At 43.8% G+C, this 57,671-nt stretch carries 44 protein-coding genes, 1 tRNA gene and 1 pseudogene (2 of these 46 running past the window's edge); 15 read left to right on the forward strand and 31 right to left on the reverse strand.

The genetic code is table 11. The features are described 5' to 3' along the window. Positions 1-100, forward strand: the 3' end of a protein-coding gene (locus gpAD87_RS16565) for an SDR family NAD(P)-dependent oxidoreductase (protein WP_064639242.1). The gene continues 782 nt to the left of window position 1, outside the view; 100 of the gene's 882 nt are visible here — the last part of the coding sequence; its start codon lies beyond the left edge, outside the window; it ends in the stop codon at positions 98-100. Positions 101-208: 108 nt separating this feature from the next. Here gpAD87_RS16565 and gpAD87_RS16570 read toward each other — a convergent pair whose 3' ends face one another. Beyond that, on the reverse strand, positions 209-1,603 hold the full coding sequence (locus gpAD87_RS16570) for a DUF1254 domain-containing protein (RefSeq protein ID WP_082935148.1): 1,395 nt from the start codon (positions 1,601-1,603) through the stop codon (positions 209-211). Positions 1,604-1,755: 152 nt separating this feature from the next. Between gpAD87_RS16570 and gpAD87_RS16575 the strand changes: the two genes are divergently transcribed. Both gpAD87_RS16575 and gpAD87_RS16580 read left to right on the forward strand, forming a co-directional pair. Further along, entirely contained in the window at positions 1,756-2,919 is a 1,164-nt protein-coding gene (locus tag gpAD87_RS16575) for an oxalate decarboxylase family bicupin (RefSeq protein WP_064639243.1), read from the forward strand. 28 nt (positions 2,920-2,947) lie between these two features. Next, positions 2,948-4,089 (forward strand): annotated as a pseudogene (locus gpAD87_RS16580) (zinc-dependent alcohol dehydrogenase). Positions 4,090-4,195: 106 nt separating this feature from the next. Here the strand turns inward: gpAD87_RS16580 and gpAD87_RS16585 are convergent. From gpAD87_RS16585 to gpAD87_RS16600, 4 genes are all read right to left on the reverse strand, one after another. After that, a complete protein-coding gene (locus tag gpAD87_RS16585; protein WP_064639244.1) occupies positions 4,196-4,981 on the reverse strand; it encodes a class I SAM-dependent methyltransferase in 786 nt (261 codons plus the stop codon). A 197-nt stretch (positions 4,982-5,178) separates the two neighbouring features. Beyond that, entirely contained in the window at positions 5,179-7,173 is a 1,995-nt protein-coding gene (locus tag gpAD87_RS16590) for a PTS fructose transporter subunit IIABC (RefSeq protein WP_064639245.1), read from the reverse strand. Between the two features lie 136 nt (positions 7,174-7,309). Beyond that, positions 7,310-8,221: a 1-phosphofructokinase gene (pfkB, locus tag gpAD87_RS16595; protein ID WP_064639246.1), complete on the reverse strand. Its 912-nt coding sequence runs from the start codon at positions 8,219-8,221 to the stop codon at positions 7,310-7,312. Positions 8,222-8,223: 2 nt separating this feature from the next. After that, on the reverse strand, positions 8,224-8,970 hold the full coding sequence (locus gpAD87_RS16600) for a DeoR/GlpR family DNA-binding transcription regulator (protein WP_064639247.1): 747 nt from the start codon (positions 8,968-8,970) through the stop codon (positions 8,224-8,226). 262 nt (positions 8,971-9,232) lie between these two features. On the opposite strand from gpAD87_RS16600, the gene gpAD87_RS16605 reads away from it, so the two are divergent. Continuing rightward, entirely contained in the window at positions 9,233-9,916 is a 684-nt protein-coding gene (locus gpAD87_RS16605; RefSeq protein WP_064639248.1) for a G1 family glutamic endopeptidase, read from the forward strand. A 115-nt stretch (positions 9,917-10,031) separates the two neighbouring features. Here the strand turns inward: gpAD87_RS16605 and gpAD87_RS16610 are convergent, their stop codons facing one another. From gpAD87_RS16610 to gpAD87_RS16645, 8 genes are all read right to left on the reverse strand, one after another. After that, complete coding sequence (locus gpAD87_RS16610) at positions 10,032-10,481, reverse strand: hypothetical protein (RefSeq protein WP_157258481.1); 450 nt, start codon at positions 10,479-10,481, stop codon at positions 10,032-10,034. 167 nt (positions 10,482-10,648) lie between these two features. Further along, positions 10,649-12,076 (reverse strand): FAD/NAD(P)-binding protein, encoded by a 1,428-nt coding sequence (locus tag gpAD87_RS16615; RefSeq protein WP_064639250.1) that lies wholly within the window; start codon positions 12,074-12,076, stop codon positions 10,649-10,651. Positions 12,077-12,488: 412 nt separating this feature from the next. Then, positions 12,489-16,619, reverse strand: coding sequence for a collagen-like protein (locus gpAD87_RS16620; RefSeq protein ID WP_442950739.1), 4,131 nt, complete (start codon positions 16,617-16,619; stop codon positions 12,489-12,491). A gap of 262 nt (positions 16,620-16,881) precedes the next feature. After that, entirely contained in the window at positions 16,882-17,718 is an 837-nt protein-coding gene (locus gpAD87_RS16625) for an IS3 family transposase (RefSeq protein WP_064636168.1), read from the reverse strand. Next, positions 17,706-18,032, reverse strand: a complete 327-nt coding sequence (locus gpAD87_RS16630) for a helix-turn-helix domain-containing protein (protein WP_064636170.1) — start codon at positions 18,030-18,032, stop codon at positions 17,706-17,708. Before gpAD87_RS16630 ends, gpAD87_RS16625 begins: the two co-directional genes overlap by 13 nt. Before the next feature lie 54 nt (positions 18,033-18,086). Continuing rightward, entirely contained in the window at positions 18,087-21,461 is a 3,375-nt protein-coding gene (locus gpAD87_RS16635) for a collagen-like protein (RefSeq protein ID WP_269453513.1), read from the reverse strand. A gap of 199 nt (positions 21,462-21,660) precedes the next feature. Next, complete coding sequence (locus gpAD87_RS16640) at positions 21,661-22,614, reverse strand: NAD-dependent epimerase/dehydratase family protein (protein WP_064639251.1); 954 nt, start codon at positions 22,612-22,614, stop codon at positions 21,661-21,663. Between the two features lie 116 nt (positions 22,615-22,730). Then, on the reverse strand, positions 22,731-23,252 hold the full coding sequence (locus tag gpAD87_RS16645) for a TetR/AcrR family transcriptional regulator (protein ID WP_063568300.1): 522 nt from the start codon (positions 23,250-23,252) through the stop codon (positions 22,731-22,733). Positions 23,253-23,741: 489 nt separating this feature from the next. On the opposite strand from gpAD87_RS16645, the gene gpAD87_RS16650 reads away from it, so the two are divergent. The 3 genes from gpAD87_RS16650 to gpAD87_RS16660 all read left to right on the forward strand — a co-directional run bounded on the left by gpAD87_RS16650 (position 23,742) and on the right by gpAD87_RS16660 (position 25,222). Then, a complete protein-coding gene (locus tag gpAD87_RS16650) occupies positions 23,742-24,161 on the forward strand; it encodes a MarR family winged helix-turn-helix transcriptional regulator (protein ID WP_063568299.1) in 420 nt (139 codons plus the stop codon). Positions 24,162-24,188: 27 nt separating this feature from the next. Further along, on the forward strand, positions 24,189-24,839 hold the full coding sequence (locus gpAD87_RS16655) for a nitroreductase family protein (RefSeq protein WP_064639252.1): 651 nt from the start codon (positions 24,189-24,191) through the stop codon (positions 24,837-24,839). A gap of 86 nt (positions 24,840-24,925) precedes the next feature. Next, a complete protein-coding gene (locus gpAD87_RS16660; RefSeq protein ID WP_063568297.1) occupies positions 24,926-25,222 on the forward strand; it encodes a putative quinol monooxygenase in 297 nt (98 codons plus the stop codon). Positions 25,223-25,373: 151 nt separating this feature from the next. Here gpAD87_RS16660 and gpAD87_RS16665 read toward each other — a convergent pair whose 3' ends face one another. The 11 genes from gpAD87_RS16665 to gpAD87_RS16710 all read right to left on the reverse strand — a co-directional run bounded on the left by gpAD87_RS16665 (position 25,374) and on the right by gpAD87_RS16710 (position 44,004). Continuing rightward, entirely contained in the window at positions 25,374-26,423 is a 1,050-nt protein-coding gene (locus tag gpAD87_RS16665; RefSeq protein ID WP_064639253.1) for an NAD(P)/FAD-dependent oxidoreductase, read from the reverse strand. Positions 26,424-26,662: 239 nt separating this feature from the next. Further along, the gene (locus gpAD87_RS16670) at positions 26,663-27,478 is read right to left on the reverse strand and encodes a helix-turn-helix domain-containing protein (protein WP_064639254.1); all 816 of its coding nucleotides are present in this window, start codon (positions 27,476-27,478) and stop codon (positions 26,663-26,665) included. 190 nt (positions 27,479-27,668) lie between these two features. Next, positions 27,669-28,676, reverse strand: a complete 1,008-nt coding sequence (locus gpAD87_RS16675) for a FecCD family ABC transporter permease (RefSeq protein ID WP_064639256.1) — start codon at positions 28,674-28,676, stop codon at positions 27,669-27,671. After that, positions 28,673-29,680 carry a FecCD family ABC transporter permease gene (locus tag gpAD87_RS16680; protein WP_063568301.1) on the reverse strand — a complete coding sequence of 336 codons (1,008 nt, stop codon included), beginning with the start codon at positions 29,678-29,680 and terminating at the stop codon, positions 28,673-28,675. Before gpAD87_RS16680 ends, gpAD87_RS16675 begins: the two co-directional genes overlap by 4 nt. Positions 29,681-29,692: 12 nt before the next feature. Further along, entirely contained in the window at positions 29,693-30,667 is a 975-nt protein-coding gene (locus gpAD87_RS16685; protein ID WP_064639258.1) for an iron-hydroxamate ABC transporter substrate-binding protein, read from the reverse strand. A gap of 115 nt (positions 30,668-30,782) precedes the next feature. Next, positions 30,783-32,429 carry a helix-turn-helix domain-containing protein gene (locus tag gpAD87_RS16690; RefSeq protein WP_064639260.1) on the reverse strand — a complete coding sequence of 549 codons (1,647 nt, stop codon included), beginning with the start codon at positions 32,427-32,429 and terminating at the stop codon, positions 30,783-30,785. Positions 32,430-32,838: 409 nt separating this feature from the next. Then, positions 32,839-35,421 (reverse strand): Ig-like domain repeat protein, encoded by a 2,583-nt coding sequence (locus gpAD87_RS16695; RefSeq protein ID WP_231952772.1) that lies wholly within the window; start codon positions 35,419-35,421, stop codon positions 32,839-32,841. A gap of 228 nt (positions 35,422-35,649) precedes the next feature. Continuing rightward, positions 35,650-36,783 carry a response regulator gene (locus gpAD87_RS16700; RefSeq protein ID WP_064639264.1) on the reverse strand — a complete coding sequence of 378 codons (1,134 nt, stop codon included), beginning with the start codon at positions 36,781-36,783 and terminating at the stop codon, positions 35,650-35,652. 124 nt (positions 36,784-36,907) lie between these two features. Beyond that, positions 36,908-36,982 (reverse strand) — tRNA-Ala (locus tag gpAD87_RS31845). A 53-nt stretch (positions 36,983-37,035) separates the two neighbouring features. Continuing rightward, entirely contained in the window at positions 37,036-40,584 is a 3,549-nt protein-coding gene (locus tag gpAD87_RS16705) for an IPT/TIG domain-containing protein (RefSeq protein WP_231952599.1), read from the reverse strand. An 879-nt stretch (positions 40,585-41,463) separates the two neighbouring features. Beyond that, the gene (locus gpAD87_RS16710; protein WP_064639267.1) at positions 41,464-44,004 is read right to left on the reverse strand and encodes an HD domain-containing protein; all 2,541 of its coding nucleotides are present in this window, start codon (positions 44,002-44,004) and stop codon (positions 41,464-41,466) included. 270 nt (positions 44,005-44,274) lie between these two features. Between gpAD87_RS16710 and gpAD87_RS16715 the strand changes: the two genes are divergently transcribed. Further along, positions 44,275-44,508, forward strand: a complete 234-nt coding sequence (locus gpAD87_RS16715) for a hypothetical protein (protein ID WP_064639269.1) — start codon at positions 44,275-44,277, stop codon at positions 44,506-44,508. A 55-nt stretch (positions 44,509-44,563) separates the two neighbouring features. Here the strand turns inward: gpAD87_RS16715 and gpAD87_RS16720 are convergent, their stop codons facing one another. The 4 genes from gpAD87_RS16720 to gpAD87_RS16735 are packed head-to-tail and all read right to left on the reverse strand — an operon-like array spanning position 44,564 to position 49,439. Next, positions 44,564-45,211, reverse strand: coding sequence for an NADAR family protein (locus gpAD87_RS16720; RefSeq protein ID WP_064639270.1), 648 nt, complete (start codon positions 45,209-45,211; stop codon positions 44,564-44,566). A gap of 53 nt (positions 45,212-45,264) precedes the next feature. Next, entirely contained in the window at positions 45,265-46,314 is a 1,050-nt protein-coding gene (locus gpAD87_RS16725; protein ID WP_064639272.1) for a phosphoribosyltransferase-like protein, read from the reverse strand. A gap of 45 nt (positions 46,315-46,359) precedes the next feature. Further along, the gene (locus gpAD87_RS16730; RefSeq protein WP_064639275.1) at positions 46,360-48,579 is read right to left on the reverse strand and encodes a helicase-related protein; all 2,220 of its coding nucleotides are present in this window, start codon (positions 48,577-48,579) and stop codon (positions 46,360-46,362) included. Beyond that, complete coding sequence (locus tag gpAD87_RS16735) at positions 48,576-49,439, reverse strand: HamA C-terminal domain-containing protein (protein WP_064639276.1); 864 nt, start codon at positions 49,437-49,439, stop codon at positions 48,576-48,578. The genes gpAD87_RS16730 and gpAD87_RS16735 overlap by 4 nt, the downstream gene beginning before the upstream one ends. A gap of 257 nt (positions 49,440-49,696) precedes the next feature. On the opposite strand from gpAD87_RS16735, the gene radC reads away from it, so the two are divergent. After that, entirely contained in the window at positions 49,697-50,308 is a 612-nt protein-coding gene (gene radC, locus gpAD87_RS16740) for a RadC family protein (protein ID WP_064639278.1), read from the forward strand. A 23-nt stretch (positions 50,309-50,331) separates the two neighbouring features. On the opposite strand, the gene gpAD87_RS16745 is transcribed toward radC, so the two are convergent. Continuing rightward, entirely contained in the window at positions 50,332-50,673 is a 342-nt protein-coding gene (locus gpAD87_RS16745) for a helix-turn-helix domain-containing protein (RefSeq protein WP_064639279.1), read from the reverse strand. Positions 50,674-50,871: 198 nt separating this feature from the next. On the opposite strand from gpAD87_RS16745, the gene gpAD87_RS16750 reads away from it, so the two are divergent. The 5 genes from gpAD87_RS16750 (at position 50,872) to gpAD87_RS32195 (ending at position 53,189) form a co-directional block, all read left to right on the forward strand. Next, the gene (locus tag gpAD87_RS16750) at positions 50,872-51,687 is read left to right on the forward strand and encodes a hypothetical protein (RefSeq protein ID WP_064639281.1); all 816 of its coding nucleotides are present in this window, start codon (positions 50,872-50,874) and stop codon (positions 51,685-51,687) included. 15 nt (positions 51,688-51,702) lie between these two features. Then, a complete protein-coding gene (locus gpAD87_RS32190; RefSeq protein WP_197521428.1) occupies positions 51,703-51,867 on the forward strand; it encodes a hypothetical protein in 165 nt (54 codons plus the stop codon). A gap of 18 nt (positions 51,868-51,885) precedes the next feature. Beyond that, positions 51,886-52,713: a stalk domain-containing protein gene (locus tag gpAD87_RS16755; protein WP_064639283.1), complete on the forward strand. Its 828-nt coding sequence runs from the start codon at positions 51,886-51,888 to the stop codon at positions 52,711-52,713. A gap of 127 nt (positions 52,714-52,840) precedes the next feature. Further along, on the forward strand, positions 52,841-53,023 hold the full coding sequence (locus tag gpAD87_RS16760; protein ID WP_064639285.1) for a hypothetical protein: 183 nt from the start codon (positions 52,841-52,843) through the stop codon (positions 53,021-53,023). A gap of 22 nt (positions 53,024-53,045) precedes the next feature. Next, complete coding sequence (locus gpAD87_RS32195) at positions 53,046-53,189, forward strand: hypothetical protein (protein WP_197521429.1); 144 nt, start codon at positions 53,046-53,048, stop codon at positions 53,187-53,189. A 41-nt stretch (positions 53,190-53,230) separates the two neighbouring features. Here the strand turns inward: gpAD87_RS32195 and gpAD87_RS16765 are convergent, their stop codons facing one another. Further along, entirely contained in the window at positions 53,231-54,277 is a 1,047-nt protein-coding gene (locus gpAD87_RS16765; RefSeq protein WP_064639287.1) for a hypothetical protein, read from the reverse strand. 262 nt (positions 54,278-54,539) lie between these two features. Continuing rightward, the gene (locus gpAD87_RS16770) at positions 54,540-56,387 is read right to left on the reverse strand and encodes a hypothetical protein (protein WP_064639289.1); all 1,848 of its coding nucleotides are present in this window, start codon (positions 56,385-56,387) and stop codon (positions 54,540-54,542) included. 325 nt (positions 56,388-56,712) lie between these two features. Between gpAD87_RS16770 and gpAD87_RS16775 the strand changes: the two genes are divergently transcribed. After that, positions 56,713-57,671 carry the 5' portion of a site-specific integrase gene (locus gpAD87_RS16775; protein WP_064639290.1) on the forward strand. Its footprint extends 169 nt past the window's final position, so 959 of the gene's 1,128 nt are visible here — the first part of the coding sequence; it begins with the start codon at positions 56,713-56,715; its stop codon lies off the right edge, out of view.

Genomic DNA, 57,671 nt, shown 5'->3' on the forward strand with positions numbered 1-57,671 from the left:
GCAAGGCCCAGCCATTCTGAACAGAGTGCATGAAATTTATGAGCATGAATTTTTGCAGCTTGACTCCAAGACCGATCCCGTAAGCAAAAAAAGTGTTTGAGCTTTCTTCTGTACTCATCCAAAAAGACGGGACCGAGCGTGTCGGTCACGTCTTTTTGTTGTTCCTTTGGATTCATTTTACTCCTTACATGTATGGTATCCAGGCATCCTATTGTATCCGAGCGACCGGAGGTACTTCATATTCCCCTTCCAGCATGGATGGTTTCGGAGCAAACATCCTCAGCACCAAATTGAAGTCTCCTGGTGGTGCAGGAAGCCAATTCGATTCCTTCCCTTCAGGAGCAGATTTCTGGATATAAAGGTCCAGTGAACCGTCAGGATTGTACAGCAAACCTTTCGTCAAATCCCCAATCGAATATCTGCCAATGGCATTATCGACCAGATAAAAATCCGAGCCATACAGGGTGAGAGACCAAAATCCGGTCACCTGCGGAAGATCATTCTTATTAAAATGCAACACATAACGTTGCTTGCCATGCAGCTTTTCTCCATTTTGATCTACAAATGCACGTGCATATAGCTCTTCCTCCGGGACATTGGCTCCCAAACCGGAATATGCAACGACAGCCCGCAGCAGAAATTGGGTACCATAGGTTCCAATATCATGGCCGATATACCATCCATTGGTGGTCGGAATCGACTTGACTGAATTTGCAATAATACGTTGCGCATCCTTTGTGGCACGCAACAGTCCGGCTTTCGTGGCAGCATTCAGATCAGCTGATTCAAATCCCTTGGCAGGATCAATGCCGATTAGCTTGAACTGATCCAGCAGAACTACATCACAGGCGGGCGGAGGATTTTGCCGAATCTGTTCCGTCATGATTTTATAGAAAGCAAACGGGTCGTTCTTCATGGAAGACATCTGATTCGAAGACGAACCGTCTGTTATGCCACTGGAAGGATTACTGGTTGGCGTTGACAGGGTGAATTGTTTCTCGAAAGCAACTGCACGGTTCAGATCCTCTTTACCATTCACTTCCACACGTCCGAGCAGCCAAACGGTTGGCGTTGGCGTCTGGATAGATGCTTTAGTTATATCACTGCTTCTACCGGGTCCAACGATGGTGACATGCCCTGCCTTGTTTCCGGTCGTACGATTGGACACATTCCTGAATGTATTGGTATATGCATCGAGCATTTGAACGGTGTAATAACGGTCATCCGTGTTGGCCGGAACGTTCAATATCACCGGACCTTTGGAGAGATCCAGCCAGGCACTAAAATAAAGCGTATTGCTGTTAGGAGTTACAATATCGTGATATTGCGGAGAAGCCAGCATGCTGGAGTAATAAAACTGATTGAGTGGGGCTCTTGTTTTCAGAGCCATCTGTCTCGTTTGTTCCATAAATACCAGCGGATAGCCGTATATGTAAGCCTGAACCCCAAGCGAATAAGCCAACTGTTCCTGTGAAGAAGCTGCATTGTCTTTCCTTATGTCATCCGGACTGGCCAGAACCTCCAGTGGCCTCGCAGCGATTGAAGAAGCGACAGTCCCAACAATGAAACAGATGTAAAGCAATAACCTGAAACGTTTACGCATTCCTCTCACCACCTATCGTGAATTTTCACGTTATTTTCCACTTCGCCAACGCAGATTATTCCCGTCCCTCATAATTGCCAGGCTCTGGTTCATAATCTTCACTATACTGACATCTGTCATGGGACGAAGTGATGAACTGGAGGAATCTGCATATGAAAAATGAAAACAACAACAATGGCAAGCCATTAATTATACCGCAGCCGATACGAAAAGACGGTGCCGGAGGTCCGGATCTGGGGCCTCGGGATATGATGAGAGATCTACAAAATCCGGATATGCTGGTACCTCCGGTAACCGACAACGGCTTATTACCCAACCTGAGAATGTCTTTTTCCGATACACATATGCAGTTGAACCATGGCGGTTGGTCCCGCGAAATTACAGTACGGGATCTGCCCATCGCTACGACACTAGCTGGTGTGAATATGAGCCTTACACCTGGAGGTGTAAGGGAATTGCACTGGCATCAGCAATCGGAATGGGCGTATATGATCTGGGGCACAGCAAGGATTACTTCTGTGGATCAGCAAGGTCGTAATTTTATTGCAGATGTGGGACCGGGAGATCTGTGGTTTTTCCCAAAAGGTCTGCCCCATTCCATTCAGGGCCTGGCCGATGGGTGTGAGTTTTTGCTTGTATTTGATGACGGGTCCTTCTCCGATTTGAATACATTATCCATCTCTGATTGGTTTGCGCATACGCCACCGGAAGTGTTGTCCGTCAATTTTGGCGTACCCGAATCCGCATTCCAATCCATGCCAACAGAACAGGTTTACATTTTTCAGGATCAGGTCCCTGGTTCCCTCGCAAGTCAGGAAGTGCAGTCCCCCTATGGCACGGTTCCGCTCTCCTTCAAACATCGGCTATTAGCCCAGAAACCGATCGTTACACCGGGAGGCAGTGTGCGCATTGTGGACTCCACCAACTTTCCGATCTCAACAACCGTTGCCGCAGCACTCGTGGAAATCAAGCCTGGAGGTATGCGCGAACTTCACTGGCATCCCAATGCGGATGAATGGCAATACTATTTGACCGGGCAAGGAAGAATGACTGTTTTTGGAGGGAATGGCATTGCACGCACATTCGACTATCGGGCTGGAGATGTCGGATACGTTCCTGTAGCCATGGGGCATTATATTCAGAATACTGGCACCGATACGTTATGGTTTTTGGAGATGTTTAGAAGTGACCGCTTTGAGGATATCTCCCTGAATCAATGGATGGCACTAACCCCGGAAGAGCTAGTGCGTGACAACCTGAACGCTTCCCCCGAACTGCTTCAAGCATTGCGTAAAGAAAAATGGCCTGTTGTTTAATAGGAATACATCTAGGAGGAATATGAAGATGAAAGCTGTTACGTTTCAAGGTACCAAGGATATTCAAGTAAAAGAGGTCGAAGATCCGGAATTGCAGCAAAAGGATGACATCATCGTACGTATTACTTCTACAGCTATATGTGGATCAGATCTTCATATTTATCAGGGAGCTCTACCAGCCCAGAAGGATTATGTCATCGGCCATGAGCCGATGGGCATTGTTGAGGAAGTAGGACCTGAGGTAACGCGAGTAAAAAAAGGAGATCGTGTGGTGTTGCCTTTTAACATCTCCTGCGGCGCGAATGCTTTTATTGCAATTACGATATGGAGAGCCAGTGCGATAACTCAAACCGTAATCCGGAGATTCATACTGGTGGTTATTTTGGCTTCACGGAACGGTACGGCAATTATCCTGGCGGTCAGGCTGAATTTTTGCGTGTTCCATATGGAAATTTCATGCCCTTTGTGATTCCCGAATCATGTGAGCTGGAGGATGAAGCTCTGTTATTCCTGTCCGATGTGCTCCCTACTGCGTACTGGAGTGTTGAGAACGCCGGGGTGAAGCCGGGAGACACTGTAACTGTGCTTGGCAGCGGGCCGATTGGCCTGATGGCACAAAAATTCGCCTGGATGAAAGGTGCCAAGCGAGTCATTGCTGTGGATCGTCTTCCGTATCGACTGGACAAAGCCAAACGAATGAATAATTCCGAAGTATTTAATTTTGAAGATTACGATGATATGGGTAAACATATTCGCGAAATAACCCAAGGCGGAGCGGATGTTGTCATCGACTGTGTAGGCATGGATGGCAAGAAATCCACTTTGGAGGAAATTGGACAGAAGCTGAAAATTCAAGGCGGTACATTAAGTGCAATTGAGATCGGTATCAAGGCTGTGCGCAAATTCGGGACGATGCAACTGACGGGTGTTTATGGCTCGACCTATAACATGTTCCCCCTAGGCAATCTGTTTGAACGAAACATTAACCTGAGAATGGGACAAGCCCCTGTTATTCACTATATGCCGGAGCTTTTCCGCAAAATCACGGCTGGCGAATTCGACCCTACCGAGATCATCTCTCACCGCATTGCGCTGGAGAATGCGAAGGAAGCTTACCGGATTTTCTACGAACACGAAGACGAGTGTACCAAAGTTATACTGAAACCTTGATTATGTGACGACGATCTAAAAAGGCAGATGTCCCTTACGCGGGCCCTCTGCCTTTTTTGCTTTTGCTTTTGTTCACTTAAACGAATTAATTAATAATAGCGAAACCTTATTTTCCTTTTACCGCCTGAATATATACACTTTCTCCTTTGAAGCTAACGAGTCTGCCAGAATGCGTCACTTCAAAATTGAAATACTTCTTAATCACAGATGGCGCGCTCAGCATGCTTGCTTCAAGCTCTCTACTTTCCGACTCCGGGAGTCCAGCCCTATTGCACCAGTCTTCAAATATAAAGTGTTTCTCAAAGGAAACCATCGCTTCCATTCGAAATCCGGCAAGCTCCAACATCCGAATCCATTCCGTCTTACGCCATGCCCGAACATGACTTCCATCACGCCACTTCTCGATTTCATTGTAAAATTGGTCATTCTCATCACGTTCAGGTGCCACATTATCAATTAATAACAGTCTGCCACCAGGTTTCATTACTCGAAGCGCCTCGGATACAAAGGAAGATACGTCTGGAAAATGGTGTGCAGCAATGCGACAGGTCACAAGGTCAAAGAAATCATCCTCGAAAGGGACGTGTTCAGCATCTCCTGCAACAAAATCCACATTCTGGTGCCCATTTCCCCGGATAAAATGTTCAGCCACTTGTAACATCTCATCCGTTAAATCCAATGCGATAACCTGCTCCACAAGCGGAGCTAATGCATTGGCAACATGTCCTCCGCCAGTGGCAATATCCAGCACCTTCATATCCAAGCTTGCTTGAGATGAAGCCACAAGCAATGCCAGATCATCCCCTTTGGCATGACCGGCACTAGTCACATATTTCTCCGCATTTTTCGCAAATTGTTTGCGTACCTGTCCTTTAATCTGATCATTAGACATGCTGTTCCCTCCTTATAGTTTCATTAGATGAAACGTTGTTTCATTAATTAGATATTATTTATCTTATCACAGAATGACCTGCAGCGAAATAAAAAAGCATCTCCCCAGTGAATTTCACTGAGAAGATGCCATGTTATTTTAAACAAACTATGAGGTAGAGATTGTTTAAAACTTTTAGGGAAACTTTACCCTTTGACTTATTTCACAACGGTCGGTGATTTTTTCCACAGGCCGAGGATCAGACCGGAGATCACTGCACCGATTGCTACAGCAAGCAGGAAGAGTAATGCGTGATTCGCCAGTGCCGCAACGAAGATTCCGCCATGCGGAGCAGGTACGTTAATGCTCCACAGTTGAGTCAGTCCACCTGCAACAGCAGAACCGAGAATACAGGATGTCAGAACACGCAGCGGGTCAGCCGCAGCAAATGGAATGGCGCCTTCCGTGATGAAGGAAAATCCGAGCACGTAATTCGTCAAACCTGATTTGCGTTCTTGCTCCGTAAATTTGGATTTGAAGAACGTTGTAGCGAGTGCAATCGCCAGTGGCGGTACCATCCCCCCCGCCATAACAGCTGCCATCCAAGCACCATCTGTATTGCCGCTGGATGTGAATACACCGATAGCAAATGTATAAGCCGCTTTGTTAAACGGTCCACCCATATCGATGGACATCATGCCGCCAAGCAGCAAGCCAAGCAATACAGCATTTCCTGTACCCAGGTTTCCAAGTGCATCTACAAGCCATGTGTTAAGGGAACCGAAGATTGGATCAAAGACATAGAAACTTATTGCACCAACGATAAGCAATCCGAACACAGGATAGAGCAGGATTGGTTTCAATCCGTCAATTGCTTTAGGCAGTCCTTTAAATAGTTTGCGCAGACCAATTACAACGTAACCTGCCAGGAAACCGGCAGCCAGACCACCAAGGAAACCGGCGTTCGAATTCACAGCCATCAATCCACCGACCATACCAGGCATCAGGGCCGGACGATCACCAATACTCATCGCAATAAAACCGGCAAGGACAGGAATCAGGAAGTGGAACGCTCCGGTCCCGCCACCAATGGTCTGCAACAATTGCACAATAGGATTGTCCGGACTCGCAATTTGTTCAAACAAGAAGGATATGGCGAGCAAAATCCCGCCACCTACAACAAATGGAAGCATATGCGAGATCCCGTTCATTAAATCTTTATAAATCTTGCTGCCCATGCTCAATTTGCCTTGGCTTTCTCCTTCACCCTTCCCACCGTTGCCGCCTTGGCTTCGGTAGATCGGAGCGTCCCCGTTAACTGCTTTGCGAATCAGTTCTTCGGATTTGCGAATGCCATCGCTTACGGGTCTTTGTAATACCGGTTTGCCATCAAAGCGGGCCATTTCCACATTTTTATCTGCCGCAATGATAACCCCTTTGGCACGAGCGATTTCATCAGCTGTCAGTACGTTCTGTGCTCCTTCGGAACCGTTGGTCTCTACTCGGATATTAATGCCCATTTCCTGTGCTTTCTTCTTGAGAGCGTCTTCAGCCATGAACGTGTGAGCAATACCTGTTGGGCAAGCGGTTACTGCAACGACAAAATCTTCAGATGCCGCATCACCAACAATAAGGCCTGATGTATTCTGCTTCTGTCCATTCGCATTGCCCGCGCCAGATACAGCGTTTGTTCCATTTGCAACATTTGCTGCTTTCTCCGCTTCGGCTTTTTCTTTGGCAGCTTTTTTCTCCGCTTCTTCCGCCTGTTTCGCATCGAATAATGCAGTCACTTCTCCAGGAGTGTCCGTGCTCATTAGCTGCGAGATGAAATCGCTATCAATCAACAGCCTGGAAAGAGCTGCAAGTGTACGAAGATGTGTATTGGCCGCCCCCTCTGGAGCTGCAATCATGAAGAATATATGAGCCGGTTCATCATCAAGCGCTTCAAAATCAAGTCCTTTCCGACTCTTGGCAAATACAACTGTTGGTTCATTTACTGCTGTTGTTTTGGCATGAGGCATGGCAATACCGCCACCAATCCCCGTGCTGGATTCCGCTTCGCGTTTATAAATCATTTCCTTAAACAGAACCGGATCATTAATACGTCCGCTACGGTTTAAACTTGCAATGAGTTCATCAATAGCCTCTTCTTTCGTCGTGGCTTGCAGGTCCATGATCATCGTTCCCTGGATCATCAGGTCTGTTATTCTCATTCTGGTACACTCCCTTAAATTCAGTCAGCCTGCGTGATACAGACCGACTTATAATTGTACTTATTACGCTGTTATCTGCTATTAACTGAATCCCCTCTTCTAAAAAGGGGCCTGTATTCCATTCATTTTGTACGGACTATATTTTGGTTATGGTGACTTGAGTACGCAGCTCTTCGATGAGTTCACGAGCCGCCAGGTCATCTGAGAAAGCCGTTGCACTACCCGAAGCAACCCCCGTTCGGAACGCTTCAAGCAGGTCTTCGTTTAATCCAAATGTACCTACGAATCCACCGATCATGGAATCTCCAGCACCAACCGAGTTTTTCACGACACCTTTTGGAACGCTCGCATGGTAGACATCTGTTTTGGTAATCAACAGCGCTCCTTCTCCTGCCATGGAGATCAACACATGTTTGGCACCTGCTTCCAAAAGCTTGCGACCATAAGTCACCAGTTCCTCTTGAGTGTCAATGGTTACTCCGAAAAGTTCAGCTAGTTCGTGATGGTTCGGCTTCACCAGCAGCGGTTCATGCACCAAAGCATCCATTAAAGCGGGGCCTGTCGTATCGATTACAAAATCGGCACTCGTTTGTTTGCACACATTGATCAGACGATCATAGAAATCAGTTCCCAGTGAAGGCGGTACACTTCCCGAAAGAATGACGATATCTCCTTTTTGCAATGCGGATAACTTGTTAAGCAACCCCGCTGCTTCCTCTGGTCGAATGGCTGGTCCCAGTCCGTTAATCTCTGTCTCTTCCCCATGCTTCAGCTTGATGTTAATTCGGGTATCATCTGCGATGGTAACGAAGTCCGTCAGAATCTTGTCTTCCTGCAATTTGTCATTAATGAAACGGCCTGTGAACCCTCCCAGAAATCCGAGTGCAGTGTTTTTGGCTCCCAGTTGATTAAGCACTCGCGATACGTTAATGCCTTTGCCTCCAGGAAGTTTCAGGTCCCGATTCATACGATTCAAATCACCAAGCTTCAGATCATCCACTTCCACGATGTAATCAATGGAAGGATTAAGTGTTACGGTATATATCATGGCTATCCCTCAATTATTTTAGTTTTCTGGGCGATTACAGAGCGCCAGTGTTCCGGCATACGTTCTGTGATCAAGTCTGCCTCCTCAAGGTCAAACAGTTTGGCAAAAGTAATTTCCCCAATTTTGCTGGAATCAGCCAGCACGTAAGATTTCCCGGACAATTGATGTGCACGTCTTTTAATCAAGGCTTCCTCCGGATCGGGAGTTGTATACCCCATTTCGGCATCCACTCCGTTGGTTCCGATAAAACATTTATCAAAACGGAAGTTGTCCATGTTCTGTAATGCGATACTGCCAATCACGGCTTTGGTGTGGATTTTCATCATTCCGCCAAGCAGATAGCTGCGTATTCGTTTACTTACCAGCGCTTCTACATGAGAAAGTCCGTTCGTCACTACCGTAACGTCCTTGGCCTCAATATAGGGAATCATGGCTAATGTCGTCGTCCCTGCATCCAGATAGATACATTCACCATTGTTGATCTCCTGCGCAGCTAAACGAGCAATCGCCGTTTTCTGTTGAATGTTTTTGAACGTTTTTTCTTCCATACCGGGTTCCGGCGTCTTTTCATTCACTAGAGCAGCACCACCATGTATGCGTTTCAGCATCTGACGGCTCTCCAGGTCAATTAAATCACGCCGTATCGTTGATTCAGAAGCACCCAGCACATCGACGAGCTCTTGCAGTTTCACAATGCCTCTTTCGTGTAAGCGCTCTATAATTGCAGCATATCGTTCTTCAGTTAGCATTTTCATTCCTCCAACTGCTTTTATAGTAACATAAATTCCTCAAAAAACAATCACTTTCATTCAAATTAATTTAAAAACATTCAAAAACCATCAACATTCGCCATTTTATAGACATCAAACATCGCATTCAACCCTAAATATCGTTCAAAATCATTCAAACCTTATTTCTTTCTCAGATTGTCCATGTCCTCTTTCGTCTTCCATGCATTTGATAATATCGAACGAATGATTTCGTCTCTATTTTCACATGGGAGGTGGCCGTATGGCGAATAATCGAAACAAACTCCGAAAACCCTGTATACCTCATACAGGCAAAACAAATTCTTCACTACGCTTAGGGTGGATTTCCTCCAACTGGAGTGGTTATGCCCGAGCGGGTGACAAAGCTGAATTCAGACGTATCTCGGCTGAATGGAACGTGCCCTTTGTTTTACCATCGTCCAAGTCCTCATACTCCTCAGCCTGGATCGGAATTGATGGATACGAGAATTCCAATCTCATTCAGACTGGAACAGGCCATGATTGGGTTAACGGTCAAGCTAGTTATTATGCCTGGTGGGAAATTCTTCCGGACGTTGAAACGGTCATCCCTTTTCCTGTATCACCGGGAGATCGGATGAGAGCGGCCATTTACAGAATCAATCGAACTCGCTGGTGTATCACACTTCATAACCTGACCCAAAATTGGACTTTTCGCACCGTTCAGCAATATACAGGCCAGCAATCATCCGCGGAATGGATTGTAGAAGCTCCATCATTGGGAAACACCATCTCCCGGATGGCAAAAATCACGCCTGTAACCTTCAACTGTTGTCGCCTGAACGGTCGCTGCCCCGGCTTCATCGTCAAAGAGAAAGGCATCATGATTCAGCAAAAACAGGTTGTTTCCATTCCAGGAACACCGGGACCAAGCGGAGACTCTTTCGTCGTGAAACGAAACGGCTGAGACTTCTTCGTAGACAGATTCATTAATGAAAAAAACTGCAATGTGCCGTATTCGGCGTACCATTGCAGAATGGATAATCAGTCATTATGAAATTGACACGAGTTTCTTTTTTTAATTATAAGAATAGCTCAGCCCTGTCTGGTTTGGGTTTTACCCAACTTCCTTCTTCATTAATAAATGCACCCTTGAAACGCCCCATCTCCAATTTCTCTACTAGCTTCATCTCATCCAGTACCAGAATTTCAGACAACTGCTGCAAACTATAAAAATCACTTGGATCATAATCCAGCAGGATTGGAACAGCCATGTCGTACAGTTCTTTAATTAGATTCTCCAATGAATGACGGCCGAGGTTGTCCATGGTTTGGAAATACTTCAGATCATGGGACACCAGATTGCGGAACGATTTATCTTTCAAGTTCATCCACAGCGTATTACACGCCTGAACACTCATATAGTTCTGCTCTACATCATAATATTGGATCTCATCAATCTTCATATACTTTTCCTGAAAAGCTACAATTTTGATCAAGGGTTCATTTCGTTTGCGTGACGCTTTCTTCAAATGGGTTCTGAACCCCTCATAATCCATGATTCTCACAATAATCTATCGCCTGCCTTAACGCTGTATAATTCGATATTTTACAGCATTATATAAGCACACGTAAATGTAACTTTAAGAAAAGGAAAACCGTACAGCACCTTACCCTGCTGTACGGTTATTTTGAATACTCAGATTCCAACTTCACTTTTCACCCAACTCGCGGTAAATTCCTGTTCGTTATACTTAAAAAATTGCTCCAAGATCTGTTCCCGGTCATCCAGGAAAAGCTGATCGGCTACAGCTGAAACCAACTTCGGCACAGCATTTCTTGTCCCCGATATTGCTGAGGCGGAGAGGCCGCAACTTGCAAGTGCAGAGTAGTTAAAGACAAACAACCCACGCAGCTTATCCTGCCCCTCCTCATCTCTGCTGGTCATGGCAAACCCGGGACTTAGGTAGGGATGTGCGTCAAGCAGTGCATTCCTCTGTACCGTCGGAGCTTGAAACCGGTCTGCCCAGCGAGCAATATGCGCTTCCACCATTCTGAGCTCGGGACGCAGTGACGGATCACTCACCATCCCCGTACTTATGACCAGAAAATCAAAGGAGTGCTGGCCCTGTGGCGTAGTCACTACCGCTTTCCCATCCTTCATCTGTATATCCAGCCAAGGCGCATGAAGATGTAATTGGAAGCCTGGACATGCAGCGGCCCGGTTAAAGGTATCGTTGGTTGGTGGCTGATTGTATTTGAAAAAGTGGGAAATGGTTGCGTACTTATCCTCGTCCGGCAATACGTGAAACCTTTCGATCATACCGGATTGCTCCATCTGACGAATCGGGTTAATGCTCGGCAATTGTTCCCGTCGTACAAATACGTGAGCTTCAGCCACGCCTGTGGCTAGTGCAAAGTTGGCATTATCAAAGGCTGAAGCTCCGCCGCCAAGTATGGCAATCCTTTTTCCTCGTAACCGTTCAAAATCAATCAGCTCCGACGTGTGAGCGTACAGATGCCTAGGTACTTTCTCAGCGATCAGAGGTGGTACATGCCACTCCCCCCCACCCTGGATGCCCGTAGCCAAGACAACCTTTCGTGCCAGCAACATATTACTTGGAGCCCCCGCACCTGTAATGTGCAACTGATGTATGCCTCCATCTGCAGGTTCAATCAGTCTCAATTTCACTTCATTCATGACAGGCAGATTAAGCACTTGCCTGTACCAGCGCAGATAGTTCATCCATTCGCTGCGCGGAATTTTATCAACCTCATCCCATCCCGAAGGACCCGCTTGCGCCTCCCACCATGCTCGAAACGTCAGCGAAGGAATACCGAGATCAATGGAAGTCAGGTGTTTTGGTGTACGTAACGTGACCATACGCGCGTAAGTTTCCCAAGGTCCCTCCAACCCTGCGGCATTTTCATCAATAACCAGAATGTTGGATATCCGCTCACGCAGGAAACCAAAAGCAGCCCCCAAACCGCTCTGCCCACCACCTACAATTACGACATCATAGATATGGCCTTCGTCATGTTCGCGTGGGCGAATCCAATCCGCACCTCCATATGCGAGATAAGCCAGATCATCTTGTACTCGTTGGTTTAATGTTTCAAGGCTCATCATTTCTCAACCCTTTCAACGTCCACTCGTATACTTCTACGAACCGCTCGTTTAATGTTATGTTGGTGTAATAATTTATTTTGTTAATGGATATTCTGTAAGTTCAAAGCAGCCTAATTCATTTACTATATGGATAAGGACGTCGATTCCGTCTCAATCCCTTACATCATTTTCGTTAGGATTAGCGTTATTATATGAGTTAGGGTCATTTTTTTGAATATCACGACAGATTTCTTGTCATCAGACCTAAAAATATCTAACATGCTTGTTAACCATAACGAAACCAAATTTTAACGACTTCGTCCTGTATGTAAAAAAACAGATCAGGTTGGATATTAACGATAGATCCAACCCGGATCTGTTTTCGTGTTGTCTTATTTTTAAATAGGTGGGGTGCTGAAGAATGAATACCTCATGTCAATTCGTGTACTGACCATACAATACCGTTCGTTGCTCCAATCCCCAAGTTCAGAGTAATCGTTAATCCATTCGCTGCGTAAAACAACCCAATCACATCGCCTGCATTCAGCGTAACCTGCGCCGCTAGCGTTACGGCTCCACTACCAAGAACTGCCCGCAACGTAAGTAGCGTTACGCTGATATTCAGGATTGGCAATAGTCCATTGACCAATGTAGTCGTAGTGGGGGAGGTTCTTTGCACCAGAAACGCTGGATTGACCCCAGCACCCAATGAGATGGCGATTGCGGCAGTTGTAGAAAAATTGATTGTTGCCACAATCGAGTAGGTCCCCGTATTCGGCGCCGTGTAATTGCCTGTAGTTGCATTAAAATTTGCATTACCATAGTAAGGACTTGCTGTACTCCAGTTGGTTAACTGTGCACTGGTTGTTGTTGATAGGTTAGCCAAAAATGCAGAAAATCCTTGTGCAGCTAGATTGGGCCCTGATGCACCCGTAGCCCCTGTGGCTCCCGTGGATCCAGTAACTCCAGTCGCCCCGGTAGCCCCAGTTGCGCCTGTTGTTCCCGTTCCCGTTGCACCTGTCGCACCAGTTGCACTCGTTACACCCGTTGAACCCGTCGCGCCAGTGGCTCCGGTTCCGGTTGCGCCCGTCACACCTGTTACCCCAGTAGATCCTGTCGCGCCTGTGGATCCGGTTATACCTGTTCCCGTTGCACCTGTCACTCCGGTTACACCAGTAAATCCTGTGGCGCCGGTTGTTCCCGTTGTTCCCGTTCCCGTGGCTCCTGTCGCACCTGTTTCACCCGTAAGTCCTGTTGCTCCGGTAGCTCCAGTCGTTCCTGTTCCCGTTGCACCTGTCACACCAGTTACACCAGTAGGCCCCGTTGCACCTGTAGCTCCCGTAGCTCCTGTTCCCGTTGCTCCTGTCGCACCTGTTACTCCAGTAAGTCCTGTTGCACCAGTGGCTCCAGTTGCTCCTGTTCCTGTTGCACCTGTCACACCAGTTACACCTGTTAAACCCGTCGCGCCTGTGGCTCCAGTTGTTCCGGTTCCCGTTGCACCTGTCACACCCGTTACCCCGGTAAGCCCCGTTGCTCCGGTTGTTCCCGTTCCGGTTGCGCCGGTAACTCCGGTTACACCCGTAGATCCCGTCGCACCAGTAGCTCCAGTTGTTCCTGTACCCGTTGCGCCTGTAGCACCAGTTACACCCGTTGAACCCGTGGCTCCGGTTGTTCCTATTCCGGTGGCACCTGTCACACCTGTTACCCCAGTAGATCCTGTCGCGCCGGTGGTTCCTGTTGTTCCCGTTGGTCCTGTCGTACCGGTGACCCCAGTTAAGCCCGTTGCACCTGTGGCTCCAGTTGTCCCGGTTCCGGTGGCTCCTGTCGTACCGGTTACCCCAGTAAGCCCCGTGGCTCCAGTAGCCCCTGTAGCTCCCGTTCCTGTTGCACCTGTCACTCCAGTTACCCCAGTTAAGCCCGTTGCACCTGTAGCTCCAGTTGTTCCTGTTCCGGTTGCGCCTGTCACTCCAGTTACACCCGTCGCACCAGTGGCTCCAGTTGTCCCGGTTCCGGTGGCACCTGTCACACCTGTTACCCCAGTTGAACCCGTTGCACCTGTCACGCCAGTAAATCCTGTCGCTCCCGTGGCTCCAGTTACTCCAGTAAGCCCCGTTGCCCCAGTGGCTCCGGTTGTTCCAGTTCCGGTGGCACCTGTCGCACCAGTTACTCCAGTAAGTCCCGTTGCTCCGGTAGCTCCGGTTGTTCCCGTTCCGGTTGCACCTGTCGCACCAGCTACCCCAGTAATCCCCGTTGCACCAGTGGCTCCCGTAGCTCCGGTTCCGGTTGCGCCTGTAACACCTGTTACCCCAGTAGATCCTGTCGCGCCGGTGGTTCCTGTTGTTCCCGTTCCGGTAGCACCTGTTGCACCAGTTATACCTGTTAAACCCGTCGCGCCTGTGGCTCCAGTAAGACCCGTTGCACCTGTGGCTCCCGTAGTTCCGGTTCCGGTTGCGCCTGTTGCACCAGTTACTCCAGTAAGACCCGTTGCTCCCGTGGCTCCGGTTGTTCCCGTTGATCCTGTCGTACCGGTGACCCCAGTTAAGCCCGTTGCACCTGTAGCTCCAGTTACACCGGTAAGACCAGTTGCTCCGGTAGCTCCGGTTGTTCCTGTTCCCGTTGCACCTGTCACACCAGTTACCCCAGTAATGCCCGTTGCACCCGTGGCTCCCGTAGCTCCTGTTCCGGTTGCGCCTGTAACACCAGTTACTCCAGTAAGCCCCGTTGCACCAGTGATTCCGGTTGTTCCTGTTCCCGTTGCACCTGTCACACCAGTTACCCCAGTAATGCCCGTTGCACCAGTGGCTCCCGTAGCTCCGGTTCCGGTTGCCCCTGTAACACCAGTTACTCCAGTAAGCCCCGTTGCACCAGTGATTCCGGTTGTTCCTGTTCCCGTTGCACCTGTCACACCAGTTACCCCAGTAATGCCCGTTACACCAGTGGCTCCCGTAGCTCCGGTTCCGGTTGCCCCTGTCGCACCAGTTACCCCAGTTGAACCCGTCGCGCCGGTCGCTCCGGTTATTCCCGTTCCGGTTGATCCTGTCGTACCGGTGACCCCAGTTAAGCCCGTTGCACCTGTCACGCCAGTAAATCCTGTGGCTCCCGTGGCTCCCGTGATTCCAGTACCCGTCACCCCGGTAAGCCCCGTGGCTCCGGTTATACCAGTTGAACCCGTCGCACCAGTAGCTCCAATTGTTCCCGTTCCGGTGGCACCTGTCGCACCAGTTACACCAGTAAGCCCTGTTGCACCAGTAGCCCCAGTCGTTCCTGTTCCGGTGGCACCTGTCACACCAGTTACTCCAGTAAGTCCCGTTGCTCCGGTAGCTCCGGTTGTTCCCGTTCCGGTTGCTCCTGTCACTCCTGTTACTCCAGTAAGTCCCGTTGCACCAGTGGCTCCCGTAGCTCCGGTTCCGGTTGCACCTGTCGCACCAGTTACCCCAGTTGAACCCGTCGCGCCGGTCGCTCCGGTTATTCCCGTTCCGGTTGATCCTGTCGTACCGGTGACCCCAGTTGAACCCGTTGCACCTGTCACGCCAGTAAATCCTGTCGCTCCCGTGGCTCCAGTTACTCCAGTAAGACCCGTTGCCCCAGTGGTTCCGGTTGTTCCAGTTCCGGTGGCACCTGTCGCACCAGTTACTCCAGTAAGTCCCGTTGCACCAGTGGCTCCCGTAGCTCCGGTTCCGGTTGCGCCTGTAACACCTGTTACCCCAGTAGATCCTGTCGCGCCGGTGGTTCCTGTTGTTCCCGTTCCGGTAGCACCTGTTCCACCAGTTACTCCAGTAAGACCCGTTGCACCTGTGGCTCCTGTTGTTCCCGTTCCCGTTGCACCGGTCGCCCCTGTTACCCCAGTAAGACCCGTTGCACCAGTGATTCCAGTTGTTCCTATTCCGGTGGCGCCGGTGGTTCCTGTTGTTCCCGTTACCCCTGTCACGCCAGTAAATCCTGTCGCCCCCGTGGCTCCAGTTACTCCAGTAAGCCCCGTTGCCCCAGTGGCTCCGGTTGTTCCAGTTCCGGTGGCACCTGTCGCACCAGTTACTCCAGTAAGCCCTGTTGCACCAGTAGCTCCAGTCGTTCCTGTTCCGGTTGCTCCTGTCACACCAGTTACTCCAGTAAGTCCCGTTGCTCCGGTAGCTCCCGTAGCTCCTGTTCCGGTTGCCCCTGTCGCACCAGTTACCCCAGTTGAACCCGTCGCGCCGGTCGCTCCGGTTATTCCCGTTCCGGTTGATCCTGTCACTCCTGTTACCCCAGTTAAGCCCGTTGCACCAGTGATTCCAGTTGTTCCTATTCCGGTGGCGCCGGTGGTTCCTGTTGTTCCCGTTACCCCTGTCACGCCAGTAAATCCTGTCGCTCCCGTGGCTCCAGTTACTCCAGTAAGCCCCGTTGCCCCAGTGGCTCCGGTTGTTCCAGTTCCGGTGGCACCTGTCGCACCAGTTGCTCCAGTAAGCCCTGTTGCACCAGTAGCTCCAGTCGTTCCTGTTCCGGTTGCCCCTGTCGCACCAGTTACCCCAGTTGAACCCGTCGCGCCGGTCGCTCCGGTTATTCCCGTTCCGGTTGATCCTGTCACTCCTGTTACCCCAGTTAAGCCCGTTGCACCTGTCACTCCAGTAAATCCTGTGGCTCCGGTTATACCAGTTGAACCCGTCGCACCAGTAGCCCCAGTCGTTCCTGTTCCGGTTGTTCCTGTCACTCCTGTTACTCCAGTAAGACCCGTTGCACCCGTGGCTCCCGTAGCTCCTGTTCCAGTTGCCCCTGTCGCACCAGTTACTCCAATAAGCCCTGTTGCACCAGTGGTCAAGACCCCATTTTGTAGACATTATAAAAAGACCCTAGGCTGCAAACTGGCGTCGGTACTCTACCGGCGTCAGTTTTTTTAGTTTTCGTTGTGGCCGTTTTCGGTTGTAAAAACGGATATATATTTCGATTTTGCTTTGTGCTTCAGCAACCGTTCGGATATGATAAGGATAGAGTCCTTCCGTTTTGAGATGCGAGAAGAAACTCTCCATAGAGGCATTGTCATAACAATTTCCTCGGCGAGACATGCTGATCCGGGCGCCAACCTTTGGCAGCATGTCGTGGTAAGCATGAGACGTGTACTGGAATCCTTGGTCGCTGTGAACGACCAGTCCGGTCATGTCTTTTTGCTTCACAAACGCCTTGCTAAATGTGCGGAGCACCAGTTCATTGTCGTTGCGTTCGCCTATTTCGTAAGCCACAATTTCGTTATTAAACAGATCCTTTATGGCTGAAAGATAAACCCAGCGCTCGCCCACACGATACTGGGTAATGTCGGTTACCCATTTCTGATTTGGCTTTTCCGCACGGAAGTCGCGCTTCAAGAGATTCTCTGCTACACGCTGCGCAGGTGCATACGAGCTGCTGGAGCGTCGTTTACGACGGATTCGAGATTGAATACCGAGCATTTGCATCAGGCGGAGCACCTTTTTGTGATTCATCCAAATCCCTTGATCTTGCCAAAGGAACAACTGGATCTGTCGATAACCATATTTGCCTTCATATCGTTGATACGTTTGAAGCACCTGTTTCTTCGCCTTTGCATCGCGATCAATTCGTTTACGTTTTACATAGGCATAAAACCCACTCCGGGACACGCCAAACACATGGCATAGACTCTGGATATCACCGTAAGCCGCTACTTTTTCCATGATCTGAAATCTCTCTTGTTTGCTTCCTCCTTCCAGATTACCAAGCACTTTTTTAGCAACTCATTCTCCCGTTTCAGGTTTTGCACATAGCGGTCTTGATCCATGTATTCTTTTCGACGACCTCGCTGATCCATCAGTCCGAACTCGCCTTGCTCCCGGTATTTCCGCATCCATCTCTTCATTCGTCCCGGGTCATGAATCCCCAAATGTTCATTAATCTTTCGATAAGTCCATCCTTCAACAATATGTAGACGAATGGCCTCTTTTTTAATTTTCTCCGAATATGTATTAAACTTTTGTCCCTTTATCGCCATAAAAAATGCACCCCCTAGAATTTCATCGGTTAAACCTAGGGGTTTTTCCAATGTCTATTCTAAGGGGTGCACTTCACCAGTGACTCCAGTTGTTCCTGTTCCCGTTGCTCCTGTCACTCCTGTTACTCCAGTAAAACCCGTTGCACCGGTGGCTCCAGTTGCACCGGTGGCTCCAGTTGCTCCGGTTCCTGTTGCACCTGTCGCACCTGTTACTCCAGTAAGACCCGTTGCACCGGTGGCTCCTGTTGTTCCCGTTCCCGTTGCCCCTGTCGCACCTGTTACCCCAGTAAGACCCGTTGCACCGGTGGCTCCAGTTGCTCCGGTTCCTGTTGCACCTGTCACACCAGTTACTCCAGTAAGACCCGTTGCACCGGTGGCTCCTGTTGTTCCCGTTCCCGTTGCCCCTGTCGCACCTGTTACCCCAGTAAGACCCGTTGCACCGGTGGCTCCAGTTGCTCCGGTTCCTGTTGCACCTGTCACACCAGTTACACCTGTTAAACCCGTCGCGCCTGTGGCTCCAGTTGTTCCCGTTCCCGTTGCCCCTGTCACACCAGTTACTCCAGTAATCCCCGTTGCTCCGGTTGTTCCCGTTCCGTTTGCGCCGGTAACTCCGGTTACACCCGTAGATCCCGTCGCACCAGTAGCTCCAGTTGTTCCGATACCCGTTACGCCTGTAGCACCAGTTACACCCGTTGAACCAGCCGCGCCTGTGGCTCCAGTAGCCCCGGTCCCTGTTGCACCTGTCACGCCAGTAAATCCTGTGGCTCCCGTGGCTCCTGTTGTTCCGGTTCCCGTTGCCCCTGTTACACCAGATACTCCAGTAAGCCCCGTTGCTCCGGTTGTTCCCGTTCCGGTTGCGCCGGTAACTCCGGTTACACCCGTAGATCCCGTTGCGCCTGTAGCACCAGTTACACCCGTTGAACCAGTCGCGCCTGTGGCTCCAGTAGCCCCGGTCCCTGTTGCACCTGTCACACCAGTTACACCCGTTGAACCAGTTGCGCCTGTGGCCCCAGTTGCTCCTGTTCCGGTGGCGCCTGTCACACCGGTTATTCCTGTTGATCCCGTCGCACCAGTAGCTCCAGTTGTTCCGCTTCCGGTTGCGCCTGTCACACCAGTAAGCCCCGTTGCACCAGTGGCTCCGGTTGTTCCTATTCCGGTGGCACCTGTCACACCTGTTACCCCAGTAGATCCTGTGGCGCCGGTGGTTCCTGTTGTTCCCGTTACCCCTGTCACGCCAGTAAATCCTGTCGCTCCCGTGGCTCCAGTTACTCCAGTAAGACCCGTTGCACCTGTGGCTCCAGTTATTCCGGTTCCCGTTGCCCCTGTCACACCAGTTACCCCGGTAAGACCCGTTGCTCCTATAGCTCCGGTTGTTCCTATTCCGGTTGCACCTGTCACACCTGTTACCCCAGTAAGTCCCGTTGCACCAGTAGCTCCAGTCGTTCCTGTTCCCGTTGCTCCTGTCACACCTGTTACCCCAGTAAGTCCCGTTGCACCAGTAGCTCCAGTCGTTCCTGTTCCCGTTGCTCCTGTCACGCCAGTTACTCCTGTAAGACCCGTTGCACCTGTGTCCCCGGTTGTTCCAGTTCCGGTTGCTCCTGTCACGCCAGTTACTCCTGTAAGACCCGTTGCACCTGTGTCCCCGGTTGTTCCAGTTCCGGTTGCTCCTGTCGCACCTGTTACCCCAGTAGATCCTGTCGCGCCGGTGGTTCCTGTTATTCCCGTTGGTCCTGTCGTACCGGTGACCCCAGTAAGCCCTGTTGCACCAGTGGCGCCGGTCGTTCCCGTTCCGGTGGCACCTGTCAGACCGGTTACACCCGTAGATCCCGTCCCACCAGTAGCTCCCGTTGTTCCTGTTCCCGTTGCCCCTGTCACTCCAGTTACCCCAGTTAAGCCCGTTTCACCTGTCGCTCCAGTTGTTCCTGTTCCTGTTGCACCTGTCGCTCCAGTTACACCCGTCGCACCAGTGGCTCCGGTTGCTCCTGTTCCGGTGGCGCCTGTCACACCAGTTACTCCAGTAAGCCCGGTTGCTCCGGTAGCTCCGGTTGTTCCAGTTCCGGTTGCACCTGTCGTACCGGTGACCCCAGTAAGACCCGTTGCACCTGTGGCTCCAGTCGTTCCGGTTCCGGTTGCCCCTGTCGCACCAGTTACCCCAGTTGAACCCGTCGCGCCGGTCGCTCCGGTTATTCCCGTTCCCGTTGATCCTGTCGTACCGGTAACCCCAGTTAAGCCCGTTGCACCAGTAGCTCCAGTCGTTCCTGTTCCCGTTGCTCCTGTCACGCCAGTTACTCCTGTAAGACCCGTTGCACCTGTGTCCCCGGTTGTTCCAGTTCCGGTTGCGCCGGTCGCACCGGTTACCCCAGTAAGACCCGTTGCACCAGTGGCTCCTGTCGTTCCTGTTCCCGTTGCTCCGGTAGCTCCGGTTGTTCCCGTTCCGGTTGCACCTGTCGCACCAGTTACCCCAGTAATCCCCGTTGCACCAGTGGCTCCCGTAGCTCCTGTTCCGGTGGCGCCAGTCGCACCTGTTACGCCAGCTAAGCCCGTCGCACCTGTTACGCCAGCTAAGCCCGTCGCACCTGTCGTTCCCGTTGCGCCGGTTGCACCAGTTACCCCATCAAGCCCCGTTACTCCGGTAGCCCCGGTTGTTCCAGTTCCGGTTGCTCCCGTCGCACCAGTTATACCCGTAGATCCCGTTGCACCAGTAGTTCCAGTCGTTCCCGTTCCTGTTACTCCTGTCACACCAGTTACGCCCGTAGATCCTGTTACTCCAGTTAAGCCCGTTACACCTGTGGTTCCGGTTGCACCGGTAGTCCCCATCTCTCCCATGGATCCTGTTGCTCCCGTTATTCCAGGATCGCCCGTGGCTCCTGTTATACCTGTGGTTCCAGTCGTTCCGGTTGCCCCAGTCACACCTGTATTACCTGTAACGCCGGTCACTCCAGGATCACCCGTCGCTCCTGTTACCCCTGTCGAGCCTGTTGCGCCTGTCGCTCCTGGATCACCAGTAATTCCCGTGGCACCTGTTACACCTGTTATCCCTGTAGTTCCGGTTGATCCAGTCGCCCCCGTAATTCCTGTAACGCCGGGATCACCAGTTGTACCTGTAAGTCCTCGGACTCCGGTTGATCCCGTTATTCCTATCGAGCCAGTAGCTCCCGTATTCCCCATCCTACCTACTATTCCCATTGCTCCTGTGATTCCCGTAGCCCCGGTTACACCTGTCTTTCCTTGAAACCCTCTATATCCCCTCGGTCCACGTAGCGCAGGACATCTGGATCTGACAGCTCTTTTCTTTTTAAGCGCAAGCTTCTTTTTGGATTTACATTTTACTTTTCTTTTATTAGAAACACGAGTGCCTGCTTTTTTTAATTTGCGTTTGGTTGTACTGATTGAGGACATTTTGCGCTCCTTTTTAGACGTATAGCTCACAAGAAAATCCCCCCTCCTTGTACACCGTATCTATTCTCCGCTTTTGCAATACTACACTCTATGTCTAGGACAGGTTTTGTGCACCGCCCATTAATGAAGTCATATCAGCATTCAGCATTTTGGTTTAGGTCGTAAGCATTAACTGAATCATAACGCATTTTAATTATTGATTGATCAATTACAAATCGACATAACACATTTATTTCTTTTGCAGCTCACCTATCGTCTGTGTAATCCCTTCTTCAAAAGAAGTCATCTTCACCGGCCCAACCTTGGCCTCGTATTTCTTTTTACTCAACACCAGCGGTTCTTCTGTCAAATATAACATTTCAACAATTTCTTTCATTACCGGTACGGCCAATCCAAGCAGCGAAAGTCCTGTTTTGCCGAGGGCTATGACCGGTTTCGCTTTACCCGCCGCCTGTTGTGCAATACGTACGATTTCCTTGCCCGATATTATGCCAGCACCAGGGATATTCCAGTTCTGCCGATAGGCATCATCTCTGCTCGCCAACTTCACAACCATGACCGCTGCATCTGGCAAATAGATATATTCTCGTGGCATTTTCATAGTTCCGATAAAAAAAGTCATTTTCCCTTCCGCTATTGCTTCAAGCGTAGACCCCAGGTAAGAAGCCTGATTGGCAGTAGGACCATAATAATCAGGCAAGCGAACAATCATCACTTGCGCTTTGCTCCATTTGCTGCTAAATAACATCTGCTCAAAGGCAAGCCGAGTCTTTCCTTTTCGAGTATGCGGCTGCTTTGGATGTTCTTCAGTCACTTCTTTCATTTGTCTTCTGCCATACGGATAAATCCCGTCAATGACGACCACCTTTAGGCCCAATTGTTCTGCCGCCTCCATAATGGATTCACCCAGAGGAATCAGCTTGCTCTCCATTTCGTTATAAGGTACATTCGCGCAATGAAACATTACATCGGCTTCTAGTGAAGCAGCTATAATATCATTGGATCGGAATGCATCTCCAACAGCGATCTGTAGATGATCAGGCGAACCCAGTTTTACCGAAAGTTGCTCCAGTTTTTGACGTGAGCGACCAAAAATGATTGTAGAAATACCATGTTTAATCAATTCCTCTGTAATCGCTGCGCCCGTTCCACCTGTTGCCCCAACCACGATTGCTCTTTTCATTACATCTCAACCTCTTTCTCTCAATTAGTTATTAATCAATCACTTACCCAAACACAATATAACGTATATTTAGTGATTGATCAATAACTAAAATGAAAAAAGGGACTCTTCCCTTTCTATCTATCCATAAGTTCTGGCATATCCAGTGCGGTTGATATATTACATAACATGCCGATTGCCAAGAATATCAACGTTCTTTGCTTTGGATTGGCACTGCCTGCCGCTGTAAAAGCTTCCAATACCATATCACGCACCTCTGCGAATCCTTTTTGCATTGCTTGACGGATGACTTCTTCCTGAACCGTCTGCGCCTGCATTTGCAGCAAAATTTCGTTCTTGTGAGATTTAAGAATCTCTTCATAGGCTTCTGTTAACTCGTTCTCCAACTGATCTGGAGTAGCTGTCTCCACCACCGCTCGGAATGAATCAATCACTCGCGTCCAGGATACCTCAAGTGCTGTTAACAGCAAAGCTTCTTTGCTTTTAAAAAAACGAAAGATATACGGTTGCGAAATATTTGCTCTTTCTGCTACCTGAGCTGTGGTCGCCCGAAAATAGCCAATTTCAGCAAACACCTCAATCGCTGCGGATATGATATCACTACGTCGATTAACCGATACCGCTGCATTTTTAGCCATGTTATCACACCTCCATTACATAGTAATTAATTGATCAATAGCTTGAAGTATATAGGAAAGTCTAATGCATTGCAAAGAGACTCATCCCTCCAATCTAAGCACAGCTGAGAAGCTCTCTATTGTTTAAACATTTCTGTGACCACAATTTCATCCGTATGTATATCGCCTCATTACAGTTTATAATTATTCTCAACCACAATATAAATCGATATAAAGTTACTTGAATGGATAACCTACACCTACGGAACCAAGAAGAATATCGCTTTGGAATAGATGGATTTATCTTCTCATGACTACCCTGTTGCAAAATCAAAACACCCATGATATATTAATTGAGCCATCAATGATTGATGCATCAAATATTGATACGTCAAAGATTAACTTAGCAGATATTACTGACTAAGCAATGGCACTTTATAATGGCAACTTTATGTATTTTGTTCACATAAGCCGTTGTTCATGGTCGAGATTCACCCGGGAGGTCTAGTCATGACACGTGTGTTTTCCAAGGAGGAGCAGATCATCAATCTGCTCAACGGGCTGGGTAACAAGATCAGCCCCAAGTTCGAACGCTGTACGGGCATCAGCTCATCACGCTTTGAGATTTTGCATGAGTTGGACCAGGTGGACGAGATTAATCAGTCCATGTTGCAAAAAATCATTAATATCGACAGTGCGGCGATCACTCGCCATCTGAAGCAGCTTGAAGCCGATTCGATGGTCACCAGACGTAAAAATCCGGAAGACAACCGCGTTACCTTTGTCCGCCTTACGGATGAAGGACGGAAGCAAATCGAAGGTTATAAAGTTGAGAAAACCAATTTTATCAATCAGATTCTACAGGATTTTAGTGAAGAAGAAGTTCATCTGCTTGCTGATTTCCTGGAACGAATGCAAAACAATTTCTAAACCCATATATAGAGGAGAGAACCATACATGAGTACATTCCAAAGCACTTTTCAAAAGACAAATGATTTTAATGAAATTACTTACGGCCGCCGGTCTGTAAAACTATACGATCCTGAAGTCAAAATCAGCCGTGAAGAAATGACAGAAATTCTGGCAGAAGCTTCTCGCGCTCCATCTTCCATCAATTTGCAGCCTTGGCGTTTTCTCGTTGTAGATACGGCTGAAGGCAAAGAAAAGCTTGCTCCTCTCGCGAAATTCAACCAAAATCAGGTTTTGACTTCCGCAGCAGTCGTTGGTGTATTTATTGATATGAACAATGTCGAGTACATGGACGAAATTTTTGGTAAAGCTGTCGAGCTCGGTTATATGCCACAGGAAGTCAAGGAAATGCAGCTCAAAACTGTAATGCCTTATTATGAAAATATGCCCGCTTCCGCTCTTCGCGATGTCAATCTGATTGACGCGGGTCTGGCTTCCATGCAATTGATGCTCGCTGCACGTGCTCATGGGTATGATACCAACCCAATCGGCGGTTATGAGAAAGATCAAATTGCTGAAGCATTCGGTATGGATAAAGATCGTTACCAACCCGTTATGCTGATCTCGATCGGTAAATCGGCCAAAGAAGGTCACCCTTCCTACCGTCTGCCTGTTGAGACAATTACGACTTGGGCATAATATCAGTCAATGTTTTACGTGCTCCAGCACCATTTACATTTCAAACAATAACAACATTCTAAATACACTAATGGAGGTTGAATATTATGATTATTATTCACGCTCACTTGCAAGTTAAACCAGACCAGGAACAAGCTTTTTTGGAAGCTACAAAAGTGCTGATCCCTGCAACACGTAATGAAGAAGGCAACATCAGCTATGATCTCGCCAAAAGTACTGAACGCGAACATCACTACACGATGATTGAGCTGTGGAAAGACGAAGCCGCTACAGCTTCCCATAATGCAAGCGCCCATTTCCAGACTTTCGTTCAACAAGCAGCAGCATTCATGGCCGCTCCAATGAATGTTGAAGTATTCGCTGGAGAAGCGGTTAAACACTAAAACATGAGCCTTACATTAATTAATTTATTAAGCAGACCGACGAGATCGTCGGCTTGTGAAAAAGAAACCGCTCCTCGTCATGCTGACGGGTGAGCGGCTTTTTTGATATTGAACGAAATTTTTTATGATGACCATTTTAGTTTGTTGTATTTTATTTGGTATATAGATGCTTCATCAGCTCACGGTTTTTCTGCGTGAACAAGTCATTGTGCGAGGAAACCATTCCATGTGTATTGGCTTCGGGTGCCACGTACAGTTTGGCTTTGTTCACCGCATTGGCTGCGTCCTGGAACGCTCCTGCGATCAAATGAAGCTTCCCTTCATGATGCAAAATATCTCCCGCAGCAAAAATGCCCGGTACGGATGTTTCGCTGACTGGTGTGCCTGCGATCCAATGATCCTTCATATCAATCTTAATATGACTGTTCACCAGCAATTCCTTGTCCCGCTCATAACCGTAGTTAATGATGACCTCATCCACAGCCAGCTCCAATGAAGCTCCGTCCTCATTACGTTTCAGCACAACCGTCTCAATCTGTTGATGATCGTCTGTAGCGACCAGCTTCTCAATCGTTGTATTGAGCAAGCATTCGACTGAACTGTTCTCAAGACGTGATATTTCAGCTTCATGGCCTTTCAGCGTATCTTTCCGATACGTTAAATAGACTTGTTTGGCAATAAGGGCAAGCTCGTTTGCCCAATCAATCGCCGCATTACCGCCACCCGAGATCAGAACCGTTTTGTCCTTGAAACGGGACAGCGATTTGACTGTGTAATGTAAGTTTGTTACCTCGAAACGTTCTGCACCTTCAATTTCCAGTTTAATCGGCTTCAGAATTCCTCCACCAATAGCTAAAATCACAGTTTTTGAGTAATGTTTTTCCTCAGAAGCGGTGTGCAGTACGAAGTGTCCTTGCTCATCCTTGGATATAGACGTGACCTTTTCTCCAAGAACAACCTCTGGCTGGAAAGTCAGTCCCTGATTGACCATTTGTTCGATTAGTTGTGCGCCCGGAACGGGTTGTAAGCCCCCTATATCCCAGATCATTTTCTCAGGATACACATGTACCTTCCCGCCAAGATAGGGCTGGAATTCAATGATTTTGGTTTTCATTTCACGCAAACCGCTATAAAAAGCTGAAAATAATCCGGCAGGCCCACCACCAATAATCGTTACATCAAACACTTCATGATCTTTCATCTTGAATACCCCGTTTCCGAATTGGTTTGTCCAATAACCTTCTTCAATTTATTCCTGCATGGTTGGAACAGCCGAGAACACATCGAGAGAATAATAAGCTTTTATTGTATTCATCTCAGTCAACCTTCCAAACCTTTTATAATAATGATTCTCATTATCATTTAATACTATAGCAAGGATCATTGAAAATGCGAATGCACAAATCACCAATTTGGGATGTACTATTGTCTAATGGAGGCTTAATCAAGATGCGTGTATTCCGAAGGAGAAACACCAAATTTACTTTTAAAAATTCGACTGAAATAGAGCGGATTGGTATAACCAACACTGATTGCAACATCGCGAATCAAATAACTACCTGATTTCAGCAGCTCCCCTGCCCTCTCCATGCGATAATGGATGACATAGTCAATTGGGCGGAATCCCGTGTATTTGTGAAAAAAGTAGGAGAAACGCTTTGAACTCATGCCATGTAACTCTGCTAACTCATCCAGTGTCAGCAGATTCATGTAATGTCCATGTATATAAGAGATGGCTTGCTCAATCACCTTTTCACTCGGTGAAGTTCCACTTTCCCGTTGACTGCAGCCTGTAAAAACCTGAACCATGATGCTCAAAAATAATTCTTTGACTCGAAGTTTTCCAATTCCCCCTTGCGCGTGCAATTGTTCCTGCAGCATAACCAGTAATTCAACAACCCTTGGATTGGCCCCGGAGTCCAATTGGAAATGAGAGTCGCATTCCTGAATGCTGTCGCCCTTTTCCAATTGGTCAAAACTATAAAATACTAAATAATATTCATACTCTGAATGACCATTCACTTGTGAGTCCAACTGCATGCCTGGTGCTGCATGAAAAACGGACCCGGGCTGTAATTCGTATATCGTTCCATTCACTGACATGCTGGCTTCTCCCCGTACCACAAAAAGAAATCCATGATTTAATGTTCTGAAATCACGCAATATACTTTGGGGTTGCAAAACCAATCGATTGATTCCATCTATTTTAAAAGAATTATCTGCAAATATTGAAGCTAATTGATCCACATCTGTCATGGTAATTCCACCTATCTTTTAGAATCAGTTTAAACTGTGCCTATTTTATCTTATCACACAAATCAAGTCATACTGGGTAGCCTGAGTTTCACCTTCCACCGTCAAAACTATAAACAAAGGCTATCCCTTGTCTTGACGACAAAAGATAGCCTCATTAGCTATGTGTTCAATTAGTCTAAAGATTTTTAGATTATTTCTTCAATAATAAATAGACAAAATACGGCACACCGATTAGGGAGACCATAATTCCTGCTGCAATTCCATCAGGATCAACCAGGTTGCGTCCAACCGTATCTGCAATTAATAGAAGCCAGCCTCCAAGCAGAACGGCAACAGGAATAAATAACGAGTTACGTGGACCGACCAGCGCTTTGGCGATGTGTGGAGCCATCAAACCGATAAACGCGATTCCTCCCGTAACCGATACAGCAGATGCGGCAGCTGCAACAGCAATCACCATGAGTACCAAGCGTTCCCGCTCCAGCTTCAACCCTACTCCAATTGCCGTTTCTTCGTTCAGCCCCATCAGATCAAGCCGTTTGGTTCTGAACAGAGTAAGCGGGATTAATACAATCAGCCAAGGCAGCAAAGCCCATATGAATGGCCAGTCTGCCCCCCATATGTTTCCGGAGATCCACTTGGCAATAAAGTCGACCTTGGATCGCTCCGCCGAAGATATGATGACAATCATGATGCCTGACAGCGCCATAGAGAATCCAACCCCGACCAACACCATTTTTATGGGATCAAGTCCCTTGGTCCGGCTATAGGAGAACAGATAGATGAGCGCGGCTGTCAGTAATGCACCAATAAAAGCAGCTAACGGTAACATATAAACGAACGTGCCCACTTCAATCGGGAAATACAGAAAGAAGATGGCAACGGCAACACCTGCACCTGAATTGATTCCAATGATGCCTGGATCGGCCAAGTCATTACGTGTAATGCTCTGCAAAATAGAGCCTGACAGCGCAAGCGCCATACCAGCTAGTAATGTAATAAAAATTCGAGGTAATCGGACCGAAAACAGAACAAAGTCTTCTTTAAATGTACCTTGGCCAAATAACACCGGAATTACCCTTTTGAAAGACAACGAGGAATACCCCCAACTCATACCTACCACAGCCGTGATGAGGATCAGCAGCAAACACACGAGCAGAATCAGTCGTTGCTTGCGAATTCGCGCAGACATTGTCATGAGAATGCTTTGCCCCCTCTACGCACAACGAACAGGAAGAAAGGTAAACCAAGCATGGAAGCAATGGCGACCACAGGTGTTTCATAAGGTGCATTTATCGTTCGACCCAGTGTTTCGGCAAGCAACATAAACGATGCTCCGGCAAAAATGGATACGGGTATAATATACCGATAGTCCGTGCCCACCAATTTACGGACAATATGGGGGATCATTAAGCCAACAAAGGCCATATTTCCGATCAATGCAACCGACGCTCCGGTAAGCACGATGACCAGCAGGAACAGAACAGTTTTGACGAGTACAAGCTTCTGCCCCAGTCCAGTCGCCACCTCATCGCTCAGGCTAAGGATGTTGATCTGGTTGGAAAGGAACGGAACTACAACTAGACCAATCAGTATGACAGGCGCAATGGCTTGAATCTGGCCCCATGTCGTTCCGATGAGTCCTCCCGAAGTCCACATGGATACATCCTTGGAAATTTTGAAAAAGATACTGATGCCATCCGAGATGGCATACATAAAAGCGGATACCGCTGCCCCGGCAAGCACTACCCGAATAGGGGATAAGCTCCCCCTCCGCATCGAGCCGAGCACAATAACCAATGCTGCTCCAAGTGCAGCACCAACAAAACAAGCGACCATAATTCCAAAATATCCGAGTGATGGCATGAAAACAAAAGCCAGGGCGAGTGCCATATTGGCCCCTGAAGTCAGACCGAGCAGTCCAGGATCAGCCAGCGGATTGCGAGTAATTCCCTGCATGATGCCTCCGGAGACGGCGAGAGCCGCTCCGATCAACATGGCAGCAAGTTCCCGTGGAAGTCTGATCTCTCGCAGAATAAGAATATTATCGTTCTTCGTCGCAGAGGTCAGGGTCAGCCACAGATTGCGGAATGTCGTTTCTTCTGCGCCAAACATCATGGCGATGATGAAACACACGATAAGTACGAGTACACTACCCAGCAGCTTGGTTGCAAACCGAAAAGGAAGTCGTTTATTTTTCATCGCGTTCAAGGTTTACTTGCCAAGAAAATGTTCGATAAAGAATTCCAGCTGGTATTCCATGCTGAGTGGGTCATTGAAGTAGAATGCCTTGGCATCGGCTTCAAATACTCGATTATTTTTTACCGCATCAATATTTTTGTATGTTTCGGTATTTTGGAACGAATTGTCCTCATCGGCATTTTTACTGAATATTACATAGTCTCCCATGTAGTCTTTCAATACTTCGTTCGATACAGCAAAGAATCCGTCTTTCTTAGTAGCTTCCTTGACCTTGACTGGCATACCTAAACCGAATTGATTATACAGTATTTCCGTTCCACGTCCAAAATTTTCGCCATACACATAAAGTTGTTTATTGAACGTTTCAATAACCGATACAGTCGCATTGGCGCCAATTTTGGCTTTGATCTCTTCCCCAACTTTTTTGCTTCGAGCGTCAAAATCGTCAACCCAAGCCTGTGCTTCTTTTTCTTTGTTCACAAGCTTTCCGATCTCCAGTTGTTGCTTGAGAAAGTCCACCTTACCATATGTATAGGTGACTGTCGGAGCAATTTGCTTCAGCTTATCTACGTTCTTGATATCAGACAGGCCGATAATCAGATCTGGGTTCAATTCAATAATTTTCTCCAGACTTTCGTCGGTAACCGCCTCTGTATTCGCCAGTTTTTCTTTGAAATTTGGGTTCTCCTTGGACATTTCATCCACACCGACCAGCGGCACATCCAGGGCCATCACGTTTCCTGTCAGGAATCGTGTCAGCACAACCACGCGTTGAGGGTGGGAAGGAACTTCCACAGGACCTGTCTCCGATTGATAAGTGAACGTGCCCGAATCTGACTCGGATGAAGAACCTGCGGAATCCGTGTTCGAAGAAGTAGATTCGTTGGATGCAGTTTCATTTTCCGTTGTATCTTTGGCTGAGTTGCTTCCACAAGCGCTAAGCAATAAAACCAGAACTAATATAAATGGAACAAAAAGCTTTCTCATTAGATGACTCTCTCCCTTTTCTCTTTGAATATGAAAATCATTCTCATTACAATAGCTAATTATAGGCATGCAGGATGAACCTAACCATGCCTTTTTGTTTGAGAAAACCTTTGGATTATTGGATGCCAGTCCATAAGGATACAGCCCGTCCAAGCTGCAAACGAAGGGAAACCGGATTGTAAGGTATCCACTCTTCCTGCTCCAACTCATAGATCCGATTTTGCTTCACTGCCTCGAGCTCTTTCCAGTATTCCGAGTTAAATATACCTTCTGAATGAGCCTTTGACCCTTTTTCATCTGGAAAAACAATGACGAGCATACGAGTGCCCTCGTAATCCTGAAGTTCCGACAGTTGGATAGATACCGAATGAAATTGGTCGCCAAACCTCTGTATTTCCTGGGCAATCTTGGTCGGAGGCCGTAAACCGAGCGATTGATACATCACATATCCGACATTTCTGATTCCATATATTTGTAAAGTATCCGGTTTTATGACGAGAATGGTCAGCGTCTCTTTCACAATCTGGCTCGTTTGAATGGCTTCCCGTGCCTGCTGTTCTTCCCTTTCAAAGTCTGCCAGCCATTGTTCTGCCTTCTCCACCCTTTGAATCGCCTGTGCGATAAACCGCAGATGTTCTTTCCACCCAAGCTCCATCCACGCAATTTCAACAATAGGAGCGATGGATCTCAGACGTTCAGAACTTAATCCGTTCATATGTAGATGCTGATTTGCTGCAATGATGAGCTCAATATTAGCATCTAGCAATGCGGACTTTATTTGTTCAGGTGAACTGTCAGAATGGATAAAACGTATCGTTTGAGGTGGGCTAACTCCCTCTGTGCTTACATATTCGCTGCTTTCCGAGATGACGACCGCTGGTTCCAATCCAAGTAACATCAGATGGCTTGCATAAGGTGCACACCACACAGCCACTCGTTGAAAAGGTCTGCGACGTGTGTAACCTGAAGGACTCTCTCCTGTCTGCTGCTTGAAGCGACGACTAAGATAGAATTCATCCTTATATCCAACCTTCAGTGCGATCTCACGAAGTGAAGCGGACCCTCCAATCAATAACTCTTTGGCTCGGTGAACACGCAAGCGTGAGAGATACTCATTCGGTGCGAATCCAGTAAGCTGCTTAAAAAGGATGGAGTAGTGAGACCGACTGACCCCCGCAATTTCGGAAAGTCCTTCCGTTGTTATTTTCTCACTAAAATGGTTCTCCATAAATACGATGCTGCGTTCCATGGACGGCTGCTCACTCGCAATATATCTTGCTTCCATTCGTTCCAAAAGACTCATCAGTACTTGATGAAACAGAATCTGGTTACGCATATGCCTGACTTCATTGCCAGGTAAACGATACATATAGAGCTCCTCAAGCTGAGCTGAAATTATTGGTTCATAGAACTCAATAAGGGTTCCTGCCGCAAGCACACTGGACCGCCCCATGGCTTCCACGGGCAGTGATCTCTTCTGTTCTTGTGTGCTGATGGATAGCGTGTATATATGAAGTGGATGCATCTGATTCCCCTGTATAACAACATCACTCTTCGCCGGAATAAGGATTACCATGCCATCGGTGAGTTCGTAGTTGTGATCGTCGAGATGAAGTGAACCCTTACCACTTGAAACGGCCAACAGAACGGTTAGGTTCTCATGGATTCTATGTATCGGCATAGTTGACGTACTATACAATGATTGAATGCTGTCTGCTGTATATGTTGGAAAATAGGACTCTGCCCATTCCGATTTGTTCATTTTCTTATCCTCCGTGACTGTTATGACTGTTAGCGGAAAACTAAAATAATTGTTCCGTTCTGGGGTCACTCAGTCCACTTACTGATGATGGGATGATGCCTGATAAACGGCTCTGCATGACTATTTTAACATTAAGGCTTCCTCCAGAATACCAGCATTCCGATTATAAATAGCTTATACGATTGTCGCCATAACTATGTGAGAGTTCATAAGGAGAATTAGCATAGGTTAATTCAATGCAAAACACGTTCCATAGCATGTTTGTCTTATTATTGTTCTTCTCTTCATCTGGTGCACCTCATAGTCGAATCTTGTAATCATCTGAAAATAAAAAAAAGCCCTAATTGAATTAGGGCCAAAGCATAAACCATTGTTGAGTAACAACAACCTTTACCGAAAATTCTGAACGTTATTGCTCTTGTTGGACTGATCTATTCAGCAGAACAGTTACGGCCTCCGCTCTAGTTGCTTTATCATTCGGCGCAAACATATGATTTCCTTTTCCTTGCATCAAGCCTGCTTGCTGCACATAAAGGATGCTCCCACTTGCCCAAGCTGCAATATCCTTATCGTCAGCAAAGTTGGTTACAGCATTATTCTCAATGGTTATACCCGAAGCTTTAGCAAGCATGATGGCCATCTCTGCACGTGTAATGTGATCATTTGGATGGAAAGCACCATCGGTGTATCCTTTAATAATACCTGCTTGTACCGCCTGTGCAACTGCCGTCCTTGCCCATGTATCAATTTCGGTCTCGTCTGTGAACGATAGCGATACTGCTTCGCCCTGTGGTTTCAACACATTCATCAGCATCACCGCGAATTCTGCACGTGTTACTGTCGAATTAGGCTTAAACGTACCATCGGTGTATCCGTTGACGATTCCGCTTGCAATCGCTTTTTGAATATTGGCTTCCGCCCAATGTCCGGTAATATCACTGACGTTTATGGTCGGCGTTTTGTCGATGGACAGAACCGCAAACTTGGTGAAGTGATCAACATCGACAGTTATTTGATTTCCGATAACTTTACCACCAACTTCCACCCAAATCTTTTTGCCTTCATCATAATAAAAGACTGCAACTTGCTGCTTGCCTTTAACGACGGATGGATCAAACACGAAGGTCAGTGTAATCGGAGAATTGAAGTTTTCTGCAAAATTTTTCTCAAGCTCATAAACCGGGCTGGCAAGAATCTCGTTACTTTTTAAAAGGCTAAACGTATCCTGCACCTTTTTAATGATCAATTGCAGATCTTTCACTGTGGCGTTAGTCGGAATTGAGATTTTAATCTCGGTCCCCAAGCTAACCTCTCCTGCTTGGCCTGCCATAAGCTTTAGTTGACCGTTACTTGAAGTAACCGGAGCATTGTTTGGCTTCGATAATGCCTCGCTAGGAAACGACGAACCGCCGCCTGTCGTTGGAGCCTCTGGTGGGTTCTGCGTCTGTGCAAGCAACGTAATTGTATAAGTTACCTTTGTTACTCCGTCCTCTGCTATAACAATGACTTTCCTGCCAGTTTCCAATGTTTGTGCTACATGAATCCCATCCGCATCGTAAACTTCAAATGTTGCATGTGCTGCAGGGGTAATGGCAGCTTTGAGCGCAGCAAGCGTTGTACCATATGGGATATTTTTAATCGTTTCCTGACTTGTCCCACCTTTACTTACTGTTCCAATAGTGGAATTCAACGTTGCTAATGTATTCACACTGACTTTTAAGCTGATGTCACCGGAGACACTTTCATAGAACGTATCATCTCCTTCATAGGTTGCAGTAAGGGAATGATTGCCGATACCCAGCTCTGAAGTCGTAAAAGTTGCCTTGCCACTGGATAAAGATACTTGAGCAATTTGCTGCTCACCATCCTGAAAAACGACGTCTCCGGTGGGTGTACCGCCATCTGGACTATCTATCTTTGCTGTCAAGACGACTGAATCTCCGTGTAGTGTTTCCGATTTACTGCTCGTCAACAGAATCGATGAACGCTTCAGATCAACTGCCTGTTGAAAGAAAGAGTGACTGCCTGCATAGAGGTCATCCCCGTTATACTTTGCCTCTATACTGTTTAATCCGACAGAAAAAGAAGAGACGGAAAGTGTGGCTATGCCATCAACTACAGGTGCTGAGCCAATCAGATGATTCGACCCGTTTATGAAATCAACTGTTCCTGTAAGAGGTTCCTGAAGATCTGAAGACGTTACTAACGCAATTAAATCAACAGACTTTCCTATCCGTGAAGGATTCTCGCTTGAGCTTAACTCGGTAAATGAAGGAATCCGGTTTACCTCATAACTCAATTCAGATGTTTCACTTGAGGAATAATTGGCGTCACCTGAGTACACAGCACGAATGGCGTGTGTGCCGATCCTTAGATCCGCTGTCGTGAAGTTGGCAATGGACGCAGGCGCGAGTAATTCTTCCAAACCCATTGTAATGCTATTATTGCCTTGCCCCCAGAAGGTGAGGGTCTGCGCAGCAGTATCCATCGTAATTTTCGACAAATAACGTGCCCCCCCTTTTGTCCATTGCTTCACGATGTTGCCGGAAGCATCGTAAGCGACAATATTCATAGCATTGTCATTATTGGTATAACTATAAGCCCAGTACGTGTATTGCCCCCACTGAACAATGGGACAGGTATTGTTAGGGCTGTCTGTGCAAACCATTTTACTTCCAGGAGGGATTAAAGCATTTGTAGAAGATGTTGTAATCTTAGGCTCAGGCTGCCTTAAAGGAGCCGTCACCAGAGCTTGTTCCCCATTCATAAAGGTTACCATCCCGCTTGGTATGGTTTGTTCGATTGCCGGATTCGTTACCGTGGCGGTAAAGGTAACTTCCTTCCCATAGGTCGACGATGCGGAACTCGCCGAAATTTCTGTTACCGTCCCCCCCTGTGCAAGAGCCGTGCCAGTCCCAGTATCCATCAGTGTAGGTAACGTCAAAGCGAGAATAACCAAGATTATTATCTTCTGTTTAGTTCCGCGAATCATGTTGTGCACTTCTATTTCTCCTCTATATGAATAGTAGCATTGCTGAACTCTCGTTTCCCCTCAGTCACAATGCAGGAATTAACAGAGCTTGGCTGTTGTGCTCCTCCATACTGTACAGCAAAGCTTTCCTCTGTAATCTGAAAAGAAAGCGCTTCCTGTTAGGTATTATTGATATTTAAAATAAATAAACGGTAGTTACTGTTTAGACAGAACCTACCGTGTGCTACTTCAAATAAATTGGCGTGAAGGTTCGGAGCAAAGCCGTTTGAAATCGAACCTCGATGACTCCTCATCTTGATCGAGTAGATCCCGAACAATCTCATAATAAGACCTTGCGTCGTCTTCCCTTTTCATCAGGAGCAGCAACGAAATTATTTTGACATGGAGCAGGCTACTCAAGGGATTTAACTCCGCCCACTTGCGCATCAGATTCAATGCGATATCGAAACGCTGTTGTCGCACGTAAACCTTAACTATTGCTTCAAGCAACTCTGCGTAGCCGAGCTCAAGCTCAGCTTGTCGCGTCGTTGCCCAAGCATAACCGCTCCCCGATAGATAACCCTCTCCATATAATTGGACAGCCTTCAGCGCATGTGTTAAGGATGAATTCTGTTTGAATAACCGTACCTCTTCTTCATATGAATCGACATCATCGAATGATACCCGCCAATTCAGACTGTAGCTGCCACCAGCCGTTTTAGTCTGAGATATAAGATCGGATATCCCCGAGACCTCCAAATCCTTACGAAGCTGATAAATCGTCGAATACAAATTGGTTTGCGTCCGCTGTTCGTCCTTCCCATACCATATTTCATCCATAATCTGCGCTTTGCTGACCGCTTTTCCTTGATGATGATGAAGATAAGCCAAGAGCTCCTTGGACTTAGAATTACGAAAGCGAATCATGTCGCCGCTCTCCGCTAAAACGTTGAAGGGACCGAAGCGTTGAACTGCAATTCCACGTTTAGACTGATGCGTTGCCTCATTCTTGCTACTGTTCCTTTTCACGAGCCTTCCGATTGTTCGTTCCAGGTCATTCTGCAGAATGGGCTTCAATAAAAAATCGATGGCTTCTACCTCAAAAGCACTCTTGGCATACCCCTCATAGGCCGTCAGAAATGCGATATGAATCTCTGGCCTGCATTCCCGAAGTCGTCGTGCCAGCTCCAAACCGTTTATCATAGGCATCTCCATATCAAGCAAGGCCAAATCGATTCTTTCCGGCTCCGTTAAAATATAATTCAAGCAATCCGTCGAACTATGGAACAAGCCAACTGTCTGAACTTGCGGAATCAGTTCCAATAATCTCGTAACTCTGCGAAGAGCTGGCTTCTCATCATCGACGGCAATGATTCGAATCATCCGTTCTCCTCCACTCCTATGACTTTGGGGGATACTCTTAAAACCTTTGTAAAAATTAAAAAGCATAATATAGAAAAAAAGCCTTCAAACACTTGCAATCTTTGTGTTTAAGGCTTTTTGACATTGGAGCCTAGGGGGATCGAAGCCTCGAACCCCTGACCACATCGCTGCCAGCGATGTGCTCTCCCAGCTGCGCTAAGACCGGGATATAAAAACTCAATATTTCTTAATGGTATGTTTTACCCTTGAATCTTATCTATCGATTGAACCCATCGTCTGTAGCATCCTGATGAACACAACCGCCGCTTGCGCGCGTGTCGACTCCCCCTTTGGATCGAACGTATTTGCGCCCGTACCTGTCATGATATCAAGCTTGACCATCAGGCGAAGGTCCTCAAGATAGGCTGTATCCGCGTTTCCGATATCCTTGAAGCCATTAAGGCTCACCGGCTCTTTGGATATCGGCAACTGTTCAAGTCCCGCCACTGCCGCCAGCATACTAGCCATTTCCTCTCGTGTAAGCGGCTGATTAGGGGAAAAGCTGTTTTCTTTCACAAAGGCGAGCAGTCCGAGCTCCTTCGCTATGGATACCTCGCCTGAATACCACGTACCTGGTCTGACATCGTTGTAGGGCGAAATGTCCTTATCAGATGTCCCGCGTCCAAGCGCCCGGACTAACATAGCGGTAAACTCTGCTCTGGTTACCGCTTTGTTGGGATCATACAGTCCTCCGCCTACGCCTTCGACTAAACCTTTGGCGGCAGCAAGATCGACATCTGATTGGCTCCAATGCTGCTGTACATCAACAAAACTTACCGTGTTTTGTGCCACAACGTAGACACTGTTTGAATAGGAGCTGATCTTTACAACCCACACGCCGTCAATCTGTTTCTTCTCAGCTGCAACAAACTCCAATTTTTTTGTCGTTACGTTATAGCGGAATGCCCCCCATTGAGCAGGCATGCCCGCCACGCTCTTGGGCATCGGAATCACTCTTGTAAGCGCCTTGCTGAACTTATCTGCCGTTCCGATCGCTTGTCCCGTCTTGGTGTTGATGATATCGATATGAAAATCTACAATCGCACCCATTGCTTGACCATTCGGGAGGCTGTTTGCAAATACTGCTTGGATGTCCTTATCGCCGGACTTGTCGGTTAGCGTAATTTTAAAGCTAATGTCATCGTTATTCACATTATTCTTAGCTAGCAAGTCCTTCAGCCCCGGAATGAGAGATGCCAGATTGACCGGCACTTGATAGCTGCCGTAAGGGGTCTTGATCTCGATGAAGAAGGTAGCGTTCTTGCCCTCAATGCTCGTTAAAATGCTTGCCGGTATGCTGACATAGGCAAAGCCGTCTTTTGGTGTAACTTCAAGAGTGACGGACGGCTTACTGCTATCGATTTTAGCCGAGTCAATCATAATGCCGTTTTGGTCAATATCCAAATGGGTTGAAGCAAGAGGAGTAGTTCCAACAGGAGTAGTTCCAACACTACTGCCACTATTAACAACCTGCGTTACATTAAAGGTTACCGGCGTCATGCCCGATGCCGACACTGTTACCGTAGCTTTATACGTCCCGGCGGCGAGTCCGTCATTGGCTTTTACCGTAAAGGTCGTCGACGGCTTCCCACCATTGAGCTTTGTCACCGTCGGCTGCGTAATCGTAAAGCTACTGGCGTTTGTTCCGCCGAGCGTTGTCGTCAAGCTCACCAAGTCACCAGATCCCGTTCGCGTCAAATTGACCGTTTTCGTTTCCTGCATCCCCGAAGCATAGCCCGCAGTCAGCGCATTCAGCGCCTCATCTGACAACGGGCTAATTGCGTACGTAACAACGAATCTAGTATATTGGGCTACTCCCGATGTCACCGATGTACCACCAGGTGTCGTTACCGTTACATCTACGGTTCCTGCACTACCCGCCGGAGCGGTTGCCGTAATTTGTGTCGCTGAGTTCACGGTATAGGACGCCGCCGTTGCACCGAACTTCACCGCCGTTGCGTCGGTCAGATTTGTACCGGTCAATGTGACGATCGTGCCTCCGGACGTCGGACCCGATGTCGGCGACATGTTTGTAATCGTCGGTTCGGCATGGTACGTATATTGGTCCGCTGCCGATGTAGCCGATGTACCACCAGGCGTCGTTACCGTTACGTCTACGGTTCCTGCACTACCCGCCGGAGCGGTTGCCGTAATTTGTGTCGCTGAGTTCACGGTATAGGACGCCGCCGTTGCACCGAACTTCACCGCCGTTGCGTCGGTCAGATTCGTACCGGTCAATGTGACGATCGTGCCTCCGGACGTCGGACCCGATGTCGGCGACATGTTTGTAATCGTCGGTTCGGCATGGTACGTATATTGGTCCGCTGCCGATGTAGCCGATGTACCACCAGGCGTCGTTACCGTTACGTCTACGGTTCCTGCACTACCCGCCGGAGCGGTTGCCGTAATTTGTGTCGCTGAGTTCACAGTATAGGACGCCGCCGTTGCACCGAACTTCACCGCCGTTGCGTCGGTCAGATTCGTACCGGTCAATGTGACGATCGTGCCTCCGGACGTCGGACCCGATACCGGCGATATACTTATGATCGTCGGCGCGGCCATGAAGTATGTGTAGCCGAACGTTAATGTTGCGGTGCCCCCCGGTGTCGTTACCATGATATTTACGGCTCCCACTGTGCCGGATGGAGCGGTCGCAGTGATTTGCGTTGGCGAATTTACGATATAAGCTGTAGCCGCCCTTCCGCCGAACGTCACCCCAGTCGTCCCGGTCAGATTCGTACCGGTCAACGTGACGGTCGTGCCTCCAGACGTCGGACCTGATATCGGCGACAACCCTACAATCGTCGGCGCGGCCATGGCCATATACGTATACTGATCCACCGCCGATGTCGCTGAAGTCCCGCCCGACGTCGTTACCGTTACGTCTACAGTTCCCACACTACCCGCCGGGGCGGTTGCCGTGATTGACGTTGCCGAATTTACGGTATAGGACGCCGCCGCCGTTGCACCAAACTTCACCGCCGTTGCATCGGTCAGATTCGTACCGGTCAATGTGACGATCGTGCCTCCGGATGTTGGACCCGATGTCGGCGACATGCTGGTAATCGTCGGCGCGATTGCATTGACTAGCACGTTCGCCGTACTGCCCACGTTATTAAACATTAATGCTGCAGCGTTGCCTGCTTCATCCATAATTGATCCGCCATTTAGAGACAAGGCTCCAATAGTAATCCCGTTACTATCGGATAGTCCGGTTTGGACAGTATATCTGAATCGCAACGCGTTTGATCCCGAACCGCCTGCATAGGTTGCATACACAGTTGTTGTTCCTACAACTATAGAGATTGTTGGAGTGTCCGTAACAAACACGACCTCGTCCATGTTCACTGTAAAATTCAAATCCTCTCCTGCACCATAAGTACCATTGGCAGGAACATCCACGCTTGTCACGGAAGGCCCAACTGTGTCAACAAAGTAATTGTTTGATATGGTGGTTCCGTTCCCCGCAACGCCTGCGGCAGTTACACCTGAGTGATCGAGCGAAATATGGAATGGACCGCTGAAATTGCTTAGGGGCGGCGTGAGGGTTGCGGTATAGTTAATATTGTCATAATTTGTTAATAATCCACCAAGAGTGCCGCTACCTATGGTCAAATCAGCAAGGTCAAACCCAGTCACCGCTTCTGAAAAGGTAATCCTCACCAGTGACGTTTCTCCGGAAGCCAGATGATCATCAGCTACAAAAATGACGGCTGTTGGAGTGGCGGCAAACGCCTTTTCAAATAAGTACAATGGCAGCAAACTTAAAATGATTACACACACAAATAACTTTCTTATTGTTCTTGTTTGATACATACCCTGTTACCCACTCTCTAAGTTAGGATTCACTTCGATATTCCAACCGGAAAAGAACGTTCTGAACAAATTTTCACATGAAAAAAAGGCTTAACCGTCGAACCATATAAGATGAACTAAGATTAAAATTGGAGCTGATTAATGACTCTGGTTGGCGATAAAATAATTTGTTTCATTAAATTAGCCGGGTTCAATTGCGGACTACATTTCAATCAGGAAAACGTAATTTCACGAAATGCTCTTTGCTCGACCGGTTTTGCTTGGGCAATGTATATATGGCTTTATTTGTGAAATGAAGTCGAACCGCCAAAAAACGCTCATACTGGCGTGTACTGTCTGTTTGTTTCATCCCTTCGGTTAGTTTTTGAATTTTGTTTTGTCATTGTCTATACCGACCTTCGGTTGACTTTTTTTCGAATTGGGGAGATACAGCCCTTTTTAGAAACTATGAATTCAAATTATGTAGTAAAAAAATGCTCGTCCAGTTATTTGCTATTATATAACATTATGAGTTTTTTCGTTCAGTAAATTATCGAATGTTCTTGCGAAACGCACTTTCTTCGTTCTATCAGAATATGTCCATAAAAAGCAAAAAAACGCAGTTCCAAAGGACTGCGTGCATTTACTATTTTGGTGGAGCCTAGGGGGATCGAACCCCTGACCTCATCGCTGCCAGTGGAGCGATAGGGTTCTGCACGTTAAGTAAAACGCGGAGGAAAGCCTTACGTAACAAGCGTTTATTTTGTTTTTTTGTTTCTACGTACAGTTTAGCGTGTTGCTCGGAAAAGAAAAAGTGTGACCAGAAATGTGACCAAAATTTCATAATTAATTTATCAAATTTTTATACTTTTCTTTCATAAATATGGTCTCGGTATTCTTAAACTGTTTAATATACTGCAGTAAGGTTTCTTTTTCAACTATATCCTCTATTTTTTGATATACCCCTATGCAAATAGCCTGATAAATTGCAGTACTAATGTTATTTTCGATTTCTTCTTGAATACCATCTCTCGATACATTAGGTATAATATTATCCTTAACAATATTGACTTTAAAATTCTCAAATTTAAGATCATAAAGCATTTTTTCTAAAACTATTTTAAACGATTTAACATATACGCCTTTAACATAGAGTCTGAAATCATGTGAATCCTTACTTCTAAAATACCTAAATTCATCGGGTGATCTATCAACTAACTCTAAAAAAGCACTATTTCCAGGGAGGGAAAATAAATTAAATAATCCAATATCAACTAAACAATGATCACACATTCTATCCTGCCCATAATTATACAGCACTTTAAATTCTAATCCATCCATTATTTCATCATCATAGGATATCGTTCCTTTATATGCTGTTTCAATCTTCTCAGGAGGAGCTAAAATGGTTATATAATCAAAATTGTTCTTCTCCATATAATGCTCTATTCCTTCTTTTACATTATTAAAAGCCTCTATAAGTCGCTCTAAACGTTCGCCATGTTCGATAATTGGAATATTAACAACTTTTAATTTACCATCCCTAACTAGACTTAAGATTTTTATTTCAGAATCCTCTAAATTAATCATTTCCTCATTATAGTAATAAGGCTCGCCCAACAAAGAGATATCATTAAAAGAATAGTTAAATAAAATATTATTAGGATTTTTAACGATCACTTCCCCAGTTACGCCGTCTAAAAACTCAGATAAATCAATTATCGTATCTTTTTGACCAACATCCTGTTTTATTGAAACCAGACTGTTTGAAATAGTTTTTTTTGTTTTGCTGGCCTTGTCTACTAGTTCAATACTGACTTCATCTGATAAGAAATAAAGTTCTAAATACTCTTGTATTTCCTTCATACCTTCAGGCCACACCTGCATGAATTGATCAAACTTAAGAATAATATCCGTTCCGAAATGTTTAACATCCTCACTTTCTTTAATGGATACATACTCATCTTCCTTTGCCAATTCAACCTCATACCTAGTAGAATTCTCGAAATGACGAGTCTTAACAGTAACCAAGTCTGAGAGCATGAAACAAGCTAAAAAACCAATCCCGTAATTCCCTATAGGTTTATGATTCAGACCTTTTAACATATAATCATCCGATGTATAGTAAGAAGATCCAACATTCAGGAAATAATTTTTTAAAATTTCAATGTTCATACCACTACCATTATCACTAATGATAACTTGATTCTTATCTTGATCTAATATTACTTTTACTACTGGCTCGTACTCTTCATCTCCAAACTCTCTATGCTTATCCTCAATCTCTTTTCTAGTTTTACAAGCATCAATAGAATTTTGGATTAGTTCGCGTAATCCATTCTTTTTATCTCCATATATTTGCTCACCCATTAATAAGTTCGTTATTTGTCTGAAGTCGATAATAAACCTTAAATCTGCAAAGGTATATCCTTCTGATTGTATCTCGTTTCTAACTTGTGATTTAAAGTTTACAACATAGTGATTTTCCATCTTGCTAGTTACTTTATTTATGTTTTCAATCTCATCATTTATCCAGTCTAAATACTTTAAAATTTTTCGATGAATAATGGAGTTACTACATTTTCCAAACAACTCTATTATCTTATAACCTTTTGTGCTATCAAGTGTAATTTTGTTAGAGTTATCTATACTAAAGTGTTGCTTCCATTCCTGGTCACTAACGCCTGTAGGTTCCAACACCTTGTACAAACTGGGTGGTGTTCGTTCGCTATCAAAATCCAATAAATCTGCAAGTCTTAACACCATTGCGCAAAATTGCAAGTTTATTTTATAACTTCCCTTTAAAGAATACGTTGTTAAATTCTTTTCAATCCAACTTATATCCTCCGTATGTGACTGACAAATTTTTGAAACCTCTTCATCAAAATTAGTGTTTGGCATAGTTGGAACAATGAGTACGTCTTTAAGCTCCTTCTTGATGTATTCAGCAGAACGTAAGGCATGAACCCTTCTTATGTAATCTTGTACAGCTTTAGTATGGTCATTTTTAAACTTTTTTAGAAAAGCTTCGTAACTAAAGTCCTTATAACTGAGCTCTCCTGATTTTATCCTTTCAACTTCACTAGATGTTGCTCCCATCCCTATATCGTGTAGCAACGCTGAACAAATCAAAAAGGTAATTTCAAGATCAGAAAGTTGCTCTATACTTGGAATGATCTCTCCCATATAATTTATAATTCTTAGTGAATGGTTAACATTATGAAGTGTATAATCAGGAAAAACTTGTGAAACCCGTGTATCCAAAATATCTTTTGTCTTACGATAGACTGAGAGCACAACTGAGTATAAATCGGTACTTCGTTCCTTTAACTCCGATACCAACAAAGGGGGATTACTTTCAAAATGTAGTTGACTAAGTTCCTTCATTTAAATACCTCACTTATATTGTATTATTAACATGAATTGTAACATGTAGGATGGCGGACTGAAAATCAAATACAATCAAACCGTTTCTCTACTTTTTAAGTTGCAAACAATGTTTCATATTATTTACACTAGACTACAGAGTAGAGTAGTATTAGCTATAAACATAGAACTTAAATTGATAAATGAAAGGACTTGGTTATTCTGACTAAAACAAAATCTGTAGTATGTGATAGTTGTGGAGAGCACATAGAAAATCTGAAGGACGCGGTTGTGGAATGGTACTTTGAAAGAAAAAGTAATACTCAAAAAGGTTTTAGAATTACTCATAAAGAGGAAATTGATAATTCTCAAAAAGTCTGTCAATACGACTTCTCGGTTCTGAGAAATCAGGGAAAAGAGTTAAAAGATATTGAGGCTTATTCGGCTAAATCCCGACTTAAAGAATTACTTTCAGAAGAAAATGTTTTACATATAGAAGTAGAATTTATTTTGAATAGACTATAAATATTGAGTAATGATAAACAAGTATAGGAGTATCCTATACTTGTTTTAATTCATTTTACAAATCAAACATATCAAGTTGGCTGTCATTAACAAACTCTGTCTTCTTTTTAACGTTATCTACAGCTTTTGATTTGAAAAGCGTTGCACTTATAACAGGAATTTCATCTCCCATAAGAAAGAAATCACTAACTTGAGGAGGATTCAAGTTATATTTCGTATAATCATAAGTCTTTGTTTCTTCTCTTAATTCCATTAGCAATCTTCCTAATGAGTTAGTCCCAGCTAGTCGTCCATCTTCATCAGGTTTGGCTCCCCAAAAAGAATCTCGGTTAGATTCTTCAACTATAGGTAAATCACCTGTTGAAATCAAAAGCTCATGAAATTTATCCCAATTTTGTAGTAACTTAACCCTCAAACACCAACGCATTATGAGTAATCTAATATCATCCCAATCTTCTCTAGTTTCACTTTTAAAAGGTTTACTTCGCATTTTCGCTGTCATTGGACTCCGCTCTGATATGATAAGTCTTTGAACTTCAATATTATGAGGGAATCTACAAGCTTGATATAAGGCTTCTGAAGTGCGAATTTTAATTCTATTTATCTCCAAAGGATATCCAGGTGCCATATTTGACAGACCACCAAACTCTTCATTCGTTTTTTTGAATACGATAGCTCTGTCTCTTGAATATATTCTTGTCATTCAACCCCACCTACGAAATTTATGAAAGTTCCCTGAATTAATCATACATTAATTCACAACAAATTTTGTGTCAAATTATTTATTCGCCTAGGGAATAAAGGATGCCACTTACTAAAAGGGTGAGAAGGAGGATAAGTAATATCTCCCCACCATAGAACGAGTGGACAATTGTTCGCTATATTCCTATATGTAATAAACATAGCTCCGAATCCCAAACTTTCATATGATTCAAAACCTAATGGTCTCATTAACAGATTATTGTTTCGAGAAAGCCTTACAATAGCTGAACCATGTTCTAAGAAAGCCTGTTCAACAACGTTCCTTCCCTCAAGACTAGTAAATATAGTTTCCTCAAATCCGATAGATTCCCCTCTGAAAAGTCGAGGACCTCTGTTCCTAGATTCACACTGTCTGTGTAATTCTGCTATGTAATTCTGTAAATCTTCATTATGTGTCTCAGGTTCTCCCGCCCAACAACATTCATATTTTTGTAATGATTCTTTATGGTAGTTATAAAATTCTACCCATTCAAAATAATTCACTTTTATTTTTGTATCCTTTGTTAATTCTTCTATCCTCTTTTTAGTACTAAAATAATTTCTAGAGTAGCAAGCAATATAAATAATTTGCAATTCAACATCAAGCTCCTTGTTTTCTTCTACCCAATGTCTAACGTCCGTGAACAAACGTTTTCCTGAAAACAAACAGTCGTCAAAATATACATACCTATTTGGTGTACTTCCCAAAGCATCAAGACTAGTATTATAATCTTCAACTAGAACTTCATTTACTAAATCCAATAATTCAATTTGACTTCTTCCGTTTTTTTGAATGTTTAAAAACTTTGTTTTCTGAGGAGTGTTTTTCAAATCCCCGAACAACTCTTTCTTTTGCAGTATCGTTTTAATGAAGGTTTTTGCTTCAGATTTCGTAAGATAAAAATTGCTTACTATATGTGCCATTTCTCTTGCAATTATAAGTCTATCCTTTGACGAAAATTGCCATAACCAACGTTCAACATGGTCTTCATCAATGATGTCAATTTCGCCTTCTCTGTAATCTGAAATTTCATCAGTGATAACTCGTACGTACTCATTCATCATAATAGTATCCCCCTATTTCGTAAATCTACAATCTAACATTTACAACTACACATATTTACTTAAAATTAGTTTTTCATAGTTAGACAATGAACTCGTTACACTAGGATTCAAAGCTATTTTCACCTTTATTTTTGTAATGTTGTCACAATCAACTAACCCACTTGAGATTTTACTAATAATACCTGTTGGTACTCCTGCCTCTTTTAAGGCTATTTCGTGCTTTTCATTTGAGCCAAATTCCAATTTAGTGATTAAAGCTTTTAAACTGATTGCATCCTTGACTCCATGAACTTCAAGATAAACATAGTTAAAAAGACTCTCAAATGCTGTCAAATATTTAGGTAGAGAAAATTCAAAATATCTAGTAATTAAAGCAAATGCACTTCGAATTCTTGTATCTATTTTTTTCCCACTCTGATTTTGTATCAATTCTTTTATAGAAGGGGATTGGTAAACGTAAAATTTAGTTAGTCTGATTAAGTTACCAATCGAGAAATTTCTATCATTTTGATCTCTTTCATTGAATAAATGCAAATAACATGTGTCTAATATCAATTCTAATTGTTCCTTTTTTGGATATTGGGTGGAAAATTCAATTTTCTTTAAAAGATTAGTATTATTTCTCAGATAATTGATTAAAGAAATTTGATTATGAATGGCTATAAACTTATTTTTCTTGATTAGCTCAAATGTAATATTCCACTGTGAAAGGAGCTGCTCCATCTTCTCTCTATTTTTTAAATTTTCATTATATAAATCACTTTTCTCAACCTGTACTATTTCTTCAGGGGTTAAAGAAGTGTTATCGTAATAACTAAATTCGATAGTTTGTTTCTCTTCTTCTTCATTTATCGGCTGTAATGTAACAACACGACCAATAAAGTGAGCTAAAAAACGTCCTGCTCTGCCTTTGATATTTTTCACATCAAACCCACTTAATATTTTTCCGCCCTTATGATTATCATAAATAACTATATTTTTCGCAGACGTATTTACGCCTTCTGTAAGGGTAGAAGTACATAGAAGAATATCAATATCTCCATTATTGAAAGCATCTACTATCTCGGTTTGAATATACTTTGGAATTGAACTGTGATGGAATGCTACTCCTTTGATTAGACAATTCACAAGTGACCAGTTCTCATCTATTGTTGATTTGATATAATCAATTAAATCATTGTGAATTGCAATATCAGACCGTTTCTCTGCAATTTTTTTAGCTCTAGTTTCAACGGTATCTTTTCTACCTAGATAAACCAAAGTTTGACCATCAATTAAAGAAGTAATATTGATTAAATTTTTATCGTCATCAGCCATTTTTTTGAAAGTATGTCTTGAAATTTTAAATTCTTTTTTGTTTTCCAAACTGGAGATATCAATCATATCTTTCTGAACAATCTCGGCAGTATACCTTCTAAAAACAGCATTAGTTCGGTCAAGAAATACTTTGCTGAAGTTCTTAAAATAAGGCCCTATTAAATAGAAGTCTCCGGCCATTTTGGATAACCTATACAAGCAATGTGTAAATACATGTCGTCTCTCATCATCATCCTGTATTTTATAGATTTCATCCATTGTGAAAAAATCTATACGTAGTTGTGGATGTGAATCTAGCAATAAGTCCATTTTTTCTGGAGTCAAAATAAAAATATTCCCTGTATCTCCAAACTCTTGAGTAGAAGTGTTTATTAGATTATAACGTTCTTGTATTAAGACATTCTTCCTGAATGAGAGATATGTTTCATTAAGTAGAGCAATTGTCGGTAAAATGACAGCAATGTTATTGTAATCCCCTTGGATAATTATTTCTGAGACAATTCTTGATTTACCAAATGAAGTAGGTGCACTTACGACCAATCTTCTGTATTTTTTGAAGTCTTCGAATAACATTTTTTGATCGCGCGTTAAGACTGTCCCTGTATTTAGGGTATAAAATGATTGTACAAAAGAGTCTAAGAGTCCATGACCCACATACTCAGCATAGCTTTCATTAAGATTCTTAAACATTTCGTGATAAAGAAATACTCTGGATTCGATGATACAATCAAACAAAAGCTGATGTATGAATCTATCGTCTGGCTTTGCTTCTGCAATATGACATATGATAGATAGCCCTAAGTTGTACTCATCATCATCCTCAGAAGCAAGTAAAGTATGTGCAGTCTCCAACATAAACTTATATTGAGAATTACTTAAGAATGTATTTTGTTTTAATTCTGCTAACATTTTGGTTGTAGAAAGCACCCTATTACCATACACATTCATCTCATCACTTCCTCTAATTTCTCTAGCTCCGTTTTTATAATTGCAACCGATTCAAAAGGTATAATAATAAAAAGAACTTCAATATTAGGCTTTGGCAACAGTTCAAAATCTTCAATTTTTTTGTATTTCTTCAGAAACTCCCCTGTCATTTCTTCAATAAATGTCTCATTTTCGATATCTTTGTGATTAGTAAGAACTTTACAATCATAAGTTAAAAGTACGGGAATCCTAATCTTGATTTTGTCCAAAGTTCCTCCACTATTCAAAATGTCATTAATCTTTTCATATTCTGGATAGTTATCATTTAGCTCGATGTTAGAGGATAGAATGCTGATCTCGTCTCTCAGATAATCAATCTCGCAATGTTCTTTTATAGACTTTATTGCATCTGCGATTGCTCCGCTAAAACTTTGATGAAACTTCGCTTCCCCTAACCACAAATATACATCCTCATTCTCAATTGAAAAGTGTGCACAGTCAAAACCCTTAATCTGATCTTTAGTTGAACTTCTGAGCCTGACTTTGGTCACAAACTTTTCAGATGGAAAAAACACACTCAGTATGATATATAAAAGCAGTTCTCCAAAATCCCCTTTTGAATTTTTATGAGCTTTTGATATTCTTTCCCAAGCTTTTCTTTGCATCTCGCCAAAGTCATCGTCATCTTTGTACTTTTTTATTTCTCTTTTCGTGAGCGCAAAATGAATTACAGATTCTCTTATTATTCTGACGATCTCACTTTGTCTATATTTACCATCTTCATAATTTAACGTCATCGCAGTTTTTTCAGTCTTAATGTAATCATGGCTGAGATCAAATTTGAATATAAGATTTCTTGCCCGCTTAGTTAATTGCTTCATTATTCCCTCCTATGTAGAATGAGTCATCACTTAAATTAAAATAGAAATTTGATTAATGGTTCGAAAAGGATGGTTCTCAAGTCATAATTTCGACATTAATTTACCTTTTCCTCCCAAACATATGTTCCATATATTGTAACCAATACAATTTTAAATATATATTATTACCTTGATACCTATAATATTTATGTCCAGCTAACTTTGTAGGTACTACAAATTACCTAAACACTATTACACAAAAATATAGGAGGCCTACATTGAAAAACATAACCCATAATGAAGAACTAAAAAAGCTGATCTCGGTTTGCTTACGTGAAAATCCAGAGAGCATCCCAATTCAGCAGCTTTTTAAGCAATACCCAACTACAACGGCATTAATGGACGTTTCAGAACATCAGCTTGTTAATATTAGAGGAATCGGATTAAACAAAGCACGTCAATTGAACGCCATTTTGAAACTTGCAAAGATGCTAACAATACCCGTATGTGAACAAGTGAGCATTCGATCTCCAAAAGACATATTCCAGTTGCTAGAACCCGACTTCAAATTCTTAACAAAGGAACACTTTATCTGTCTCTTCTTAAACACCAAAAATAAAGTGATCTGTAAAGAAGTCATATCCATCGGCTCATTAAATGCCGCCATCGTTCATCCAAGAGAAGTATTTCATGCAGCAATTAAACATTGTAGTGCATCTATTATTTGTGCTCATAATCACCCCAGCGGAGACTCGATGCCCTCTCCACAAGACTTAAATTTAACAAAACGACTTGTAAAGGCTGGCGAAACTATTGGGATAGAGGTGCTCGATCACGTAATTATCGGAAATAACAGCTATACCAGTCTACGAGAAAAAAATCTTATGTAAAAAAATAGGGAGTTCACAACTCCCTATTCCTTGGAATTCATCTTATCTAACCGTGTAAACAATAAATCTAATACTTCATAAATCAGTTGTTGTTCATCAGAGGAACGTTCCTGCATTAGTTGCTTTACCTTATCCGTGTAATAATGCCCGTTTTTCTCCAATGCATCTGTTAACAGATAATCCACAGTTACACCTAAGCAGTTTGCTAACCTCACCAGCGTATCCAGTGTCAGCGATCTTTCCCCGCGCTCAATTTGTCCAATGTAAGCATGACTAACCTCTACTTTCTCAGCCAGCTTTTCTTGAGTTAAGTTCATCTTCAAACGCTCTTGCTTCAATCTATTTCCCAACAACTCATAATTCATATCGATCTCCTCCATATATAACACTAGCCAATATGAAGCAGAGCATTAATATACTGATAGTTTCATTTTGTTTACTAATAGTTTCATTCGATATATAATTCATTTGTGGTTCAATTGTCTTAGGTCTGATATCCATAATTTCAATAATATCTCCAAGATTAGATTGCGCCTCAAAATTCAAATGAAGGAGTGTTAAGTTTGTTAGTTGTATTCACCTTACTTTTGCTTTTCTGTTTTGCATCCTTGATAACTGGCCTCATTAAACCAGGATTAGTTTTGAAATGGGGAGATAAGAAAACTCGCGGCAAAGTTCTTGGTTATTACGGCTTAGGAATACTACTAAGTCTGATCCTTCTAGGAATTTTTTCAGATCAATCTGAGACAAAAGAAACTGCAAAGTCTTCAATTGATAAAACTAAGGATGTGTCTCAGTCTCAATCTCAATCTCAATCTCAATCTCAAATAACCTTGAACGATCCTCCTGAGAACGAACAACAAGTCGTGGGAGAAAAAGTTGTTGAAGTAAAAACCTCAGCACTACCAAAAGAAGGAACAGAAGAAGTGAATGTGTCTGAAAAAGAACCTTCATTTAAACAGGAAAGCAGTGACTTAAACTGGAACAAAAGCGAACCAGATGCACTACAGAACGGTAACGTTCAGCTAGCCGTGGACTTGGTAAAAGAAATGAGTCCTCTATCAACTGGAGAGGTAGCATACCCTATAGAGGTTGTTAAAAGTCCATGGAATTTCTATGGGAAAACACTCAGCTTTACGGGAATTGTACAAGATGTAACAGATTTCCCACCCGGAAGTGAAGATATCAGAACAGCGGACGTTCTTATACAAACTACTGACGGAACCCTTGTAGAGTTTTTCAGCACAGTATCTAGCGGAGATATTCAAACAGGCAACGAGGTTACTTTAACTGGTTTCCCTGCAGGACGTATGGAAGTCGATAATGCTCTTGGCGGTACATACACACATCTAATTATGGTTACAAACAAACTTAAATAAAGGAGAAAACAAACTATGAAATCAATCGCTATTTTACTTCTAATCGTCGGAGTCGTAGGCATTGCTTTAGGAGGAATGATGTATGGTGATATCGGCATAGCAGCTATGATTGGTTCGTCCACAGCAGTCTTGTCGGGAATTGGCTTTTTAATTCAATCCAAAAGTAAGAAAACAAATTAAACTAAGGATGATGATCATATGTATAAGAAATATATTGGTATTCTAAGCGCTGCTTTGTTTCTTAATTTCATCTTGTTGGGAACGAGTGTAACAGCCGCTACATCAGAGGTTACTACTAAACGAATTATTCTGAAATTAAATGATGCTGGAATGTTTGTAGATGATGCTGAGTATTCAACCTATATTGACCCAGTCAAATATTCTGCTCCAACTATGGTGAACAACAGGGTTCTCCTACCCATTAGTAATTTGATCAAAGAATTTGGAGGAAACACTACCTGGGACGGATCAGAAAAGAAAGTAACCATAAACCTCCATTCTAAAAAGGTAGTTCTTATCCTGGATAGCCGTAAAGCTTTTGTAGACGGAGAACAAGTTGAGCTTGATGTTGCTCCTACAACACTAGACGGAAGAACCATGGTTCCACTACGTTTTGTTAGTGATAATTTAGGATTACAGCTTATATGGGATCAAAAAAATCAAATTATAGCTCTATATCAAGGCGACTTCGAAAATGTGCCTACAGAGTATAATGATTATTTCCTTCCAATTAACTCAGATGATACGTCCAATACGCTCCCACAAGAGAATGATAACCCTAAGAAAGATTCAAGTAAGCCTGTCTCTAAACAAGGTGTTACTATTAAAATAGGGGATCGTGTCAAGTTAGGATTCTTTTACGGTGAAGTTCAAAAAATTGATAAAGGACGAATTCTTGTATATTGGGACAGTAAAGATAATCTATGGGTAAAAGATAGTGATGTTGATTACTGGGCTATGTTGGCTGGTATTAGGTATAAAGCTTCGAATTGGGTAGATGCTAGTAATTTGACTATCGATAAGTAAGCTCACTTTTGAAATGGTTAGTTCATGGTAAGGGGATGCCGTTATTTGGCATCTCCTTTTTGTTGTATAGCTCTATGAACTTGACCTCAACTCTATCTGAATTCATGAAAGGAGGTGACGAGACTTTATGAACAATACGTTTATCAATAATGTGACAAGACTAGCTTTTGCAGCAGCGGGGGCACTCACTGGAGGTAGTGCAGGAGCAGCAATTGGAACAATGATCCTCCCGGGTGCGGGTACAGCCATCGGTTACTTATTCGGAACCGGATTAGCAGGAATTAATTCCGCCAGAAAAATCACTAAATAAATGTAGAGAGGATACGAAGAGCATGAACCGAAAATGGGACTTAGTCATAACTTCTGCCATTGATGCGGTAACCAAAACATTGGATAATCGTTTCGATGTTCTGAAGACTGCCAAAGAATTAAACGATAAGTATTCTGAGATAAAGGAACCAAAAAAGAAAGAGTAAATCAGTCTATTAAAAGGGGATGGCTTAAGAAGCATCCCCTATCAAAAATGAATATCTTGCAAGTCGTACTGCTCATTTATTTTCGAGTGTAAATTTTTTAAAGAATTGAATTCCATGGATTCTGCAATAGTGACAGGATTTACTCCTATCCTATTAAGCTGATTGAGATACTTATTGAAATCCTTTACTGCTAAATTCTCACTCTTTTTGTTACTTTGCATAAACACTTGTTTTGCACTGTGAACCGTCCCGTATTCAGCTATACTTCTTATAAACATTCTTGTTCTCGTTCTATTTAATGGTCCCGAGATTTCAGAATCAATTCGTGATAATGCTTTTTCTAATTTGTAATAGTCTCCTGTCCCGATAACTTCATTATAATATTTTGTTATAAGATGGCGGCTGAAATCTGCCTTAAGAAATTTAAACAGCTGCCCTGTGCACTTCTTATACTGCACTTCCAAACGGAGTTTATTTCTCGCTTTAGAAATATCAATTTCTTCATTTAATAAGCCTTCTTTTATCTTGTTAACAAGAGTCGCATGCCGACAATAAAAATTCACAGTAATATTTGTAGAGCTTAAGTAGACATTATGTGGAGATTCGAGATATTTAAGTGTCAATTCATTCTCGCTCATAATATCTGGTATATTACTTTTTTTAAACAGGAACATATAATTAAATATATCTATATCACTTAATGAAATGTCTATTGCAGCATCAATCCTTTTAGTTTTCCATAGCAGCAACTCTGGCAGGCTAAACTTTTCAAAAACAATATTAAAGTTCTTACGTAATATTTCCACATTACTAATATGAAATAGATCAATATAATTGCCTGCATCGACTAGCAGTCTTGGTCTCAGATGAACCTCTATAGCTCTATAACCAACCAGTTTATGATGTCTTAATCTAATGGACTGCATTCCTATAGAAGATAAACAATTTGTTACATGAGCATTACGATCATCGCGATCTCTATAGAGCTTCTTTCCACTTAATTCGTAACTCAATTTATTTAACTCATTAAAAAGATTATTATATTCATCTCTGGTCAATTGATGAAATATAGATATCGTATCAAACATATAATGATATTCCCCTCTACTTATAAGAATTATGGACGCTAGAAGATACTAAGTAAGATAAGGGTATAGTTATCTTAGCAACCTTATTTTTGTGTTGTTGAAAAAATGAAAAAAGATACATGTCTGATAAACCTCAATTAAACAGTTAAGATATTCACAATGATAATCTCAGATTTACAAGAAAGAGCCCGTAAAGACATTGATAAAATAATGTCTTTACGGGCTCACATTTCACTTTCAACAGACTACTGTTAATACATCTTTAATAGTTCCAGTTTGAGTATTCCTCTTCAAGTTGACGCAAGTTATTCAAATAAGGTGAATTATCATTAATACTGATAATGCTTTCTATTATTTCAGGAATTGCTTCAGTTTTGAGTTGAAGTGCACGCCCTTTTAGTCCATTTACAACTTTTGTTACTCCCTTAGGACCAGGCAAAATTATATTAGCTTCACGCAGAGCCTTTCCTAACATTACATTCGTTATAAATTCATAATTTCGTTCTTTTTGAGAAGTTATCCTCTCCGAAACTAAATCATACGCTGTTTGCCAACTTAAGCTGAGCGTTTTGCTATCCAAATCTAATATCCCTAGTGTTTCTACGTTATACCTATAGCCAAAAGCGCGACCCTTAATTTGTATAGGCATTTCCTCGTCTTCAATAACTGCTTTTAAAACTAACAAAAACTCTTCCGTTTCTGTACTTAAGATTACTTTGTTTTGATCTTCAAGCAATTCAATGAATACTTTCCTCCCCACATCTTTAAAGTCTGCTTGCTGCTCAGGTGTAATGAATCCTTTTTCAACACCGTAAGATAAATAGAAATTATAAGAATTAATCAAATGAGCAATACTATCAATTTGACGTTGATGAGACCGTATTGATAACTTACTCTTTATTAATGCTAGATCAACAGTATATCTTTGGAGGAAATCGTTATTCATTTCTGTTGCAAGCCATTCTAAGTATCCAGCAATGCTAGTCGCGAGGAATGGTTTCGAACTATAATATTGAAATTGATTAGCTCTACTAGAATTGAAACTCTCTGATAATTTACTATTGAAAACATTATCCATTTTAACTCTAATAAGCCTAGCTGCTGAAGATTCATTTTTACTTTGATTAGCCAAGAACTTCTCCCCTGTAAACAACGCCATGCCTTCAGGATTAAAAGAAAAATTCGATGACATTTCTCTGTCCCCTATCGCTCTTATGATTTCTTCGACTTTTTCATCTACTCTGTAACTAGACTGAGTAGTTTTAGCAGTACCATAATCGTCATATATAGCAATACTATCTTTCGCGGCTATATTAGCCTTGATATCCTTTTTCATATCGTATACATGCACAATCTTCGCATGATTGAAAATTTGGGTATAAAGTTTAGAAATTGATGTCTTACCAGTACCAGATTGACCATATATCCATAATGAAAAGTTAGGCGAAACTTTTGATTTCATTAAAGGTGTAGTAATCATGGAAGTCAACAAAAAACCTAATAAAGCATGAGATAATTTTTTATCAACAAAATTCAGCATCTCTATGCTCGTTGCAAATGCTTCCTTGGTTGATACAGTTTCATCAGTTTCAATTAAACTATTTTTATCTGTTGTATACACATTACTTAAAGGTCCAAATACTCCATCACTATGCAAATAAAACCACTGAGAATCATGATAATGCCATCCCGGATTATCATATTCAATTAAGCTTTTTATGGAATGAAGAGTTGTTAAAATGAATCTTTGCACATGAATATATGCAGATTTTCTAGGCAAGTTGAAATAACCCAAAGGGATATTTTTAGCAATCCATTTATCATTACTTAATTCATTATAAAGAACTTCAAATGGAGCAAGTTTCTCTTTGATTCCACCTTGATTTATTAAGCCTATCATTTCTAATTTATGCAGATAAGGTTCTCCATTATCGGATAATTTCATCACTCGTTTAATTGGAATGACAGAAAAGTTAGCTACTATTTTACTTTCCCCTTTTTCCAAAACGCAAAATTCACCAAACTCATTCAAATCAAATTCATCTACTTTCTCCAACAACCTCTTGAAATAATTGAAAACTTCAATTTTATTTTGATTCTTATAAATCATAAAGCGCCTCCGTAATCTAATGATAATATGTAAAAAATATCGATTAATTAACATAAAATCATATTATTTCTCTTTTAATTCGGAAATTCCAATAAAACTCTTAATTGAAGTAACAAATCGTATTCCTAACTGAGACAGCTTCAAATCTACATTATATAAGAGAGTATGACAGAAAGGAATGATAAAGAAAATTCTGATGAGGAATAGTAGAATGTAATCGAAATTCTCCCAAAGTAAAAAAGCATTAAACAAGTAACAATGATGTAAAGCAGAGCAGGAGCTAACTTCCTGCTATTTTGCGTTCAGAACATTGGAGGTCTAAAAGATGCAAATGAAAGCTCATAAGGATGAAAAAACAGGAACATGGTACTTCGTAGTTAGTGCTGGAAAAGATGAAGACGGCAAACGAAGACAGATTAAAAGACGTGGCTTTAGGACTGAAAAAGAAGCCTTAAAAGAAATGAGGAAAATCCTGCAACAGGTTGATGAGAGTACTTATGTTAAGAAAAGTAATTTGAAATACGTGGACTTCCTCGAAAATGAATGGTTACCTAGTAAAGAAGTTACCCTCAGGCCTGTAACCTATAGAACTTATAAATCCAATATTTTGAATCACATTAATCCTTATTTTAATAACCAGGAAATGGAACGAATTACCACGGTTGCAATAGAGAAGTTTTATGTACATTTATTGAAACAGACTGGCCTCTCAGAACGTTCTATTCAAGACATTCAAAAAATCATTAAAAGTTCCTTCATAACCGCAGTAAAGCGAAAATATATAGCTTATAACCCCGCAGTGGATGCAGGAGCACCAAAAGTCCCTCACAAAGAAATGAACGTATGGAACCTCGATGAAGTGACTAAATTCTTGAAATCTGCACAAGAAGATAAGCTTTACATCGCGTTCCTGCTTGCTTTAACGACAGGAATGCGCCAATCTGAAATACTTGCACTCCGATGGAAAGACATAGACTTTGATGAGGGTATTTTACGAGTCCGACAGACACTAAGCCACGATGGTAAAGTTTTAATTCAGGCCACAAAAACTAAATCAAGTTCAAGAACGATTACGTTGGTATCACGATTGATACATGAACTGAAAAAGCAACAGAGAATCAATAAGAAGGAAAAGATTGCAGCTAATTTTGATTACGAAGACAACGACTTGGTCATTTGTACAAGTTCAGGGAAACCACTTAACCCCCGCAACTTGCTCCGCAGCTTTTATCGACTCATATTTAAAGCAGATGTTCCCGCGATTCGTTTCCATGATCTCAGGCA

The organism is Paenibacillus sp. AD87 (assembly GCF_001659845.1).
GTDB classification, from domain to species: Bacteria; Bacillota; Bacilli; order Paenibacillales; family Paenibacillaceae; genus Paenibacillus; species Paenibacillus marchantiae.

Excerpts from the sequence above, each read along its gene's own strand:
- gpAD87_RS16570 (WP_082935148.1), bottom strand. The coding sequence starts at position 1,603 with ATGCGTAAACGTTTCAGGTTATTGCTTTACATCTGTTTCATTGTTGGG.
- gpAD87_RS16575 (WP_064639243.1), top strand. The coding sequence starts at position 1,756 with ATGAAAAATGAAAACAACAACAATGGCAAGCCATTAATTATACCGCAG.
- gpAD87_RS16585 (WP_064639244.1), bottom strand. The coding sequence starts at position 4,981 with ATGTCTAATGATCAGATTAAAGGACAGGTACGCAAACAATTTGCGAAA.
- gpAD87_RS16590 (WP_064639245.1), bottom strand. The coding sequence starts at position 7,173 with ATGAGAATAACAGACCTGATGATCCAGGGAACGATGATCATGGACCTG.
- pfkB (WP_064639246.1), bottom strand. The coding sequence starts at position 8,221 with ATGATATATACCGTAACACTTAATCCTTCCATTGATTACATCGTGGAA.
- gpAD87_RS16600 (WP_064639247.1), bottom strand. The coding sequence starts at position 8,970 with ATGCTAACTGAAGAACGATATGCTGCAATTATAGAGCGCTTACACGAA.
- gpAD87_RS16605 (WP_064639248.1), top strand. The coding sequence starts at position 9,233 with ATGGCGAATAATCGAAACAAACTCCGAAAACCCTGTATACCTCATACA.
- gpAD87_RS16615 (WP_064639250.1), bottom strand. The coding sequence starts at position 12,076 with ATGAGCCTTGAAACATTAAACCAACGAGTACAAGATGATCTGGCTTAT.
- gpAD87_RS16625 (WP_064636168.1), bottom strand. The coding sequence starts at position 17,718 with ATGGAAAAAGTAGCGGCTTACGGTGATATCCAGAGTCTATGCCATGTG.
- gpAD87_RS16630 (WP_064636170.1), bottom strand. The coding sequence starts at position 18,032 with ATGGCGATAAAGGGACAAAAGTTTAATACATATTCGGAGAAAATTAAA.
- gpAD87_RS16640 (WP_064639251.1), bottom strand. The coding sequence starts at position 22,614 with ATGAAAAGAGCAATCGTGGTTGGGGCAACAGGTGGAACGGGCGCAGCG.
- gpAD87_RS16645 (WP_063568300.1), bottom strand. The coding sequence starts at position 23,252 with ATGGCTAAAAATGCAGCGGTATCGGTTAATCGACGTAGTGATATCATA.
- gpAD87_RS16650 (WP_063568299.1), top strand. The coding sequence starts at position 23,742 with ATGACACGTGTGTTTTCCAAGGAGGAGCAGATCATCAATCTGCTCAAC.
- gpAD87_RS16655 (WP_064639252.1), top strand. The coding sequence starts at position 24,189 with ATGAGTACATTCCAAAGCACTTTTCAAAAGACAAATGATTTTAATGAA.
- gpAD87_RS16660 (WP_063568297.1), top strand. The coding sequence starts at position 24,926 with ATGATTATTATTCACGCTCACTTGCAAGTTAAACCAGACCAGGAACAA.
- gpAD87_RS16665 (WP_064639253.1), bottom strand. The coding sequence starts at position 26,423 with ATGAAAGATCATGAAGTGTTTGATGTAACGATTATTGGTGGTGGGCCT.
- gpAD87_RS16670 (WP_064639254.1), bottom strand. The coding sequence starts at position 27,478 with ATGACAGATGTGGATCAATTAGCTTCAATATTTGCAGATAATTCTTTT.
- gpAD87_RS16675 (WP_064639256.1), bottom strand. The coding sequence starts at position 28,676 with ATGACAATGTCTGCGCGAATTCGCAAGCAACGACTGATTCTGCTCGTG.
- gpAD87_RS16680 (WP_063568301.1), bottom strand. The coding sequence starts at position 29,680 with ATGAAAAATAAACGACTTCCTTTTCGGTTTGCAACCAAGCTGCTGGGT.
- gpAD87_RS16685 (WP_064639258.1), bottom strand. The coding sequence starts at position 30,667 with ATGAGAAAGCTTTTTGTTCCATTTATATTAGTTCTGGTTTTATTGCTT.
- gpAD87_RS16690 (WP_064639260.1), bottom strand. The coding sequence starts at position 32,429 with ATGAACAAATCGGAATGGGCAGAGTCCTATTTTCCAACATATACAGCA.
- gpAD87_RS16695 (WP_231952772.1), bottom strand. The coding sequence starts at position 35,421 with ATGATTCGCGGAACTAAACAGAAGATAATAATCTTGGTTATTCTCGCT.
- gpAD87_RS16700 (WP_064639264.1), bottom strand. The coding sequence starts at position 36,783 with ATGATTCGAATCATTGCCGTCGATGATGAGAAGCCAGCTCTTCGCAGA.
- gpAD87_RS16710 (WP_064639267.1), bottom strand. The coding sequence starts at position 44,004 with ATGAAGGAACTTAGTCAACTACATTTTGAAAGTAATCCCCCTTTGTTG.
- gpAD87_RS16720 (WP_064639270.1), bottom strand. The coding sequence starts at position 45,211 with ATGACAAGAATATATTCAAGAGACAGAGCTATCGTATTCAAAAAAACG.
- gpAD87_RS16725 (WP_064639272.1), bottom strand. The coding sequence starts at position 46,314 with ATGATGAATGAGTACGTACGAGTTATCACTGATGAAATTTCAGATTAC.
- gpAD87_RS16730 (WP_064639275.1), bottom strand. The coding sequence starts at position 48,579 with ATGAATGTGTATGGTAATAGGGTGCTTTCTACAACCAAAATGTTAGCA.
- gpAD87_RS16735 (WP_064639276.1), bottom strand. The coding sequence starts at position 49,439 with ATGAAGCAATTAACTAAGCGGGCAAGAAATCTTATATTCAAATTTGAT.
- gpAD87_RS16745 (WP_064639279.1), bottom strand. The coding sequence starts at position 50,673 with ATGAATTATGAGTTGTTGGGAAATAGATTGAAGCAAGAGCGTTTGAAG.
- gpAD87_RS32190 (WP_197521428.1), top strand. The coding sequence starts at position 51,703 with ATGAAATCAATCGCTATTTTACTTCTAATCGTCGGAGTCGTAGGCATT.
- gpAD87_RS16755 (WP_064639283.1), top strand. The coding sequence starts at position 51,886 with ATGTATAAGAAATATATTGGTATTCTAAGCGCTGCTTTGTTTCTTAAT.
- gpAD87_RS16760 (WP_064639285.1), top strand. The coding sequence starts at position 52,841 with ATGAACAATACGTTTATCAATAATGTGACAAGACTAGCTTTTGCAGCA.
- gpAD87_RS32195 (WP_197521429.1), top strand. The coding sequence starts at position 53,046 with ATGAACCGAAAATGGGACTTAGTCATAACTTCTGCCATTGATGCGGTA.
- gpAD87_RS16765 (WP_064639287.1), bottom strand. The coding sequence starts at position 54,277 with ATGTTTGATACGATATCTATATTTCATCAATTGACCAGAGATGAATAT.
- gpAD87_RS16770 (WP_064639289.1), bottom strand. The coding sequence starts at position 56,387 with ATGATTTATAAGAATCAAAATAAAATTGAAGTTTTCAATTATTTCAAG.